The organism is Tianweitania sp. (assembly GCF_032053605.1).
Classification (GTDB): Bacteria; Pseudomonadota; Alphaproteobacteria; order Rhizobiales; family Rhizobiaceae; genus Tianweitania.
The window spans coordinates 55,552-110,955 of sequence record NZ_DAMBUH010000003.1 but is presented as its reverse complement, the minus strand read 5'-3'; the positions used below and the strand labels follow the sequence as shown (position 1 = coordinate 110,955).

Sequence of the window (55,404 nt, the reverse complement as noted above, 5' to 3'; positions counted from 1 at the left end):
TGCGCCTGCTGGCGGCGGATGGTGCGCCAGCGCGCGACGTTCTCGTTATGCTCGGCCAGCGTTTCGGCAAAGACATGACCGCCGGTGCCATCGGCAACGAAATACAGTTCCTTGGTACGCGACGGGTTCGCCACCGCTTCCAGCGAAGCGCGGCCCGGAATGGCGATGGGCGTCGGCGGCAGGCCATCGATGCGGTAGGTGTTGTAGGGAGTGGTCTTGTCGATGTCGGAGCGGTAAATCGCGCGATCAGCCGGCTTGCCCGCCCCGCCGAACAGGCCATAGACGATGGTTGGATCGGATTGCAGGCGCATATTCTTGCGCAAGCGATTGATGAAAACGCCGGCGATGCGCGGGCGCTCATCAGAAACCGCCGTTTCCTTCTCCACGATGGAAGCGAGCGTGACGAACTCTTCAACCGTCTTGATCGGCAGATCGGACTGGCGGCGCGCCCAGATCGTTTCGACCAGTTCCTTCTGGCGATCCACCAGCTTGTCGACCAGCGCCTTGCGCTGCATGCCGCGGGTGAAGCGCTCGGTTTCAGCGAGCAGGCCACCTTCGGGCGGCATGTCGGTCGGCATGTCGCCGTTCAACGCATCATTTTCGGCAATGCGGGCGAATGCCTGCTGCACGGTGAGGCCTTCGGGGATAGTGAGCGACGCCAGGACGGACTTGCCGCTCTGCAGCAGTTCCATGATGTCGCGCATGGAAGCGCCGGCCTTGACCTCGTATTCGCCAGCCTTGAGCTGATTGTCCGCGCCGTTGACGCGCAGGCCGATGCGGAAGACGCGGGCGTCGCTGATGACGCCGGCGCGTTCAAGCGTATCGGCGATCGTCGCGCTGCTGGAATTCGGGCGGATCATCACGAGTTCGGTGTGCTGGGCTGGACCCGGGCCCTCGAACATCGACTTGCCGAACCAGGCCACGACCAGTCCACCGACAGCAGCCAGAACCAGGCACGCAACGATGAAGTTCAGGAACACCACGAACTGGCTGCGCGACCCCTTGGACCGGCGCGGAGGCGGCAGGCCGCGCTCGGGACGCAGCGCCTCATTGGCCGATTTCGGCACGATCGGTCGGCTTGGCTGAGACCCGGCGGCAGGCGGCTGATCGTAGGGATCCATGCTCATCGTGTCGCAACGTGCTCCTTGGCAGAATCGGCCCAATCTACCGCCGAATATGGCGGAAATCGCAGCTCATGCTTCTCGGCCTGTGAGGAACGGGGCAGATGCCCCGTATCAGGCGTAACGCTGCATCACGAGGGATGCGTTGGTGCCGCCGAAGCCGAACGAGTTCGACAAGGCCACGTCGATCTGCCGTTCGCGCGGCTTGTGCGGCACGAGATCCACGGCCGTCTCGACGGAAGGATTGTCGAGGTTGAGCGTGGGCGGAGCGATGTTGTCGCGCATGGCGAGAATCGAGAAAATCGCCTCGACCGAGCCAGCCGCGCCTAGAAGGTGGCCGATTGCCGACTTGGTGGACGACATCGAGATCTTCGAGGCGGCATTGCCCACCAGACGCTCGACGGCACCGAGCTCGATCGTGTCGGCCATGGTCGAGGTGCCATGGGCGTTGATGTAGTCGATGTCGGCCGCTGCGAGATTGGCCCGCTTGAGCGCCGCGCTCATGCAGCGGAATGCGCCATCGCCGGTCTCGGACGGAGCGGTAATGTGGTAGGCGTCGCCGGTCAGGCCATAGCCGACGATCTCGGCATAGATCTTGGCGCCGCGCGCCTTGGCGTGTTCCAGCTCTTCCAGAACCACCACGCCGGCGCCCTCGCCCATGACGAAGCCGTCACGGTCGCGGTCATAAGGACGCGACGCCTTTTCAGGCGTGTCATTGAAGCCGGTGGACAATGCGCGCGTTGCCGAGAAGCCGGCAATCGATAGGCGAATAACTGGCGATTCGGCGCCGCCCGCCACCATCACATCGGCATCGCCGAACTGGATGAGCCGCGACGCATCGCCGATGGCATGCGCGCCGGTCGAGCAGGCCGTAACGACCGCGTGGTTCGGGCCCTTCAATCCGTGACGGATCGAGACCTGGCCGGAAACGAGATTGATGATGTTTCCTGGAATAAAGAACGGGCTGACGCGGCGCGGACCCTTTTCATGCAGGATCAGGGCGTTTTCGGCGATACCACCAAGGCCGCCGATGCCCGAACCGATCATCACGCCGGTCGCGCAACGATCCTCTTCATTCTGCGGATGCCAGCCCGCATCGTTCAGCGCTTCGTCAGCAGCCGCGATACCGTAGAGAATGAAATCGGAAATCTTGCGGAGCTCTTTGGGCTCCAGATAGGCTTCGGGATTGAAGGTCCCGTTTGTGCCATCGCCGCGCGGAATAACGCCGGCGATCTTGCAAGCCAGATCGTCGGTCTGGAAATGATCAATTGTCTTGATCGCGCTCTTGGACGCGAGAATGGACTTCCAGCTATGCTCGACACCCGAGCCGAAGGGAGTCACGAGGCCCATGCCTGTGACGACGACGCGCCTCATGACCGTCCTCCTGGAGAAATCGAAACGATGGAGTTTCGACCTTAGTTGAACCGAGCGGCGCTAGGCGCGCCGCTCGTCAAAACGATCAGGCCTGAGCCTTTTCGATGAACTTCACGGCGTCGCCGACCGTGAGGATCGTCTCGGCGGCATCGTCCGGGATCTCGACGCCGAATTCTTCTTCGAACGCCATCACGAGCTCGACGGTGTCGAGCGAGTCAGCGCCCAGGTCGTCGATGAAGCTAGCCTGCTCCGTAACCTTATCGGCTTCGACACCGAGATGCTCGACGACGATCTTCTTAACGCGCTCTGCGGTATCGCTCATGACAGGGCCCTTGGGTTTCCTTCGTTGAGTGCTCTGGTTAGCGGCACGTTTGCCGCTAATCAAGCTGAAAAAACATAGTCTTCACCGGGTTTGCAACAGCTTCCGCAGTGTTTTCACCACGAGAGATGCCATCCACAAACCATTTTACGAGAACGACAACATCAAGCTGTCGTTCCACGCATCAGATCATAGCCATGCCGCCGTTAACATGCAAAGTCTGGCCGGTGACATAGCCGGCTTCGTTGGCGGCGAGGTAAATGACCGCTGCCGCAATCTCGGCGCCCGTGCCCATGCGCTTGGACGGAATAGCTGAGAGAATCGCGTCCTTCTGCTTGTCGTTGAGCTTGCCGGTCATGGCCGATTCGATAAAGCCGGGCGCCACGCAGTTGACCGTGATGTTGCGGGTCGCGACTTCCTGCGCCAGCGACTTGGTGAAGCCAATCATGCCGGCCTTGGACGCGCAGTAGTTGGCCTGGCCGGGATTACCGGTGACGCCGACAACGGACGTGATGTTGATGATGCGGCCGAAGCGGCGGCGCATCATTGGGTGGGTGAGTTCGCGCGTGAGGCGAAACACAGAGGTCAGGTTCACTTCAAGAACGCTGTCCCAGTCCGCATCGGACATGCGCACGAATAGGCCGTCCTTGGTGATGCCGGCATTGTTGACGAGGATGTCGACGCCTTCGAGCTCGGCTTCGGCCTTCTGGCCCAGCGCCTTGACGGCTTCGCGATCGCTCAGATCGGCAGGGAACAGCTTGACGCGCTCGCCGAGTTCGTTGCCGAGGGTTTCAAGCTTTTCCTGGCGCGTGCCATGAAGGCCGACGGTTGCACCCTGCGCATGCAGAGCGCGGGCAATTTCTTCGCCGATACCACCGGTCGCGCCGGTCACCAGAGCCTTGCGGCCGGTCAAGTCGAACATGAACATCTCCTTCGCACGCATAAGCCCTTAACAGGACTGCGTCTTTACTTCAAAGCAGCCAGCGCGGCCTCAACCTCGGCAGCCGTGCCAACATTGGCCGTTGCCAGCGACTTGTCGATGCGGCGAGCCAGGCCCGATAGAACCTTGCCGGAGCCGATCTCATAAAGCGTCGTGACACCGTTGGCGGCAAACCACTCGATCGTTTCCCGCCAGCGCACGCGGCCGGTGACCTGCTCCACGAGACGTGCTGCAATTTCATCGGGGTCGCTCAAAGGCGAAACGACGACGTTGGCGACAACCGGAACCTTCGGCGCATTCTTCTGCACTTTGGCCAGTGCCTCGCGCATCGCATCGGCAGCGGGGGCCATCAAAGAAGAGTGGAAGGGCGCGGAGACCTGCAGCATCAAAGCGCGCTTTGCGCCCTTTTCCGTGCAGATCCGCGCGGCATGTTCCACTGCGGGCTTGGCGCCGGAAATCACCAGCTGGCCACCGCCATTGTCGTTGGCGATCTGGCAGGCCGAACCCTGGCCGGCTTCGGCGCAAGCCGCTTCAACCACATCCTGTTCCAGACCGATAATCGCGGCCATCGCACCCTCGCCCACCGGTACGGCTGCCTGCATGGCATTGCCGCGAATGCGAAGCAGGCGCGCTGTGTCGGCGATCGAGAACGTTCCGGCGGCAGCGAGCGCGGAATACTCGCCAAGCGAATGGCCGGCGACATAAGCAACCTTCGAAGCAAGATCGAACCCCTGCGCTTCCATAGCGCGAATCGCGGAAAGCGAAACGGCCATGAGCGCCGGCTGGGCGTTAGCGGTCAGGGTGAGCTGATCCTCAGGACCATCCCACATCAGCTGCGACAGCTTATCGCCGAGCGCGTCATCGACTTCCTGAAACACGGCGCGCGCTTCCGGAAAGGCGTCGGCGAGATCCTTGCCCATGCCGACGGCTTGACTGCCCTGACCGGGGAATGTGAATGCGATGCTCATCGGGTTGTCCTTTGGGTCACCTCTGGTTGGCGGCGCGTGTGGCGCAAGCGCAACGGCGCTGTCAAGACTTGGGCCCCGGATCACAAAAGGCGAACGACGCGAAAAGATGCAGGTGCTCTTGCCTCTCGCGGCTTGCTTTTACCCTGTCGCCCTGTATAAGCGCGCCATTCTGCCGGTCTCAGCTGGGGGCTGAACGGAGGGCCGTGTTTTGGCGCAAGCCAGGACCTGTCGTGGAGCCGAAGGGTCTCCTGCCTCCCGTGTCTCCTCTCTCGACCGTCTCGACGTTGCGCCTTTCCCTGCCACCTCATGTGGCTCGAAATGTCGCAGAGGCTTTGCCGTTGGGACCGGGAGATCAAACGAAGAAAGGCGAACAATGGCTCTTTACGAACATGTGTTCCTTTCCCGTCAGGACCTGTCCCAGCAGCAGGTCGATGCACTTGTCGAACAGTACAAGGGCGTCGTCGAAGGCTTGGGCGGCTCGTTTGGCCGGATTGAGAACTGGGGACTGAAGTCCCTCACCTACCGGATGAACAAGAACCGGAAGGCCTATTTCACGCTGATCGACATCACCGCGCCTGCCGCGGCGATTGCCGAGCTCGAGCGTCAGCAGGGCCTGTCGGAAGACATCCTTCGCTTCATGACCATCAAGGTCGAGAAGCACGAAGAAGGCGCATCGGCCATGATGCAGAAGCGTGACGACCGCGAGCGCGGCGACCGCTTCGGCGATCGTGGTGACCGCGGCGGCCGTGGCGGCTTCGGCGATCGCGATCGTGGTGATCGCGGCGGTGATCGTGGTCCACGCAGCTTCGGCGGCGACCGTGACGGCGCTCCGCGTCGTCCTCGTGAAGCTCAGGCAGAGGGCGCTGAATAATGGTCGACATCAATCAGATCCCGACGCGCCGGCCGTTCCATCGCCGTCGCAAGACCTGCCCGTTCTCTGGCGCCAACGCACCGCGCATCGACTACAAGGACGTGCGCCTGCTGCAGCGTTACATTTCCGAGCGCGGCAAGATCGTGCCGTCGCGCATCACGGCCGTCAGCCAGAAGAAGCAGCGCGAACTCGCCAAGGCGATCAAGCGCGCCCGCTTCCTGGGCCTTCTGCCCTACGTCGTGAAGTAAGTGTTTTCGGGCGGCATTCGTGCCGCCCGTTTCTCCTTCCGATCGGCGGATGGAGAGTAAGCAAAATCCGAGTTGGGCCTAAGGCCCTAACTGCCGCAAGGCAGGACAGCGTCACCGGTGGTTCAAACCATCCTGTCCTTCTTTCGCGGCTCAACGCCATCTTCGCCGTTTCGGCGACATCGAAGGACCAGATCCATGCAAGTTATTCTTCTCGAGCGCATCGCGCGCCTCGGCCAGATGGGCGACACCGTCAAGGTCAAGGACGGTTTCGGCCGTAACTTCCTGCTGCCTACGGGCAAAGCGCTGCGCGCCAACGAAGCCAACAAGAAGAAGTTCGAAGGCCAGCGCGCGCAGCTCGAAGCCCGCAACCTCGAGCGCAAGTCCGAAGCCCAGCAGATCGCTGACCAGCTTGACGGCAAGACGTTCATCGTCGTGCGCTCGGCCGGCGAAACCGGTCAGCTCTACGGTTCGGTTTCGACCCGCGACATCGGCGACATCCTGACTGCCGAAGGCTTCTCGGTTTCGCGCAACCAGGTCGAACTCAACCACCCGATCAAGATGATCGGGCTGTCGAATGTCGCCATCGCGCTGCATCCGGAAGTCGAAGTCACGGTTACGCTGAACATCGCCCGTTCGAGCGAAGAAGCCGAACGCCAGGCACGCGGCGAAACGCTGACGACCGCTGAAGCGATCTATGGCGACGACATCAACGAGAACGCCCGTCCCGACAACTTCTTCGATCCGAACGAGGACGGAGAAGACGAAGACAACGGCGAAGAAGCTTAAGCCTTCTTATTGTTTGGACCAAAGCCCGGGATCGTTGTCCCGGGCTTTTTTTATGTCTTGTGGCGCAATGTCACAGGGATCATTCTGGCTATTCTTCGAGTTCGAGCACCCGGCAACGGCACTTGGGTTTCAGGAATGAACAGACTTCTGCGCAGTGTTATCGAACGCGTGGTCAAAATCGGTGATCTCGCCATCACCGACCCTTCCGGCATCATTCACCACTTCGGCGACAGAACCGGCGATCCGGTTCATGTCTGGATCAAGACCAAGCAGGCCGAGCGTGCCATCGCGCTTGATCCCACCCTGCATGTTGGCGAAGCCTTCATGAACGAGGAAGTGGACTTTTTGCGCGGCGACATGCTGGCGCTGCTCAAGCTGGTTTACAACAATTCCGCCTGGAGCAACTCGCAGTCCGGCCGGTCGCTCGATGCGTTCCGCAACCTGTTCAAGCGCTTCCAGCAACTGAATACCGAGAAGCGCTCGCGCGAAAACGTCCATCGCCATTACGACCTGTCGGGCGAGCTCTACAAACTCTTCCTCGACGAGGACATGCAGTATTCCTGCGCCTATTTCGAGCGTCCTGACATGACGCTGGAAGAAGCGCAGGCGGCGAAGAAGCGGCATATCGCAGCCAAGCTCGACCTGAAGCCGGGGCAGACCGTGCTCGACATCGGGTCGGGCTGGGGCGGGATGGGGCTTTATCTTGCGCGCGACTTCGGCGTGGATGTGCTAGGCGTCACGCTGTCGACCGAACAGCATGCTGTTTCAACCGAGCGCGTGCAGAGCGAAGGCCTGGAGAACCACGTGCATTTCGAGCTGCGCGATTATCGCAGCCTGTCGGAGCGTTTCGACCGGATCGTCTCGGTCGGCATGTTCGAGCATGTTGGCGTGAATCATTTCAAGACCTTCTTCGATACCGCTGCCACGCTGCTGAAGCCCGATGGCGTGATGGTGCTGCATTCGATCGGCCGCAACGCGCCGCCGCTCGCCACCAACGCCTTCATCCGCAAATACATCTTCCCCGGCGGCTACGTTCCCTCGCTGTCGGAAGTGCTGCCGCATATCGAGCGGGCCGGCCTGATGGTGACCGACATCGAGATCCTGCGCCATCATTACGCCGACACGCTGAAGGTCTGGCGCGAGCGCTTCCTCCTCAACCGCGAACGGGCAAAGGCGATCTATGACGAACGCTTCTGCCGCATGTGGGAGTTCTACCTGTCAGGCTCGGAGGCCGCCTTCCGTTGGCAGGACATGATGGTGTTCCAGATCCAGATTACCAAGCGCAACGACGTGCTGCCCATAACGCGCGACTACATCTATGAACGCGACCATGCGGCGCCCTTGCCGCTCCTGCCGGAAAGCATCAGCCCGCGAAGGCAGCGGATGCGCAAGCGGGCCGATCAGGAGTAGACGCGGCAGCTTAGCTGCACTTTGACGTTTTCAGAGATCGCCACTATAGTCTGGAGGTGGGAGGCAGGTTGCTGCCTACCTCCCGTTGTGCTTAGAGAAGTATACGGACCCGGAGTACGACATGCCAGCCGCTCCGGGTCCTCTTCATCTCAAAGCTGACGTTTAGTGGTATAAGCCACATCATCGTCACCTCCATTCGAAGGCAAGGCTGTTGCCGCAGCCGAGGAAGCCCATCTTCCCCGGTGCGCCGGCTGGCTGGCGCTGCTGCTTCTGCCTTCGAATACGAAACGCGCGGTTCCACACCACGCCAAACCAATTCCTGTTTTGTTCTTGTTCTCGACTCAGTTATGGCTGACGGCAGGAAACGGTCAATGTCTTTCTGACCGGCTGTTCACATGCTGTGGATCATGGGTGGAAGCGCAAGGTCATGCGTATCTGGCTGACGCGTTCTGATACCTAGACCGACATAAGCAGGGGCACGAGGCAAATGGCGGAAGCGCTTAGGAAAGTACCGGTCAATGACGCGGCGCCGCTTTATCGCGAAGCACCGCACAATATCGAAGCCGAGCAGGCGCTGCTTGGCGCGATCCTGATCAACAACGATGCCTTTTACCGGGTTTCCGATTTCCTCAAGGCCGCGCATTTTGGCGAGCCTCTGCATCGCAAGATCTGGGAAATCTGTGCGGAAATGATCCGCATGGGCAAGATGGCGACGCCGGTCACTATTAAGACCTTCTTGCCGGGTGACGCCAAGGTCGGCGACATGACCGTGTCACTTTACCTCGCCAAGCTTGCGGCTGAAGCGGTGACCGTCATCAATGCCGCCGATTACGGCCGCGCGATCTACGATCTCGCCACCCGCCGCGCGCTGATCACCATCGGCGAAGACATGGTGAACATCGCCTATGACGCGCCGGTCGACATGGCGCCGCAGGAGCAGATCGAGGACGCCGAGCGGCGTTTGTTCGAGCTGGCGGAAACCGGCCGTTATGACGGCGGCTTCGAGTCCTTCTCCGATGCGATGAAGACGGCCGTGGACATGGCCAGCGCCGCTTATCAGCGCGATGGCGGTTTGTCCGGCATCGCCTGCGGCATTCGCGATCTCGACAACCGCATGGGTGGCTTGCAGCGCTCCGACTTGATCGTGGTTGCCGGACGTCCGGGCATGGGCAAGACCTCGCTGGCCACCAACATCGCCTTCAACATCGCTTCCGTTTATGAGGCCGCGCAGCAGGCCGATGGCACGCTCGAAGCCAAGAACGGCGGCGTGGTCGCCTTCTTCTCGCTGGAAATGTCCGCTGAGCAGCTGGCGACGCGTATCATCTCCGAGCAGACGGAAGTCCCGTCTTCGAAGATCCGCCGTGGCGATCTCACGGAATCGGACTTCGACAAGCTCGTCGCTTATTCGCAGATGAACCAGAAGCTGCCGCTTTATATCGACTCGACCGGCGGTATCTCGATCGCTCAGCTGGCCGCGCGTGCCCGGCGCTTGAAGCGCCAGCGCGGGCTGGACATGATGGTAATCGACTACATCCAGCTCATGCAGGGTTCGGGCAAATCCTCGTCGAACCGCGTGCAGGAAATCACCGAAATTACCACCGGCCTGAAGGCACTGGCCAAGGAGCTGAATGTGCCAATCATGGCGCTGTCGCAGCTGTCGCGTCAGGTTGAAAGCCGCGACGACAAGCGTCCGCAGCTGTCGGATCTGCGTGAATCGGGTTCGATCGAGCAGGACGCCGACGTGGTGATCTTCGTTTATCGCGAGGAATATTACCTCAAGAACAAGGAGCCCAAACCCGGCACCGACGACTACATCAAGTGGGAAGGCGAGATGAATGACGCCCGCGGCAAGGCCGAAATCATCATCGGCAAGCAGCGCCATGGTCCCACGGGCACGGTCCAGGTCGCGTTCCAGGGCGAGTTCACGCGGTTCTCTGATCTGGCCGAGGAAAGCCATCTGCCGGAGCGGTACGAATAGTGACAAGCACAAAGCGGGACTTGGGCAACGGCGTCGATCCCCGGATCGCGGGCGGCGAGCTGATCATCGATCTCGACGCCCTCAAGGCCAATTACCGCGCCTTGGCGCAGGCATCCCACCCCGCCAGGACTGCGGGTGTCGTGAAGGCCAATGCCTATGGTCTCGGCAGCGACGTGGTGGTTCAGGCCTTGTTGTCGGAAGGCTGCCGCGACTTCTTCGTGGCGATGCCGGAAGAAGGCTTGATCGTACGGCAATACGCTGATGACGCCCGGATTTTTGTTCTGGCTGGGCTCGTCAGCAAAGACGTCGCTCGGCTTTACGCTGCATCGGATCTGACCCCCGTCCTCAACTCGCTTGAGGACGTTGCTATCTGGTCGGCCTTTTGCGCGACGGTCGGCGAACTGCGTCCCTGTGCGCTGCACGTCGATACGGGCATGACACGGTTGGGTCTGACCGTTCCAGAAGCGCTCGCCTTGGCTGAAGACGAAAGCCGTCGCGGCGCGTTGAACATCGTGCTCGTGATGAGCCATCTGGCTTGTGCGGACGAGCCGGAGCATCCGCTGAACCAGCGCCAGCTCGAGTCCTTTCAACGGGTTCGCGACGCTTTTCCTCATGTTGAATCAAGTCTGGCCAGCTCGGCCGGCATCTTTTTGGGCGACGACTTCCATCAATCTCTGACGCGTCCAGGCATCGCGCTTTACATTGGTCTGCCGGACGTCGCTTCGCAGAAGCCGGTGGTGACTTTGAAGGCGCGCGTCGTGCAGGTACGGGCGGCATCCGCGGGTGAAGGCGTGAGCTACGGATCGGCCGTGCTCGTTCGCGACAGCATTTTGGCCGTCACGTCGGTTGGCTATGCAGACGGCTATCTGCGGGCGGGCTCCGGTGCCGGCATACCCTTGCGCGGTGTGGAAGCGGCTGGCGGCGGCGGCTTTCTGCATGGGCGGCATGTGCCGGTGGTCGGCCGTGTCACGATGGATCTCACGATCTTCGATGTGACGGATGTTGGTGGCGACCGCGTGCAGGTCGGCGATCAGATCGAACTGATCGGAGAAAACATTCCAATCGAGCGCGTTGCCAAGGCGGACGGCACAATCCCCTACGAGATCCTGACCTCCCTAGGCTCGCGCTACCATCGCCGCATCATTGGAGCCGCGTGATGGCAAAAGCGCGCTCGCAATTCGTTTGCCAGAACTGCGGCACGGTTCATTCCCGCTGGGCCGGCAAGTGCGACGGCTGCGGTGAATGGAACACGCTGGTCGAAGAAGGCACTGCCGGCGGCATCGGCAGCGGCCCGTCTTCCATGCGCTCGGCGCGCAAGGGTCGCGCCGTCACGCTGACCTCCCTCGACGGCGAGATCGAGGATGCGCCGCGCATCATTTCCGGCATCGGCGAGCTGGATCGTGCGACCGGCGGCGGCTTCGTGCGTGGCTCTGCGCTCCTTGTCGGCGGCGATCCCGGTATCGGCAAGTCGACCCTGCTGACCCAGGCCGCAGCCGCATTGGCCTCCAAGGGGCACCGCATCGTTTACGTTTCGTGCGCAGATCCGATTGCGCGCCCAGCGCCTCGGCGTCGCATCCACGCCAGTGGAACTGGCCGCCGAGACCAATGTCGAGGACATCCTGGCGACGATCGCGGATGGCAAGCGGCCCGACCTCGTGATCCTCGATTCGATCCAGACGCTGTGGACCGACACGGCCGACTCTGCGCCGGGCACGGTCACGCAGGTGCGCTCCTCTGCGCAGGCGATGATCCGCTACGCGAAATCCACCGGTGCCGCGATCGTGCTTGTCGGCCACGTCACCAAGGAAGGGCAAATCGCCGGCCCCCGCGTGGTCGAGCACATGGTGGATGGCGTGCTGTATTTCGAAGGCGAAGGCGGCCACCACTACCGCATTCTGCGCACGGTGAAGAACCGTTTTGGGCCCACCGACGAGATCGGCGTGTTCGAAATGTCGGACAAGGGTTTGCGCGAGGTCGCCAATCCTTCCGAGCTTTTCCTGGGCGAGCGCAGCATCAAGTCGCCCGGTGCGGCCGTGTTCGCCGGTATGGAAGGCACGCGGCCGGTGCTGGTGGAGATCCAGGCACTGGTGGCACCCTCGCCGCTCGGCACGCCGCGCCGCGCCGTTGTCGGCTGGGACTCATCGCGGCTATCCATGGTTCTGGCGGTGCTCGAAACCCATTGCGGCGTGCGCTTTGCGCAGCATGACGTGTATCTCAACGTCGCCGGCGGCTACCGCATCACCGAGCCCGCGGCCGATTTGGCCGTCGCTGCCGCCCTCGTCTCATCCCTGACCGGCCTTGCTCTGCCTGCCGATTGCGTTTATTTCGGCGAAATCAGCCTTTCGGGTGCAGTCAGGCCCGTGGCGCATGCGTCGCAGCGGATGAAAGAAGCAGAAAAGCTCGGTTTTCGACAAGCAGCGATGCCGGTCGTGGGTGACGATGCCGTTGGCGCGTTTTCCGCCCGATCTTTTCAGCCTTCCGTTCTGGCCGATCTCGTCGCACGCATCGCGGCAACGAAGCGCGGAAGCACTGACGGCGACTAACAGCCCGCGTTGGGCGAATACTGTTTCGACGGCGACTTAAGGGGAACCATGCCGATCACATTGCTCGACGGAATCCTCATCGGGTTCACCCTCGTATCCGCCTTGCTCGCCATGGTACGTGGCTTCTCGCGCGAAATCCTGTCGATCGCATCCTGGATCGCGGCGGCGGCGGCGGCCTACTTCTTCTACCCCGTCGCCCTGCCCTATCTCACGCCTTACATCGACAATGAGAAACTTGCGCTGGCCGCTTCGGCGGCCGTGATCTTCGTGATCGCCCTGATCCTGGTGACGGTCATCACGATGAAGATCGCCGACTTCATCATCGACAGTCGCGTTGGCGCGCTCGATCGCACGCTCGGCTTCCTGTACGGCGCGGCGCGCGGCATACTTGTCGTCGCAGTCGCCCTGCTGTTCTTCAACTGGCTCGTTGGTGCCAATCCGCCGGCCTGGGTGACGTTCGCGAAGTCGCGTCCGATGCTGGAAAATATCGGTGCGCGGATCGAAGCGCTGCTGCCGTCCGATCCAGACAATTCGATCTTCGATCGGATCAGGGGCCAGGAAGAAGAAGCGACACCGGCACCCGAGACGCCTACGGAGCCTTCGGCGAACGACACGGCGCCGGGCCTTGATGCAGCACCTGGCTCTGACTCTACGCCGGAAGGTGAACCGGCTCAAAATAACGGCGTCACGAACAACTGAGTGGCGAAGCGCGCAGACTTTCATTATATGCGCGCTTTAAGCCAGCGAGCGCGAGCTGAAGGGCCTTCATGATGCATGGTGCGGACCTTTCCTCGGACGATCACCGTTCCGAGGTCGATGATGTTTTCGGCGACGAGTTGCATGAGGAATGCGGCGTCTTCGGTATCCTCGGTCACCCCGACGCGGCCACGCTGACAGCACTTGGTTTGCACGCCCTGCAGCATCGCGGCCAGGAAGCGGCCGGCATCGTGTCCTTCGACGGTCTGCGCTTCCATTCCGAGCGCCGCATGGGCCTGGTCGGCGACCATTACACCGATCCCGTGACGCTGGCGAAGCTGCCCGGCACGATCGCAATGGGCCATGTGCGCTATTCCACCACCGGCGAAGTGGCGCTGCGCAACGTGCAGCCGCTGTTTGCCGAGTTGGAAGTCGGCGGCATTGCGATTGCGCATAATGGCAACTTTACCAACGGTCTGACGCTGCGGCGCCAGCTGATCGCCGGCGGTGCGATCTGCCAGTCCACGTCGGACACTGAAGTGGTGCTCCATCTCATCGCCCGCTCGCGCTATTCTTCCACGGCCGACCGCTTCATCGATGCGATCCGCCAGATGGAAGGCGGGTATTCGATGGTGGCGATCACCCGCACAAAACTGATTGCCGCCCGCGACCCCACCGGCATTCGTCCGCTGGTCATGGGCGAACTCGACGGCAAGCCGATCTTTGCTTCCGAAACCTGCGCGCTCGACATCATCGGCGCGAAGTTCGTCCGGGATGTCGAGAATGGCGAAGTCATCATCTGCGAGATCCAGCCGGACGGCTCGATCTCGATCGATGCGCGTAAGGCTGGCAATGGGCAGCCGGAGCGTCTCTGCCTGTTTGAGTATGTGTATTTTGCCCGGCCGGATTCGGTCGTGGGCGGACGCAGCGTTTATGTTGCGCGCAAGAACATGGGCATAAACCTCGCGCGGGAAGCGCCGGTTGAGGCCGATGTCGTCGTGCCGGTGCCCGATGGCGGCACGCCGGCAGCGCTCGGCTATGCTCAGGAAAGCGGTATTCCGTTTGAATACGGCATCATCCGCAATCACTATGTCGGCCGTACCTTCATCGAGCCGACGCAGCAGATCCGCGCTTTCGGCGTGAAGCTGAAGCATTCGGCTAATCGCGCTATGATCGAGGGCAAGCGCGTCGTGCTGGTCGATGATTCAATCGTGCGCGGCACCACCTCGCTGAAGATCGTGCAGATGATCCGCGATGCCGGCGCGCGCGAAGTGCATCTGCGCGTTGCCAGCCCGATGATCTATTATCCGGATTATTACGGGATCGACACGCCGGACCGCGAGAAGCTGCTGGCCAACCAGTATGACAGCCTGGAAGCGATGTGCCGCTATATCGGCGCCGACTCGCTTGAGTTTCTGTCGATCGATGGGCTTTATCGTGCAGTCGGCGGCATGCCGCGCAACAATGCGCGGCCGCAGTTCACCGATCACTATTTCACCGGCGACTATCCGACCCGCCTCCTCGACAAGGATGGCGAGACGATGGGCAACAAGCTTTCGCTGTTGGCCAGCAACGGATAATTCACTCGCGAAAGACGCAAAGTCACGAAGGCCGGTTCGAACAAACCGGCCTTTTTCTTTGCTCAATGCGTAACGAGCTTTAGCCCGACAATGCCCGCAACGATCAGGCCGATGCAAACGAGCCGCATCGCTTGCGCCGGCTCGCCGAACAGTGCCATGCCGAGGATGGCGGTGCCGACAGTGCCCACGCCGGTCCAGATTGCGTAGGCCGTGCCGAGCGGCAGGGTACGCAAGGCGATGCCCAGCAAGCCAAGGCTGATGATCATGGAAACGACCGTCAGACCGGTCGGCACCATGCGGGTAAAACCTTCGGTGAATTTGAGGCCAACGGCCCAGCCGACTTCAAACAGGCCGGCAATGATGAGAATGATCCAGGCCATCGCCCGATCTCCTATGAGAGGCGATGAGGTCGTCCCCATCCATGTCTGTGATAAGCAGGGTCGTCCCGGCCGCTCTTACCTAGGCGACCTGGCTGCACGCGACAAGGTGGCTGAGCGGGCGGGGTTCCGTGAGCGCCGAAATCCCGCTATCAGCGCTTCAGTTTTCAACAATCGGAAGCTGGATACAGGCCCATGAGCACTGCCCCTGATCTGACCGGACAGGTCGCGCTGGTAACCGGCGCTTCGCGCGGCATCGGCTATCATCTCGCCAAGCAATTGGCGGCAGCTGGCGCGCATGTGATTGCGGTGGCACGCACTGTCGGCGGCCTCGAAGAGCTGGACGACGACATTAAGCAAGAACGCGCTCAGACCGGCAAAGGTGAAGCGACGCTTGTGCCGCTCGATCTTGGCGACATGGCTGGCATCGACCGTCTTGGTGGCGCGATCTTCGAGCGTTGGAAGAAGCTGGACATCCTGATCGCCAATGCCGGCGTTCTCGGCGTCATTGCACCGCTCGGCCATGTCGAAGCGAAAGTGTTCGAGCAGGTCATGACGCTCAACGTCAACGCGACCTGGCGATTGATCCGCTCGGTGGATCCGCTGCTGCGCCAGTCGGAAGCTGGCCGCGCGCTGCTGCTGTCATCAGGGGCAGCTGCCAACCCCCGTGCCTTCTGGGGTCCTTACGCGGCGTCGAAGGCTGCGGTCGAAGCGCTGGCGCGCAGCTGGGCTGACGAAACCAAGAACATGGCTCTGCGCGTCAACGCCGTTGATCCCGGCGCGACGCGTACTGCCATGCGCGCTCAGGCCGTTCCTGGCGAAGACCCGTCCACCCTGCCGACCGCCAGCGAAGTCGCGGCGCGCATCGTGGCTATTACCGGCCAGGACCGGACCGAAACCGGTCAGCTGTTTCACGTTCGCGACAACCGCTTCAAGGCGTTCCGCCGTCCGGAGTGACGGCTAGCGAATGGCAGGCGCTTCAAAGGCGCGGCGCCTGCTCGATGATGCCCGGCGATAGGCTGGACTTTTCCATACCATCAGTGAGACCGAGATCGCGCGCCATATGAGGCGTGAGGTCTTCGCGGCGGAGATGGGGTGGTCTGGAAGCGGTTCTGCTACGCTTCATCATTGCCGTCAGAACGAGATATGCCTGCGCCAGCATCGAAATTCTGGCTCTTTCAAGGACGACACTGTCGCTTCTCATGATCTTTCTCCCAATCTGCATCTTGCAGAAGGGTGATCGTTCAGCGCTTATTGATCCAATCGAACCTCGATCAGGATGCATAAGGAGCGTTTATGCCTGACGCGTCGGACCTGCCTCCGCTCGCGGCGCTTCGCGTGTTTGAGGCGGCTGCGCGATTGCTGTCCTTCACGAAGGCGGCGGAAGGGCTCGGCATGACGCAGGCGGCCGTCAGTTACCAGATCAAGGTGCTGGAAGACCGCGTCGGCGCACCCCTCTTTCTGCGCCGACCGCGCCAGGTGGAACTGACGGAGGTCGGCGCCCGCTTCAGCCCGTCGGTCAGCGATGCGTTCGAGCGTCTACGCGAGGCCTATAAGGATGCACGCGGCGAAAGCCGGTCCGTGCTGGCGTTGTCGAGTGTCGCGACCTTTGCGTCGAACTGGTTGGCGCCGCGGCTTGGGCTCTTTCAACTCGAGCATCCGCATATTGCGGTGCGCCTCGATACCGAATCGCGCAACCGCGATTTCATCCGCGAGCAGGTCGATGTCGGCATTCGCGGCGGCTTCGGCAAATGGCCCGGTCTGGCAGCCCACAAGCTCATGCCGATCACCTTCACGCCGATGCTGAGCCCGCTCCTTCTCAAGCGCGCAGGGCCGCTGAACGAACCCGCCGACCTGCTTCGCCTGCCGATCATCGACGCCTTCGATCCCTGGTGGGCGAGCTGGCTGGAGAGCGTCGGCCTGCCGGCCGACAGTCTGGCCACACGGCCGCGCAACGATCTGGAATCACAGGCCATCGCCGCGAGTGCTGCGCTTGCCGGCAATGCTGTTGCCATGCTGACGCCAGCCTTCTTTGGAGAAGCTTTACGCAGCGGCGCTTTGGTGCAGCCTTTCGAGCATTTGGGCAGCGATGGCCAGAATTATTGGCTGGTTCATGCCGAAAGCCGCAGGAATGTTGCTAAAATTAAAGCATTCCGCGAATGGCTACTGGATCAGTTCAAAGCTGGACCTACCTAGTGGATGCTTCTGGAAAAGCGCGGAAACCCGCGCTTTCGCTGCATTGCAGCAACAGATTTTTATTGACTTAGACGCCAAGCTTCGGACATTCGCCCAAGGCGAAGGCATTTGCTGAAAAGCCCCAAACGGGAGGTACAGGATGACGCTGAAAACACTGATGCTCGGCGCATGTTCGCTGCTGGCAATCGCCGGCACTGCGCAGGCACAATCGACCACGCTGACCATTGCGACCGTGAACAACGGCGACATGATCCGCATGCAGTCGCTGACGGAAGACTTCACCACGAAGAACCCGGACATCCAGCTCAACTGGGTGACGCTGGAAGAAAACGTTCTGCGCGAGCGCGTGACCACCGATGTCGCCACCAAGGGCGGTCAGTACGACGTCATGACCATCGGCAACTATGAAGTGCCGATCTGGGCCAAGCAGGGCTGGCTCCTGCCGCTCGACAATCTCGGCGCCGACTACGATGCCGACGATCTGCTCCCGTCGATCCGCAGCGGCCTCCAGATGGAAGGCAAGCTTTATGCTGCGCCGTTCTACGGCGAATCCGCGATGCTGATGTATCGCACCGACCTGTTCGAGAAGGCCGGTCTCACCATGCCGGAAAACCCGACCTGGGAGTTCATCGCCGACGCTGCGCGTAAGATTACCGACCGCAACGCCAATCTCAGCGGCATCTGCCTTCGCGGCAAGGCCGGCTGGGGCGAGAACATGGCCTTCCTCAGCGCGCTCAATAACTCGTTTGGCGGCCGCTGGTTCGACGAGAACTGGAAGCCCCAGTTCGATCAGCCGGAGTGGAAGGCAGCGCTGCAGTTCTACGTCGACCTGATGAAGGATGCCGGTCCGTCCGGTGCGTCTTCCAACGGCTTCAACGAGAACCTGACGCTGTTCCAGCAGGGCCAGTGCGGTATGTGGATGGACGCGACGGTTGCCGCTTCCTTCGTGGCCGATCCGAAGAACTCGACGGTCGCCGACAAGGTCGGTTACGCAATCTTCCCGTCAAAGGAAGGCGTGAACAATCACGGCAACTGGCTGTGGTCGTGGAACCTCGCAATTCCGGCCGGTTCGACCAAGGCTGAGGCTGCGCAGAAGTTCATCGGCTGGGCAACCAGCAAGGGCTACACCGAACTCGTCGCTTCCAAGGAAGGCTGGGCCAACGTGCCTCCAGGCACCCGCACCTCGCTCTACGAGAATGCGGAATACAAGAAGACGCCGTTCTCCGAGCCGACCTTCAAGGCCATCCAGGCTGCCGACATTACCAAGCCTTCTGTGAAGCCGGTGCCGTATATCGGTGGTCAGTGGGTTTCGATCCCCGAGTTCCAGAGCCTCGGCACCACCGTTGGCCAGCTGTTCTCGGCAGCGCTTGCCGGTCAGTCCAGCGTCGATGACGCGCTTGCACAGGCTCAGCAGGTCAGCACCCGCGAAATGACCCGCGGCGGTTACATCAAGTAAGCGCCTGCCCAATACTTGTGTTGCCGAAATCCGTTGGTTTCGGCAACCTTCATCGCCCGGCTTGTGTCGGGCGATTTTCTTCTATCTGATAGATGTACTGTGCCGTTTGCGAAGCACAGACTGGGGAGACGCAATGGCTACGAGACAGACCCGGACGCTCGCCCGCATCATGATGATGCCTTCGGTGCTCTTGCTGCTTGTCTGGATGATCGTGCCGCTGGCGATGACGCTGTGGTTCTCGTTCCAGAACTACAATCTCCTCAACCCCGCCAATGTGTCCTGGGCTGGTCTGTTCAACTACCAGTTCTTCTACACCGACCCCGCCTTCTTCCAGTCGATCTGGAACACGCTGCTCATCGTTGGCGGCGTCCTTTTCATCACGATCGTCGGCGGTATCGCGCTGGCGCTGCTGCTCGACCAGCCGATGTTTGGTCAGGGCATCGTGCGCATTCTCGTGATCTCGCCCTTCTTCGTCATGCCACCGGTGGCCGCGCTGATTTGGAAGAACATGATCATGCATCCGGGCTACGGCGTGCTGGCCTATCTGTTCAAGGTGTTCGGCGCGACCCCGATCGATTGGTTCGCGCAATTTCCGCTCCTTTCGATCATCATCATCGTGGCCTGGCAGTGGTTGCCTTTCGCGACGCTGATCCTGCTGACTTCGCTGCAGTCGCTCGATGGCGAGCAGAAGGAAGCCGCCGAGATGGATGGGGCCGGCCTCGTGGCGCGCTTCTGGCATTTGACGCTGCCGCATATGGCGCGCGCGATCACTGTCGTGATCCTGATCCAGACCATCTTCCTGCTCAGCGTTTATGCCGAGATCCTGGTCACCACCAATGGCGGCCCCGGCTATGCTTCCACCAACCTGCCCTTCCTGATCTACCGCACCGCGCTGCTCGGCTATGATGTCGGCGGAGCTTCGGCCGGCGGTGTGATTGCAATCGTGCTTGCCAATATCGTTGCGCTGTTCGTGATGCGTGCGGTCGGCAAGAACCTGGACCGCTGAGGAAACGATCATGGCTCGCACTGCCTCAACCGGACAGAAGATCGCCTGGACCGTCGTCGCCTGGGTGATTGCCCTCGTGATCTTCTTTCCGATCCTTTACACGATCATCACCAGCTTCAAGACGGAGCCGGAAGCCATTGCCGGCATCAGCCTGATCCCGTCCGGCACGTTCCAGAACTATATCGACGTGGAAACGCAGCGCGATTATTTCCGGCCCTTCATGAACTCCGTAATTATCTCGCTGGGTTCGACGGTGCTGGCGTTGATCGTCGCGATTCCCGCCGCGTGGTCGATGGCGTTCTCGCCAACGCGCCGCACCAAGGACATCCTGATGTGGATGCTGTCCACCAAGATGATGCCGGCCGTCGCTGTGCTAGTGCCGATCTATCTGCTGTTCCGCGATTGGGGCCTGCTGGACAGCCGCATCGGCCTGACCGTCATGCTGACGCTGATCAACCTGCCGATCGTGGTGTGGATGCTCTACACATATTTCCGCGAGATCCCGGGCGAGATCCTGGAAGCGTCTCGCATGGACGGCGCCTCGTTGTGGAACGAGATCATCTATGTGCTGACGCCGATGGCGGTGCCCGGCATTGCCTCGACGCTGCTTCTCAACATCATCCTCGCCTGGAACGAAGCGTTCTGGACGATCCGTTTGACCACAACCAACGCCGCGCCGCTGACGGCCTTCATTGCGTCCTTCTCCAGCCCGCAGGGTTTGTTCTGGGCGAAGCTGTCGGCCGCATCCACCATGGCCATTGCGCCGATCCTGATCATGGGCTGGTTCTCCCAGCGCCAGCTTGTTCGCGGTTTGACCTTTGGTGCGGTGAAGTAAACAAAGACAAGGGCCGTCGTGCCGCGTGAGTGGCGCAGGGCTTGAAGGGGAGACATATGGGCAAGATCAACCTCGAACACGTCTCGAAATCCTTCGGGGTCACGAGCATCATTCCGGACCTCAATCTCGATATCGAGGATGGCGAGTTCGTCGTTTTCGTCGGTCCTTCTGGTTGCGGCAAGTCCACCCTGCTGCGCCTGATCGCAGGCCTGGAAGATGTGAGCGGCGGCACGATCCGCATCGATGGCCGCGATGTCACGCAGGAAGCACCGGCCAAGCGGGGTCTGGCCATGGTGTTCCAGTCCTATGCGCTTTATCCGCATATGTCGGTCTACAAGAACATCGCTTTCCCGCTGAAGATGGCCGGCGAGGACAAGACGCTGATCGACCGCAAGGTCAAGGATGCCGCCAAGGTTCTGAACCTCACAAACTATCTCGACCGTCGCCCCGGCCAGCTGTCCGGCGGTCAGCGCCAGCGTGTCGCAATCGGCCGCGCCATTGTGCGCCAGCCATCCGCCTTCCTGTTCGACGAGCCGCTGTCCAACCTCGATGCGGCCTTGCGCGGCACGATGTGTCTCGAAATCAGCGAGCTGCACCAGCAGCTCAAGACCACGATGATCTATGTGACGCATGACCAGGTCGAAGCCATGACCATGGCCGACAAGATCGTGGTGCTGAATGCCGGCAATATCGAGCAGGTCGGTTCGCCGCTCGAACTCTATCGCAACCCGCGCAACCTGTTCGTGGCCGGCTTTATCGGCAGCCCACGCATGAACCTGCTGAGCGGTGCGGCTGCATCCAAGTACAGTGCGGAAACCATCGGCGTGCGTCCAGAGCATCTTCTGATCTCCCGTACGGAGGGCGATTGGAAGGGCACGGTGGGTGTAGCCGAACATCTCGGCTCGGACACCTTCCTGCATGTGCATGCCGAAGGCATGGATCACGGCATGGACCACATCACCGTTCGCGCCGAGGGCGAAGCGGGGCTGAATCCGGGTGACACGATTTACCTGACGCCGGACGCCCAGAAGCTGCACCGCTTCGGCAAGGACGGCATCGCGCTTTAAGCACAAGGCGGCGCCTTGCGCTGACTTGTCATGAAACGACCATCGCCTATGGCCATGAAGCCTTGAGCGAAATCTGGAAGAACTGCCATGTCTGTGAAATTGTCTGCTGCCGCGCTGTCCGATCTGCCGGCCAAGGTCCCTGCTCCCCGATATGACCGCTCGGATCTGAAGGCGGGTATCCTGCACTTCGGTGTCGGCAATTTCCATCGCGCGCATCAGGCGGTTTACCTTGACGATCTGTTCGCCACGGGTGCGGATCATGATTGGGCGATCATCGGTGCCGGCGTGTTGCCATCGGAAGCTGCCATGCATGAGAAGCTCGGCGCGCAGGATTGGCTCACCACGGTGGTTGAGCAGGACACCGGCCATATGGAAGCCCGGGTAACGGGTGCGATGATCGACTTCATTGCGCCCGGCGACACCGCTCGTATTCTTGCCACGCTGGCCGATCCGGCCATCCGCATCGTGTCGCTGACGATCACTGAGGGCGGCTACTTCATCGACGCCTCCACCGGCAAGTTCAACCCGAAGCATCCTGCGATTGTCGCCGATGCCGCTTCGCCGGATGCGCCGACCACCGTGTTCGGCCTGATCCTGGCCGGCTTGAAGCAGCGCCGCGAGGCAGGAGCCGTGCCCTTTACGGTTATGTCTTGCGACAACATCCCCCATAACGGCCATGTCACACGCGATGCGGTGGCGGGCCTGGCGGAGCTGTTCGATGCGGAATTCGCGGCCTGGGTGCGCGAGACCGTGGCCTTCCCGAATGGCATGGTCGATCGCATTACGCCGGCAACGTCGGATCGCGAGCGCACCCTTTTGCGCGACGAATTCGGCGTGGAAGACAACTGGCCGGTGTTTTGTGAACCCTTCAAGCAGTGGGTGCTGGAAGACAAGTTTACGGCCGGGCGCCCCGCGCTGGAGAAGGTCGGCGTCCAGTTCGTGCCGGATGTTTCGCCCTTCGAGCTCATGAAGATCCGCATCCTCAATGGCGGGCATGCGACGATCGCCTATCCCGCTGGTCTGCTCGACATCCATTTCGTGGATGAAGGCATGGCCGAGCCGCTGGTGGCGCGCTTCCTCGACAAGGTCGAGCGCGACGAGATCATCCCCACCGTGCCGCCGGTACCCGGCGTCGTGCTCGACGAGTATTACGAGCTGATCGTGCGCCGCTTCTCCAACCCGAAGATCGGCGATACCATCCGCCGCCTTTGCCTCGATGGTTCCAATCGCCAGCCAAAGTTCATCGTGCCGACCATCGCCGACCGCCTCAAGGCGGGTGCCTCGGTGGACGGCCTCGCACTCGAATCGGCTTTGTGGTGCCGGTATTGCGAGGGCACGACCGATTCCGGCGCAGTGACCGAGCCGAACGATCCGTCCTGGGACCGCCTGCAGGAGACTGCGCGGGCTGCCAAGAGCGATCCTTCGGCTTGGCTTGCCATGAGCGACATCTATGGCGATGTCGCCAAGTCCGAAGTCTTTGCGTCGGCCTTCGCCAAGAGCCTGAAGGCGTTGTGGGCTGACGGCACACGCGCGACCGTCGAGCGCTATCTGGCCGGCCAGCACTAAGCGTGAGCGATCTCCTCGTTCCTGCTTACCCAAGCCTCGTCATCTTTGATTGTGACGGGGTTCTGGTGGATAGCGAGCCGCTTTCGATCGGCGTTCTCGTTGATCACATCGCCCGCGCCGGTGGCGACGTGTCCACCGCCCTCGCCTACGAAGCCTTTCTCGGCCGCAGCATGGCGACGATCCGCGAGTTGCTACGCGAGAGCCATGCCGTCGACTTCAGCGACGACCACATGGAAGCGATCCGTGTGGATATGCGTCAGCGCTTCACGGATGAGCTGACGCCGATCCCCGGCATTCGCGATGCGCTGCTATCGCTGAAGCGCCCGTTCTGCGTGGCGTCTTCGAGCCAGCCTGATCGCATCCGGCTGTCGCTGGGCGTCACCGGTCTGCTCGACCTCTTTGAGCCCAACATCTTCAGCTCAACCATGGTGAAGCGCGGCAAGCCCTTCCCCGACCTGTTCCTGCATGCAGCCAGCCAGATGGGCGTTGAGCCCTCGGATTGCATCGTGGTGGAAGACAGTCCGGCCGGCATCCAGGCCGCCCAGAGTGCCGGCATGAAGGTTCTCGGCTTCGCTGGTGGGGCCCATGCCGAACTCGGCGGGTTGTTGAAGGCGTTCGAGCGGCTTCAACCGGATGCCGTGTTTTCGGACATGCGGCAGTTGCCGGATCTGCTTCAAACGATCAAGGCACCGCACGCTCTTTGAGGCGGCGCCTTGCGTTTAAGCCCGAGCTTCCTTGGCCGCACGGCGGCGGTATGCACGTACGCTGAGCGGCAGGAACACAGCATAGGCGATCGCTGAAACCACCAGCGTTTCCCAAGTATAGCTGGTGAGAAACAGCACATAGGCAACGGCACCCAGCGTCAACGGGATTACGGCATCACGGCCGATGCGCTGCCCCACCGTCTTGCCAGAATAAACCGGCAAGCGGCTGACCAGAAGCCAGGCGACGACCAGCGTGAACACCACGGCACCGAGCGCAAAGCTGCGATCCGGCTCCACGCCGAGAAAGCCTAGATAGACCGGCAGCATCACCAGCCCTGCCCCAGCCGGTGCCGGCACGCCGACGAAATAAGCGGTCTTCCAGGCCGGGCGGTTGGGATCATCCAGCATGACGTTGAAGCGGGCGAGACGCAGGCCGCAGGCGATAGCGTAGAGCATCGCCGCGATCCAGCCGAAGGATCCTGCCTGATCAAGCAGATAGGCGTAAAGCACGAGCGATGGGGCGACGCCGAAATTGACGATGTCGGCCAGCGAATCCATCTGCGCGCCGAAGTTGGACGTCGCCTTCAGCATGCGTGCTGCGCGCCCATCGATGCCGTCGAGGAAGGCAGCGCCAAGCACCATGATCACGGCGATTTCGAAGCGCCCTTCGAAAGCCAGCCGGATGCCGGTCATGCCGGCGCAGATCGCCAGCAGCGTCAGCAGATTGGGGATTAGCAGGCGAATGGAGATGCGGCGCATGCGCGGCTCTGTCTCCAGCCCACCCTCGTCTTGGTGATTGACGGGATCCAGCATGAGCGATCAGGCAATCCGCACGAGCGGCGTCGTCAGCCCGCTATCGAAATCTGCCAGGATGGTTTCGCCGGCAATGGCCGTTTGGCCGACAGCCACACGCGGCGTGGCGTTGCCTGGAAGGTAAACATCCAAGCGCGAGCCGAAGCGGATCAGGCCAAAGCGCTCACCGGTCGAAATCTGGCTGCCTTCATCGACCCAGCACAGGATGCGCCGCGCGACGAGGCCGGCGACCTGCACGCAGGCGATCGTGCCATGTGGGCTTTCGATCAGCAGGCCGTTGCGCTCGTTTTCGGCGCTGGCCTTGTCGAGATCGGCATTCAGGAACTTGCCCGGACGATATTCGATCTTGCTGACGAGACCGCGCACCGGCGCGCGATTCACATGACAGGAAAATACGTCCATGAAGACGGAAATGCGCGTCATCTCCGCATTGCCCAAGCCGAGCTCGCGCGGTGGAACGGCGGGGCCGACGGCGGAGATGCGGCCATCGGCGGGGCTCACCACCAGCCCGTCATCGATGGGCGTCACGCGCTGCGGATCGCGGAAGAAGTAGGTGCACCAAGCCGTCAGCACCAAGCCGACAAAGAACAAAGGCGCCCAAAGAAAGCCGATGATGATGGTGACGACCGCGAAACCAGCGATGAAGGGATAACCCTCCTTGTGGATCGGCGTCAGCGTATTGCGGATAGTGTCCGCCAGGGTCATGCGTCAGGTCCCGTTAATCGCAGCTGTGATTAGCGGAAAGGGTTGCGCCTTTCAACGCAACCCATTGTCATCCGTATGTGTGCGGGCTCAGCTTTCAACCAGCTGAGGCTCGACCCGCACCGAACCTTCTTCCATCTCGGCCGCTTCGCGGGCACGCCGCAGCCGCTCTTCGGCTTCTGTGGCTTCGCGCTGGCGCATCCACATGGAGGCGTAGAGACCGTTTTCGTCCATCAGCTCCGCATGGGTGCCGCGCTCGGCGATCGTGCCGTCGCGCAACACGATGATCTGGTCGGCATTGATGACGGTGGACAACCGATGCGCGATCACGATCGTGGTGCGCCCGCGGCTGACCTCATCGAGCGCGGCCTGGATCGACTGCTCGGTCTGCGTATCCAGCGCCGAGGTCGCTTCATCCAGAATCAGCAAAGGCGGCGCCTTCAGGATGGTGCGGGCAATTGCAACGCGCTGCTTTTCACCGCCCGACAACTTCAAGCCGCGTTCGCCGACCATGCTGTCGAAGCCTTCCGGCAGACGCTTGATGAAGCCGGAAATCTGAGCCTGCTCGGCGGCGCGCTCCACCTCCTCCATCGAGGCATCGGGGCGGCCATAGCGGATGTTGTAGGCGATGGTGTCGTTGAACAGCACTGTATCCTGCGGCACCATGCCGATCGCAGCCCGCAGGCTTTCCTGCGTGATCGCGCGCACATCCTGGCCATCCACGGTCACGCGGCCCTTCTGGACATCGTAAAAGCGGAACAGTAGGCGCGAGATCGTCGACTTGCCGGCACCGGATGGGCCGACGATCGCAACGGTCTTGCCGGCCGGCACTTCGAAGCTGACGCCCTTCAGGATCTGCCGGTTGGCATCATAAGCGAAGTGCACGTCCTCGAAGCGCACCGTGCCGTTGGTGATGGCGAGCGGCGGGGCACCCGGCGCATCGGTCACTTCCTGCTTCATGTCGAGCAGGCCGAACATCTGCTCGATGTCGGTTACGGCCTGACGAATTTCGCGATACACGAAGCCGATGAAGTTGAGCGGGACGGATAGCTGCATCAACAGGGCATTGACGAAAACGAAGTCGCCAATCGTCTGCGTGCCGTTCATGACCTCGCGCGCCGACATCGCCATGACGATCGCTGTACCGAGGCCGAAGATCACGCCCTGACCGAAGTTCAGCCAACCAAGTGACGTCCACGTCTTGGTTGCCGCATCTTCGTAACGCGCCATAGAGCGATCGAATCGCTCGGCTTCCATGCGCTCGTTGCCGAAATATTTGACGGTTTCGAAGTTGAGCAGCGAGTCGATTGCCTTGGAATTGGCATCGGTATCCGAGTCGTTCATCTCGCGGCGAATGGTGATGCGCCAGTCGCTCGCCTTGATCGTGAACCAGACATAGAGCACCACGGTCGCACTGATGACCGCGACGTAACTCCAGCCATAGGCCCACGCGAAAACGGCAGCCGTAAGGACGAATTCGAGAACGGTTGGCATCGTGTTGAGGATCGTGAAGCGCACGATCGTTTCGATACCCTTCGTGCCGCGCTCGATGACGCGCGACAGTCCCCCTGTGCGCCGCTCCAGATGGAACCGCAGCGACAGTTGATGCATGTGGACGAAGGTTCGATAGGCAAGTTGCCGAACCGCATGCTGGCCGACGCGTGCGAACAAAGCATCGCGCAGCTGGTTCAAGCCAAGCTGCACGAGGCGCACGACATTATAGGCGATCACCAGCATGATCGGTCCGACCAACAAGGCCGGCACGATCTGCGACACGGTAAGCTGCCCGTTCAGCGCGTCCGTTGCCCATTTAAAGAAGTACGGGACCGAGATCAGGATCAGCTTGGACAGAACGAGATAGAAGCTCGCCCAGATCACACGCTGCCGGAGGTCCGGCCGGTCGGAGGGCCACATATAGGGCCAAAGGTTGCCGAGCGTCCGGAACAGTGATCCGGAGTCGGCCGAAACAGTTTTATCAGCCAAAAGAATTATCCGCAGAGTTCGTTTAAAGAAGCCGCGCAGGCGCCGGAAAGGCAGGACAGGCTGTCAGCCAAATCTTTGAGCGCGGCAGTATCAAGTCTGTAACGCGAACGCTGGCCGTCGGGTGAGCACACCACGAGACCGGCATCCACGAGAACCTTTAGATGTTGCGACACAGTCGATTGGGCAAGGTCCAGCCGACCAACAACATCCTTGCAGCAACAAGCCCGGCTTCGCGAAAGCTCGCGCAGGATGCGCAAACGGGCGGGATGCGAAAGGGCTGACAGCCCCGCCGCAATCCGCTCGTCGTGATCCCATGGATGATCCAAGGCGATGTTGTTCATCGTTTATCGGCGATATACGATGAATGTGTGACATGCAAGGCAGGCAACGGCTACCCGCTGTCAGTCGCGTGTGGTGGCCTGATCGCCCAGTTGGGTCATATCCGCCTTTTCACCTTCGGTGGTGCTGTCCGGCATATGGAAGATCTGGCCCGGCCAGATACGGTTCGGATTCTGGATCTGGTCCTGATTGGCCAGGTAGATCGTGGAATACCGAACGCCTCGTCCGTAAGCGCGCTTGGAGATGCGCCACAGCGAGTCGCCGCGACGGATGATGACGGCGCCTTTTGCTGCCTGCAGTGCTGGAGCGGTTGTCTGGGAGGGAGCCGTGGCGGGGTCGGCGGCAGTGTTGGCTATTGGCGTTGTACTGGCCGAAGCGGCTGCCGAGCTTGAAGCAGCAGGTGGTTGAGTGCTGGCTGCTGCAGCTGTCTCTGAACTTGGCGTGGCGCTTTCCTGCGTCGGCGCGACTGCAGCCACGGCTTCGCCCACTTCGCGCTCGAACGGCACGGCGGCACGCTGCGTCACCGTCGCACCATCAGCGCCGATGGCATCGATGCGGATCGTGTATTTACCGACGGCGAGGTCACGCTTGGCTTCCACCAGGAACTGCCCGTCGGGCGAAGCCGTGGCTTCGCCGAGGAAGTCGTCATCGGCATAAGCGCGCAGCTTGGCGCCCGGAGCGGAGCGGCCGGCGACATAGATCATGCTGCCTTCGATCTCGACGGCTTCCACTGTTGGCGCGGTGTTTGCGTCGGCGTTTTGCTGCGCTACCGGTGCCTCTGCCAGGTCGCTCACCGCTGCCGTCTGAGTGTTTGTAGCAGGCTGAGACGCGGCAGCGGGAGCCTGGTTGTCCTGACCGGGCGCGGCAGTTGTAGCGGCCGTGCTCGTGGATGCCGGCTCAGGCGTCGCCGGCTTGCTTGTTGCCTCGTCCGCTTCCGGCAGGCTGATCAAGCGGCTGGGCTGGCCGGGTTCCTGCACCATGGCGAGAACCTGGCCCTTCTTGTCTGCCGGCACGGAAACAATGGCCATTTCGGTCGAGGATGCCGATCCGCCCTCACCCTTGGAGCGCAGAACCAGTGTGTGATCGCCGGCCGGCAGTGGGTTCTCCAGCGCAATCGCAAAGTCGCCGTTCGGGCTGACCTTGGTTTGGCCGAGAACCGTGCCATCCGAAACGATCTCCACATCGGCACCCGGCTTGGCACGGCCCGCCACGACGGTGGATCCATCGGCTTCCACGCGCAGAATGTCGAAGCTCGGCGTCACGCGATCACTGCGGCTGGACTTCGCTTCTTCCAAAGCCGCCTTGGTATTTTCGAGGGCAGCACTCTGCTGCGCGACAGAGTTCGGCTCACCGGTGATGGATGAGGGAATGGCGGTCTGGGCCTGCGGTTGAACTGCCGGCTTGGGCGTCGTGGGCGCTGGCGTCGAGGTCGGGGCCGAAGCTGTTTGCGGTTGCGCCTGCTGAGAATCGAAAGCGCCGGAGCCATAAGCGACCAGCCCGCCCGCAAGGAACAGCCCGATCAGGAACAAAACGACGCGTGCCGGTGTCACAGCAATCTCCAACCCCATGTTCTCCAAGGCATTAGCCTGTTTTTCGAAGCGTCACAAGAAAAAGGCAGCGGGCAACCTTGACGGTGCCTTGACCTGAACTAGGCCCAAGGTGCACTCCACGGCATGTCTTCGATTCAATCCGTCTGCGTTTATTGCGGCTCCTCAACCGGCCGTTCCCCCATTTACATCGAGAGCGGCGAGGCGCTGGGCACCGCATTGGCGGCAGCCGGGCTGCGGCTGATCTATGGCGGCGGCACGCGCGGCATCATGGGCGCGGTCTCGGCCGCGGCTGTGGCTGCCGGCGGCAAGGTTACCGGCATCATCCCGACCTTCCTTTTGTCAAAGGAAGCCAAGGACGGCACGCCGAGCGGTCTGGACGAGCTTCACGTCGTCGACACGATGCATGTGCGCAAGCATATGATGTTCGAGCAATCAGACGCCTTCGTGGCTCTGCCCGGCGGCATCGGCACGGTCGAGGAAATTATCGAGATCATGACCTGGGGCCAACTGGGTCAGCACCGCAAGCCGATGATCTTCGCCAATATCGACGGCTTCTGGGAGCCAATGCGCGCGCTGATCGACCATATGACGGCCGAGGGCTTCATCCACAGCGCGCATCAGGTGCGGCCGATCTTCGTGGACAAGGTCGAAGACATCATCCCGGCAATCCTCGCGGCCGGCAACGCCTCGGAAGGCGACGAGGCCGTTATCGAGAAGATGTAGGCTTCGCCACCTGCGCCGGCATCAGGTCCGGCGCGACAGGAATGCCGAGGCGGTAAAGACTACCAGCGCAGCCCAGATGAACAGAAAAGCCACCAAGGTGGTGAAGGTGAAGGGCTCGCGGAACCAGAACACCGCGAGCAGAAAGACGATGCTCGGCGCGATATATTGCATCATGCCGATGGTCGACAGCTTCAGCAGTTTTGCGCCATTGGCGTAAAGCAGCAGCGGAACAGCCGTGACGAGGCCTGATGCTGCCAGCAGCCAGGGATTGGCTCCGCCTGGACCGCCGAAGAAGTGCGACCCGCCGGTCATGCCAATCCAGATCAGGTAGACCAGCGCGGGCACGCTGATGATCAGCACTTCCAGAAAGAAGCCCTGGTTAGGGCCGATCGGCAGGGACCGCTTGAACATGGCATAGAAGCCCCAGCTCACCGCTAGTGCAACCGACACCCAAGGCAGACCGCCGCGTTCCCAGGCGAGAATGGAAACTGCGATGATGGCAAGGCCGATGGCCACGAGCTGCGCCCGCTTCAACCGCTCACCGAGGAATAGTGCGGCCAGAAAGACAGAGAAAAGCGGATTGATGTAGTAGCCGAGCGCGGCTTCCACCGTGCGGCCAACCGCTATGGCCCAGACATAGATGCCCCAGTTGACCGAGATGATGGCGGCAGTAACCACGGCCATGAAGAGCATGCGCGGCGTGCGCAGCGCCGTGATCAGGTCGCCCATACGGCCCGCCCAGAACAGCGCCAATGCAGCGATCGGAACCGACCACAAAGCGCGGTGCGCAACAACCTCAACCGCAGGGATATGACCGACGGCTTTCATGTAGAGCGGCAGGAAGCCCCACAGGAGGTAGGCGGTGATCGCAAGGGCGAAGCCGCGGCTGGACGATTCACGCGGGGCGATGGATGTGATCTGATTTGACATGCCGGGCTCTATGAGCCGGCTGCGGCGCGGCGACTATCGAAAAGCATTGATGAACGCTTTGCTTTTCATGAACGATCAGGACGAGGCCGGGGTCAACGGCAGTTCCGTCAAGGCTCTGCGCTTCATCAGAAGAGACGCGGTGTAGATGATGAGGGCGACCCAGATGAAGGCAAAAGCAATTGCACGGTGCCAGCCGAAGGGTTCACCGAACACGAAGACCGCAAGAAGGAACAGGCCGGTCGGCACGATATATTGCATGATGCCGATGGTGGTTATGCGCAGCAGCTTGGCGCCGAAGCCATAAAGCAGAAGCGGCGCCGCCGTCGCGGGGCCGCAAACGAGCAGCCAGAACGTGTCGGACGCGCTGCCGGCCATGAAGTGCCCCTGCCCCGTTGCCGCGAGCCAGATGACATAAGGCAGCGCGGGAATGAGCAGAATCATCGTTTCCAGGAAGAAGCCCTGGCTTGGCCCGATCGGCAGCGTCTTGCGCAGGAAGCCGTAGATGGCGAAGGAGAAGGCCAGAAGCAGCGATATCCAGGGAAGGCCGCCGGTTTCGATCGCCACGAGCGCGACGCCGATCGTTGCCAGTGCGATGGCGACAAGCTGGAGGCGGTCGAGCTTCTCTCCCATGATCAGTGCGCCGATCGCCACGGTGACCAGCGGATTGATGTAATAGCCAAGGGCTGCTTCAACCGTACGGTTGACGGAAATTGCCCAGACATAAACGCCCCAATTGATCGTTACGGCCGCCGCCGTGATTGTCGCCATCAACAGGGTTCGCGGAGACCGGAGGGCAGCGCGAATATCGGCCGTTCGCCCCAGCCACAACACAACGATGGCGGCAATCGGCACAGCCCAGATCACCCGATGCGCGATCACCTCGGCGGACGGAATATGCGCCACCAGCTTCATCAGAAGCGGGAACAGACAGCCCCAGATGAGATAGGCCGAACCGGCATAGATAAAGCCGCGAGTTTCGGCTGAAGGTGCGGGCTTCGAGGATGGTGGAAGGCTGGACATGATCTGGCTATGCGCCGGACCGCGCATCGACGCCACAGGCGGCTGATGCTGGACCACCCGCTTGCCGTGCATGGCTCATTCGGCGGCTCATTCGGCTGCCACCAAACCTGCCAGCTCGCGGTTTTTCATCAGCTTGAAGGTAATGGAATCCATGAGCGCCTGGAAAGATGCGTCGATGACATTGTCCGACACGCCTACCGTGCGCCAACGCGAGCCCTGCTTGTCCTGCGATTCGATCAAGACGCGGGTCACGGCCTCCGTGCCGCCGTTCAGGATGCGGACCTTGTAGTCCACCAGTTCCAGATCCTCGATCTCGTCCTGAAACTTGCCGAGATCCTTGCGCAAGGCGATGTCGAGTGCGTTCACCGGGCCGTTGCCTTCGGCGACCGACATCTTCTCTTCGCCGTCAACCATGACCTTCACGACGGCTTCCGATACGGTCTTTAGCTGGCCTACGGAATCGAAGCGGCGCTCGACCATGCAGCGGAAGCTGGTGACGGCGAAGAAGTTCGGTACGTGACCCAGCATCTGGCGCGCCAGAAGCTCGAAGCTCGCATCCGCGCCTTCATAGGCATAGCCCTGCGCTTCGCGATCCTTCACCAGCGCGATCAGCGTATCCAGCCTGCTATCATCGCGCGCGACATGAACGCCGCGGCGCTTCAACTCGGCGATGAAGTTGGCTTTGCCACCCTGATCCGAAACCATGACGCGACGGCGGTTGCCTACCGTCTTCGGGGGCACATGCTCGTAGGTTTCCGGCTCTTTCAGCAAGGCTGAAGCATGGATGCCGGCCTTGGTGGCGAAGGCTGAGGAGCCGACATACGGCGCCTGCTCATGCGGCGCGCGGTTCAGCAATTCGTCGAAGGCATGCGACAGGCGCGAGATGCCGCTCAGCGCCTCATGCGTAATGCCGAGTTCAAAGCGCTCTGTGAAAGCCGGCTTCAGCATTAGGGTCGGGATCAGGCTGACCAGATTGGCATTGCCGCAGCGCTCGCCGATGCCGTTCAGCGTGCCCTGGATCTGCCGTGCCCCGGCCTCCACGGCTGCAAGCGAGTTCGCAACGGCTTGCCCCGTATCGTCATGCGCATGGATGCCGAGATGGCTGCCCGGTACCCCGGCGTCGATAACCTTGCCGACGATCGTACGCACTTCGGATGGCAGGGTGCCGCCATTTGTGTCGCACAGCACGATCCATCGCGCGCCCGCTTCGAAGGCCGTTCGGGCGCAGGCCAGAGCATAATCCGGATTGGCCTTGAAGCCGTCGAAGAAGTGCTCGCAGTCGACCAGCGCTTCCTTGCCAGCCGCAACTGCTGCTTCGACGGACGCCTTTATCGCGTCGAGGTTCTCCTCATTCGTGCAGCCGAGCGCGACACGGACATGATAGTCCCAGCTCTTCGCGACAAAGCAGATCGCGTCCGATGATGCCTGCGTCTGCGCCGCCAGACCGGGATCGTTCGACGCCGAAACGCCGACGCGCTTGGTCATGCCGAAAGCGACGAACTTCGCCCGCGCCGTGCGCTTCTTCGTAAAGAAAGCCGTGTCGGTGGGGTTGGCACCGGGATAGCCGCCCTCGACATAGTCCAGCCCGAACACGTCCAGCATCCCGGCGATCGCGATCTTGTCCTCGACGGAAAAGTCGATGCCAGGCGTCTGCTGGCCGTCGCGCAGCGTCGTGTCGAACAGGAATAGTCGCTCTCTTCCGGTCATCGTGCCAACTCGTTCCGCGCGACGGAGGCTCTCTTTTGTTCGTCCTCGCACGCTTCGCTACTGCGGGCGAACGGGCAGCGCAACGTCGTGTCGAACAGGAACAGGCGCTCGCGGTTCATGACCCGGACTTGCCGGCGAAGCGGTCGGTGGCGCGGATCAGCTGGTCGAGGATGCCCGGCTCGGAATAAGCATGGCCAGCACCTTCGATGATGTGCAATTCCGAATCCGGCCACGCCTTGTGCAACTCCCAGGCGGTGCGCAGCGGACACGGCATGTCGTAACGGCCGTGGATGATGACACCGGGAATATCAGCCAGCTTGCCGGCATCGCGGATCAGCTGACCTTCTTCCAACCAGCCGGCATGGGTGAAGTAGTGGTTTTCGATCCGCGAAAAGGCCAGCGCGAAGTCGTCGCCATCATGCTGGGCGCTGAGTGCGGGGTCCGGCAGCAGCGTGATTGTCTCGCCTTCCCACAGGCTCCAAGCCTTGGCAGCGGCGATCTGCTCGGCGCGGTCGTCACCTACCAGTCGCTTGCGGTAGGCAGCCATGAGGTCGCCGCGCTCGGCTTCTGGGATCGGCGCGATGAAGCGCTCCCACTTGTCGGGGAACATCTCGGACACGCCGAACTGGTAGTACCAGCTCAGTTCCGCCTTGGTCAGCGTATAGATGCCACGCAGCACCAACTCGCTCACACGCTCCGGATGCGTTTCCGCATAGGCCAGTGCCAGGGTCGAGCCCCATGAGCCGCCGAACACCAGCCATTGCTCCACACCCACCATGTCACGCAGCCGCTCGATGTCGGCAACGAGGTCCCAGGTCGTGTTGGCGTCCAGCGAGGCATGCGGCTCGGAGCGGCCCGCGCCGCGCTGCTCGAACAGGAGCACGTCGTAAAGTGCTGGATCGAACAGCCGGCGGTGGTTCGGCGAGAGCGTCGAGCCCGGCCCGCCATGCAGAAACACGGCCGGCTTGGCGCCCGGTGTGCCCGACCGTTCCCAGTAAATGCGATGACCGTCGCCGACATCGAGATGGCCAGACGCATAGGCTTCGATGGCGGGATACAGCTGGCGCAAAGGCTGGCTCATGGCTTGCTTCCTTGAGGCCAGGCCTCGGTGTCGTAGTCGGGATGCTGGTAGTTCTTCAGGTCGGCCAAGAAGGGCGAAACCTCCTCGTCGTCTTCGGTGCGCTGGCCCGGCAGATCGTGCAGCGCATCGACGTAAGGCAGCTTGTTTTCGATGCCCCATTGCTTGTCCGGCGCAACGCTGGCGGGATCATCGAAGGCGCCGATCGCCAAAGCGACGCCATCATCCGCTTCAAACGAAAGCGGCGTGCCGCATTCCGCGCAGAAACCGCGCGTGGCGATGCTGGACGACTTGAAGCGCTTGGGCTCACCGCGCGTCCAGCGTAGCGTGCCTTCGTTCACGGTCGCCAGCGGCGCATAGAAGCTGCCGAACGCCTTCTGGCACATGCGGCAATGGCAGATGGAGGCATGATGCAGCGCGCCCTCAACGCGAAAACGAACAGCGCCGCACTGACAGCCGCCGGTGTAGATCGGTTTGTTGTCCAGGCTCATCGTTTGACCTCCCATGTCGTGATGCGCTCGCCCGTGGCGGGATCCTTACCGTCCTTGAGCTGAATGCCTTTCGCAAGAAGTTCGTCGCGGATCTTGTCGGCTTCGGTCCAGTTCTTGGCTCGGATGAGATCAAGACGACGCTGGACGATCTCGGCAACATCGACGTCGCCCGTATCCTTCCGGACCGGATCGATGCCCAGCAGATGCAAGGAAGCAAGGGCGGCTCCGGCCTGCCCTTCATTCATCAAGGCATGGATGCGCACGAAGGCTTCGTTGAGATTGAGGTCGTCAGCCAGTGCATCGAGCACGATGCTGTCAGGCGCATCCGCCGGCTCCGCATCCTTCGCCAGCCGCTCCCAGCGCTCGATCTCGCGCAGCGCTTCTTCCAGCTTCGCGACGGTGAAGTCGATCGGCTCGCGATAGTTGGTCTTCAGCATTGCCAGCCGCAGCACTTCGCCCGGCCACTTACGCCCGCCGAACTTGTCCGTATGAAGCAGGTCGTGGATCGTCACGAAGTTACCTTCGCTCTTCGACATCTTGCGACCTTCGACCTGCACGAAGCCGTTATGCATCCAGACATTGGCCATCACGTCCCGGCCGTGGGCGCAGCAGGATTGGGCGATCTCGTTTTCATGATGCGGGAAGATCAGGTCGAGCCCGCCGCCATGGATATCGAACACTTCGCCGAGATAGGCCGCCGACATGGCCGAGCATTCTATGTGCCATCCGGGGCGGCCGCGAATGGCAAGCGGCTTTTCGCCGACGGTGAACTGCGCGTCCCAGCCGGGCTCTTCAACGGATGAGGCCTTCCACAACACGAAGTCGCCGGGGTTCTTCTTGTGGGCGTCGACCGCAATGCGCGCGCCCGCCTGTTGTTCGTCGAGCGGGCGGCGGGACAGCTTGCCATAGTCCTGCATCGAAGCAGTATCGAACAGGATTTCGCCATCCGTTGCATAGGCATGGCCGCGATCGATGAGGATCTGAATCAGGCTCACCATGTCCGTCTTGCCGTCGTCGCGCGGCAGCACGAACTCGGTGGCGCGCGGCTCGTGTTTCGGCGGCAGGCAGCCCAGCGCCTCGACATCCCTATGGAACTGGTTGGCCGTCTTCTCCGTGACCTTGCGGATCGCCTCGTTCAGCGGCAAGGCGGGATAATCGCGCAGGGCCCGCGCGTTGATCTTGTCGTCCACATCCGTGATGTTGCGGACATAGGTGACGTGATCCTCGCCATAGACATGGCGCAGCAGGCGATACAGCACGTCGAACACGATGACGGGCCGCGCATTGCCGATATGGGCGAAGTCGTAGACCGTCGGGCCGCAGACATACATGCGCACATTGTCCGGATCGATGGGCGTGAACACGTCCTTCGACCGGGTGAGCGTGTTGGTGAGCCTGAGCTGCGTGTCCGCCATTCTTCTGTTCCTTCCCCTCGAATGACCCCGGATTTACACCGCGCGCCGACCTGCCTGCTGGCCGGGGCGTTTGTCTCGTCTTGATGGAAGAAGGCGAAAACGACCGGACCAGCTGAGCGCTAGCCGATAATGCAAATCCCGCAGATTGCGAAAGCCGTTTTCATGGGAAGGGTTTATGCCGCCTGCCCCAGGGAAAAGCAAGATGATGAGCAGGTCGGCCGTTGCCCAATCGCAACAGCGATCATGCCCTACAATCGGAGGAGAACAGGCGGTCGGAACCGCTAGGGTTTTATTAAACATAGAAGCAAAGAGTTACCGGGATGAAGCGACCGATCCCCGTTTCCCGACACGCTTTGGTCCTAATCGGCCAGCATCGGTCGACAGCACGTTCATCATCCGTTGGAGGTATCAAGATGCCGCAAATCAAGCCTGCGCAAGCCACTCAATCGCACGCGCGCCAAGATGTCGAACTCGCCGACCAGTATCGCCAGATCGGATCCGCCGCGATCCTCGGCGCGCTCGCAGCCAGGATGAAGCAGGAACAGGCCGAGAGCGACAATGGCCAGAAGCGTTCGCGCCAGGCAGCTTAAATTTCAGAACAGGCGAAGTTGATCCGGTTCTTCGCCCTTCTTCAACACCTTCGGCTTCGGCACCGCTGCCGGCGCCTCGACCCGTTCGATCAGGTCCGGGCCAAGCTTGGCGACCTTGTTGACGCGATCCGATACCGGGATCGCTTCGAAGAAATCCGGCTGAACCGGCTTCAAGAGGTCGAGCACATCGCGCGGCTCCTGCGTGCGGCAGTCGAGCCAGCGCGCGAAATCCTCTCGTTTGATCACTACCGGCATGCGGTCATGGATCGGAGCCAATGTTTCATTGGCTGACGTGGTCAGGATGGCGGCCGTGTCGATCTCCGAGCCACCCGGTTCGCTGAAGCTTTCCATCAATCCGGCAAAAGCAATCAGCCCGCCGCCTTTGGGGCGGATAAAGAAGGGCTGCCTGGTTTTGCCATCCCGCCGCCATTCATAGAAACCGGTTGTCGGCACCAGCACGCGGCGATGGCGCATGGCCGTCTTGAAGGCAGCCTTCTCCAGAACGGTCTCAGCACGGGCATTGATCATCAGCGGCATGTCCGCCGGGTTCTTCGCCCAGGATGGAATCAGGCCCCAGCGCACCAGAACTGCTTGCCGGTCCGGCAGGTTGGAGCCGGGTTCGCGCGGCGGTGCGGGAAGGACAACGAGCACCGGCTGAGTCGGCGCGATGTTGTAGCGCGGCGGAAACGGCTCCAGATCGATCGAGGCGAAGATGTCTTCGACCTCGTTCGGCGTCGCGATGAGTGTGAAGCGTCCGCACATGCGCTTGTGTATTTCCTCGTGAATTTCCGGTTCCAGATTGCGGCGGTGTTTGACTTGGCTTCCAAGCCCTAGATAGTCGCTCGTAATGGCAAATGCACCGATTCCCGCTGTGTCCGTTGCTTTGCGAGACAAGGACCGTTTCCTGCTCGTGAAGCGCGGCCGCGCGCCGAGCAAGGACTACTGGGCATTCCCAGGCGGGCGCGTCGAATCAGGTGAGACGCTCGACGAAGCGGTTAAGCGCGAGCTTACCGAGGAAACCGGCCTCGTTGCCGCTGATTATCGCATGATCAGGATGATCACCCTGTCCGGCGAATGGGGATCGTTCGACCTGCATATCTTCAGCGCGGTTGCTTGCGGCAACACGAAGGCGGTGGCTGCTGATGATGCCGCCGATGCGGGCTGGTTCAGCCTGAGCGACATGGCAGTGATGCAGGTAACCCCGTCCACGATCGAGATCGCCGAAGAAATTCTTGAGGCCGCGCCTTCAAGCGACCATGTTGAAGAGGCAGGATCAGATCAATGATCCGCCGTGCGCTCCCCATTTCTGTGCTTGTCGCTGCCCTCTCAGTCTGCCAGCCCGTTCGTGCGGCCGAAGCACCGTTCGAACCGTCTCTGCTGCGCTTGTCGGAAGTGCTTGGCTCGCTGCACTACCTTACGACGCTGTGCAAAGAGGATGGCCCGCAATGGCGCGGCTTGATGGAAAAACTGGTGAGTGCCGAAGCGCCTGACGAGGCCCGAAAGGCCAGGTTCATCGCAAGCTTCAACCGCGGCTATCGCTCGTTTGCCAGCGTTTACACGACCTGCACGGCGTCGGCGAAAACCGCGCTTCAACGCTATCGCAGCGAGGGTCAGGACCTTGCCAGCCAGACTGCCGCACGTTTTGGCAATTAAGACACAGTTTACTTTTTAACCATCTCGCAGGATGACGACTCGACGGACTGTGCTAAACTTTAATGGGACATTAAAAGAAAGCATCAAGTTCGCCCGGTGTTGCGCCCGGGAGACACACATGCAGACGGGAAGAATCGCAATCATGGAACCAGGCCGTAGCGACATCGACGCCATGATCCGTGAGGAAAAGCGGCTCACGGCTGTTGAAAGCCATAGCGAAGCTTGGGCTGACGGCATCTCCGCCGGCATCGAGCCCGAGATCATGGCCGAAACGGCGTTGGCCACTGCTTTGGAGGAACTGCTTCGCGTGTCCGGCGATGAAGCTGCCCTAGCGCTTCTCGAGCGCATGCGTGAGCGCGTTGAGGCCGGCGAGTTCAACGCCAACCAATCTCGCCATTAGTCCTGAATTAAGTCCCGAAAGCGTTTTATCCGGCTGCTCGAAAGGCTGGACACCCGATTCGCTTGGAAGGAACCCGATGATGCGTGCACAACGCCTGCTCCCTGCGCTGGGGCTTGTCCTCGGCGGCACCCTTCTTGCTTCGACGGCCTTAGTCACCTTCAGTGTGCCGGCCTTCGCTTTGAGCGAAATCCCGCAGGGTGCGCCGAGCGAGCCATCGGCATCGACGCCGTCGATCCAGCGCACGCCCCTGCCGCTGCCCAACGCCAATGACGGAGAGACCACTGCGCCGGATGCGCAGCCCGGGCAGGATAATCCCGATGACAGCGGCGACGAGCCGCAAACCTCTCCGTCCGCCGTTCACCCGCGCGCCGATCCCGACAGCCCGCCGCCCGAAATCGTTTATGATCTGCAGCGTTTGCCGGAACCGGTGAAGCGCATGCACCAGCTGATCATCGACGCCTGCAAGAGTGGCGACCTGGAAAAGCTGCGGCCGCTGATCGGCAATGGTGATTCGCAGACTCAGTTGACGCTGGGCGAAATCGACGGCGATCCGATCGACTTCATCCGCCAGCTGGCCGGCGACGACCAGGGTCAGGAAATTCTCGCGATCCTCGAAGAGATTCTGGAAGCCGGCTATGTCCATGTGGATGCCGGAACGCCCGAAGAGCTTTACGTCTGGCCCTACTTCTTCGCTTTGCCGCTGGACAAGCTGACGCCGGCCCAGCGCGTCGAGCTGTTCCGCATCGTGACGGCCGGCGACTTCGAGGAGATGAAGAGCATCGGCGCCTACATCTTCTACCGCGTCGGCATCACGCCGGAAGGCCGCTGGTCCTTCTTCGTCGCTGGCGAATAAGCGACCTCCGGCCGATAGGGCGCCCTCAGGCGGGGAGCGCGTCCGAGAACAGCACCGGCTGTCCGGTTGAAGGCGTGACGATCTCGCCTTCCCACATCACGCGCGTTCCGCGCACCACAGTGCCGACCGGCCAGCCTGTCACCTGCTTGCCGTCATAAGGCGTCCAGCCAGCCTTCGAGCCGGCCTGCGCATGGGTGATGGTTTCGGTGCGCTTCATGTCGACGATCGTGAAGTCGGCATCGTAGCCCACGGCGATCCGTCCCTTGCGCGCCATGCCGAAGATGCGATTCGGGCCGTGGCTCGACAGGTCCACGAAACGCTGCAGCGACAGGCGCCCGGCGTTGACGTGATCGAGCATGATCGGAACCAGCGTCTGCACACCGGTCATACCGGAGGGCGAGGCGGGATAAGGCTTGGCCTTTTCCTCCAAAGTGTGCGGCGCATGATCGGAGCCCAGCACATCGACGATGCCCTGGCTGATACCCTCCCAGATGCCGTCGCGATGATGCGCATCCCGCACAGGCGGGTTCATCTGGATGAGGGTGCCGCGACGAGCATAATCGTCCGCCGACAGCGTCAAGTGATGCGGCGTCGCCTCACAGGTTGCGACATCCTTGTGTTTGGCCAGGAAAGGGATCTCGTCGCGCGTTGAAATATGCAAAACGTGGATCTTTGCCCGTGCCTTTCGGGCAATTGACACCAGTCGTTCGGTGCATTGCAGCGCCGCAATGGCATCGCGCCAGACCGGATGCGAGGACGGATCCCCCTCGACCCGCTTGCCCAAGCGCTCGCGCAACCGGAACTCATCCTCGGAATGAAAGGCCGCGCGGCGACGCGTGTTCTTCAGGATCTCGTAGACCCCGTTGTCGTCTTCCACCAGCAGATCGCCGGTCGATGACCCCATGAAAACCTTGATCCCTGCGGCACCCGGCAGGCGCTCCAGTTCTGCCACGTCGCCCGCATTCTCGCGCGTTCCGCCGACCCAGAAGGCGAAGTCGCAATGCATGCGGTTTGTGGCGCGCTTGATCTTTTCGGCCAGAGCAGCCTCACTCGTGGTCAGCGGATTGGTGTTTGGCATCTCGAACACCGCCGTCACCCCTCCCAGCACGGCCGCGCGCGAACCGGTTTCCAGATCTTCCTTGTGCTCCATGCCCGGCTCGCGGAAATGGACCTGGCTGTCGACCACGCCCGGCAGGATATGCAGGCCCGTGCAATCGACTCGCTCACCAGCATCTGCTCGGGACAGGTCACCGATGTAAGCGATCCGCCCCGACGTGACGCCGATGTCTCTGATCGCCTCGCCATCATGGTTCACCACCGTGGCGCCTGCCAGGATCAGATCGTAGCTCGCGGTCATCGCAACTTGTCCCCGTTGATGGCCGGGCTTACGTAATGGGCAGCCTTGTGACAAGTGAAGACCATGCCCGTTGTATCCCTTCCTGACCGCGCCTGCATTCTCGTCACCGGCCCTGAGGCCGAGGACTTCCTGCAGAACATCCTGACGCTTGACCTCCTTACGCTTCAAGCCGGCGAGGCACGACCGGGTGCGCTGCTGACGCCGCAGGGCAAGATCCTGTTCGACTTCCTGATCTCGCGAATAAATGGCGGCTTCCGGTTGGAATGCCGGAGCGACATCGCCGCGGATTTTGCCCGGCGGTTGATGATGTACCGGCTACGCGCCAAGGTAGAAATCTCCGTTGAAGATGAATCGCTTGTGCAGATTGGCTGGGGCGATAAATCCGCTTCCTCACAATCAGGATCATCTGTTTTGGATCGCCGCTTTCCGGATGTATCGGTGAGTCGTTTCTACGATGCCGACCTTTCGGCTTCTGCAGCCTTGGACAAGTGGGCCGCTTTTCGCGTCGCACAGGGCGTGGCGGAAAGCGGATCCGATTACGAACTTTCCGACGCTTTCCCGCATGATGTTCTCCTCGACCAGAACGGGGGCGTCGGCTTCAAGAAGGGCTGCTATGTCGGCCAGGAAGTCGTTTCGCGCATGCAGCATCGGGGCACTGCGCGCCGCCGCATGTTGATCGCAACTGCTGATGCCGCGCTTCCTGCTTTCGGAACGCCGATCACGGTTGATGGCCGACCGGTCGGCACCATGGGTTCGTCCACCGGAGCGTCCGGTTTGGCTTTGGTGCGGCTCGACAAGGTGAAGAGTGCGGTTGATCGCGGCGTGCCGCTGCTCGCAGGAGAAACCAGCGTCACGCTTTCCATTCCGGCCTGGGCGAAATTCGGCTTTCCCGAAGCCACTGCTGCAGAAGACTGATGTCCGTGCGAACCGCACCAAAGGCGCGCGCCTGGCAGCGCATGTTGTCAGGGCGGCGGCTGGATCTGCTTGATCCGTTCCCTCTCGACGTCGAAATCACCGATATTGCGCACGGACTTGCCCGAGTCGCGCGCTGGAATGGCCAAACCGTGGGCGATCATGCGTTCTCTGTCGCGCAGCATTCGCTGCTGGTTGAAGACATCGTGTCGGTCCTGCAGCCCGAAACACATGATGCGATCCAACTTGCTGCCCTTCTCCACGATGCGCCGGAATATGTCATCGGCGACATGATCTCACCCTTCAAGGCGGCGGTGGGTGGTGATTACAAGGCCGTCGAGCATCGCCTGCAAACGGCCATTCACCTGCGTTTCGGCCTGGCGCCCGTTCTACCCGCGCCCGTCAAAACCCTGATCAAACGGGCCGACCACATCGCCGCTTATTTCGAGGCGACGCAGCTTGCCGGCTTCAGCGAAAAGGAAGCCGCCGAGTTCTTTGGCCGGCCTCGCGGCTTGTCGGCTGACCGTTTCCCCTTGACGCCATTGCCAGCGCTTGCCGTGCAGGAAGCCTTTCTCCAACGCCATGCCGAGATCTGGCGGAACTGAGTTCCACCCCTTCCGGCCTTCCCCCTGCCGCATTCGGTTGGTGAATGGCGCCCTCGGCGCGATTGGTAGCCGCCGAATGATGGAGACGTCTTGATTATGAATGGTTCGACACCCAACTTCTTTGCTGCGGCAGGTGATACGTGGCAGGCGCTGATTGCGCTGGTGGTCGCCTATTCCTTCTCCGCGGTGGGTGCGATCCTGATCCTGATCATCGGCTGGCTGATCGCCGGTTTGGCCGAGCGCTGGTCCTATCGTGCCATGGGCGCCTTCGGCCATGTCGACGAGACGGTAAAGCGCTTCCTGTCCAAGAGCCTGCGCTACGGCGTCTTGATCCTGGTCGCGATCACCGTTCTGTCCCAATTCGGCGTGCAAACCACGAGCATCATCGCCGCCCTCGGTGCCGCCGGCCTGGCGGTTGGCCTTGCGTTGCAAGGCACGCTTCAGAACATCGCGGCGGGCTTGATGCTGCTGTTCCTGCGTCCCTTCCGGGTGGGCGAGTATATCGAGACATCCGCGATCGGGGGCACCATCCGCGATGTAGGCCTGTTTGCCACCGAGTTGCAGACCAAAGAGGGCATCTATGTGCTCGCGCCGAACAGCTCGCTTTGGAACACGCCAGTCAAGAACTACACCCGCAACGCCACGCGTCGCAATGAGCTGACCGTCAAGATCGGTGGCGACACCAATCTTGAAGAAGCCCAGGCCGTTCTTCGCGGCCTGCTCGATGCCGATCCGCGCGTCATCAACGATCCGGCGCCGGCCGTGTATGTTTCCGAGCTCAGCGGTGCGGGCTTGACCCTGGCGGCGCGCTACTGGACGGCGACGACGGACTTCACGGCTGCCCGCTTCGACCTGAACCGCGCGCTGGAAGAGGCGCTGCGCAACAAGGGCATTGCGATCAAGTAATCGCTTCCATCAAGATTGCTGAAGCACCGGTTTCATCAATTCATTTGAAGCTGCAGACAAAGCGCGTAGTTTGGCGTTCCCTTCGGAGCTCCGCCCATGTCCCGCGCCTCAGCTGTTCAAACTCAGCAAAACGGCCTTCCCTGGCTGATCATCATCTGCGGCTGTCTGGTCGCGGCGCTGACCTTCGGCCCGCGCTCGGCAATGGGCTTCTACCAGCTGCCTTTGCTGGCCGAAAAAGGCTGGGACCGCACCACGTTCAGCCTGGCCATGGCGCTGCAGAACCTGGCTTGGGGCTTCGGAACGCCGATCTTCGGCGCGCTGGCAGACCGCTATGGCACGTGGCGCGTTCTGGCGCTGTCTGGAATCATCTACTGCGCGGGCCTCGTCATGATGGCAACTGCTACCTCGCCGGGCATGCTGTATCTCGGCGGCGGCATCATGGTTGGACTGGGCGTAGCGTCCGGCTCCTTCGGCATCGTGCTGGCAGCTTTCGCGCGCAATGTGGTGCCTGAGCGCCGCAGCTTCGTGTTCGGGCTGGGAACGGCTGCTGGCTCGGCCGGCATGTTCCTGTTTGCGCCGCTCAGCCAGGGTCTGATCGAAGCCTATGGCTGGTATCAGTCGCTGCTGATCATGGCCGGCATGATGCTTCTGCTGCCCTTCATCGCCATTCCCTTGCGCGGCAACTCCAAGAGCGGACTGGCTCAGCAGGCCGTGTATGAGCAGACGATGGGCGCTGCGCTGAAGGAAGCGCTAGGGCACCGCTCCTATAATCTGCTGGTCGCCGGCTTCTTCGTTTGCGGTTTCCAGGTGGCTTTCATCACCGCGCATTTCCCAGCCTATATCGCCGATCTCGGCATTGAGGCCCGCTATGCGGTTTTGGCTCTGGCGCTGATCGGCTTCTTCAACATTATCGGCTCACTCAGCGCCGGCGCGATTGCGCAGCGTTATTCGAAGCCGCACTTCCTCGCCTGGATCTATTTCGGGCGCTCGGTGCTGGTGACGGCCTTCCTGCTTTTGCCGCAATCGCCCGCATCGGTGATCGTGTTTGCGGTGCTGATGGGTCTGCTCTGGTTATCGACCGTGCCGCCGACAAACGGATTAGTGGCAATCATGTTCGGCACGCGGCATCTCGGACTGCTGGGCGGCATCGCCTTCTTCTCGCATCAGATCGGTTCGTTTCTCGGCGTTTGGCTGGGCGGTTATCTCTACGACCGCATCGGCAGCTACGATCCCGTCTGGTGGCTGGGTGTCGTGCTTGGCCTGTTTGCCGCCGTGATGCATCTCCCGATCCGGGAAAAGCCCGTGGAGCGCCCTACTCTCGCCGCAGCGGAATAAGGTCAGACAGTGGGCACTGATGGTGCCTGCCGACCCAGCGCCTTCAACAACGCCGCAAGGAAGCTCGCACGGGACTCCGGCGCGGTGATGCCGCGCGGCTCGTAGACATGCCGCGCCAGAAAGTAGCCGCTCAGGCGAAAGGCGGCGCTGACTGCCTGCCCGTCGCCGCTGATCTCCGCGCCGCTTTTCAGGAACGGCGGCAGCGGCAGGAGTTTGTCGGCCCATGGTTCACCGGCTTCGGCCGAAATCGCACGGCCGGTTTTTGGCGAGACATAGGTGAGGTTGTCGCGTGTTCCGGTCGCACCGCATTGCAGCAGATCGAGGCCGAAGCCGAGTTCATCCAGCACCATGATCTCGAAGCGAGCAAGCAGCGCGCCGGCCACCGTCGCATCATCGAGATGGGCGATGATGAGGCCCAGCGTCTCGTATAGACGGGCATGCGGATCGCGTTCTGGCAGAAGGCGCAGGTGGGCGGCTAGCGTTTGCAAGCCGTGAACGGCGGTGGCGCTCTCCAGCAGCCGCGCTGCGTTTTGCTCAATCGGCTCGACCTGGAAGGTGCCGAGTTGCTCGTCCAGTCGCGCCCGCCATGAGACATCTACGCGGTTGCCGGGCTGGAGAAAGGGTCGCATGCGTCGCGAACGTCCGCCGCGCACCATGCCGAGATGGCGCCCACGCCCGCGCGTCATCACTTCAAGGATGACGCTGGTTTCGCCGTGCTTACGAGTTGCGAGGATGATGCCTTCGTCGCGCCACTCCATAAACGCGTATGTGAGCCCCCTAGGAGGGGAACTCAAGCCCCATCTCGCGATAACGCTCGGGATCGTCGCCCCAGTTCTCGCGTACTTTCACGAACAGGAAGAGATGCACGGTCTGTTCCAGCATGTCGCCGATCTCGCGGCGCGCGGCTTGGCCGATAGCACGAATCGTTTCGCCCTTGTGGCCAAGCACGATCTTCTTCTGGCTGTCGCGCTCGACATAGATGACCTGCTCGATGCGCACCGAGCCGTCCGACTTTTCTTCCCACTTCTCCGTTTCGATCGTGGAAGAATAGGGAAGTTCCTGATGCAGGCGCAGATACAGCTTTTCGCGCGTCACTTCGGCGGCCAGCTGGCGCATCGGCAGGTCCGAAATCTGATCTTCCGGATAATACCAGGGGCCGGCGGGCAGCGTTTCGGCGAGATAGTTCAGGAAGTCCTTACAACCGGAACCCGTCAGCGCCGAAATCATGAAGGTGCGGGTGAAAGCAACCTTCTCGTTGGCTTCCGCCGTCAGCTTCAACAGCGCTTCCGGGTTGACGCGATCGACCTTGTTCAAAAGCAGGATCTTGGGCTGCTGTACCTCGGCGAGGCTTTCCAGGATCGCCTGAGCATCGCCGCGAATGCCGCGTTCGGCATCGATCAGCAGAACGATCAGGTCGGCATCCTTGGCGCCGCGCCAAGCGGTGGTGACCATCGCGGTATCGAGGCGGCGGCGCGGGCGGAAAATGCCGGGCGTGTCCACGAACACGATCTGCGCCTTGTCCTGCGTGACTACGCCGCGGACCATGGCGCGTGTCGTCTGCACCTTATGCGTGACGATCGAGACCTTGGAGCCGACGAGCTGATTCAGCAGCGTCGACTTGCCCGCATTCGGCGCGCCGATCAACGCGACGAAACCGGAGCGGGTGTCGAGTCCTGTTGAGGCGTTGTCGGTCGAAGCTTCGGTCTCAGGCATTCACTGTTTCCTCGTCGTCCGCCCAAACAGCCTCACGGATCAGAACAGCGCGGGCAGCCGCCTGTTCCGCTTCACGCTTGGAGCGGCCGGTTCCTTGTTCCTCGGCAACACCGGCAATCACCACCTTGACCACGAAAACGGGATCATGGTCCGGACCGGTGCGGCTTGCAACGCTATAGCTCGGCGTGACGGCGCGGGTTTGATGCGCCCATTCCTGCAATTCGGTCTTGGCATCGCGCCGGGCCGATTGCGCCTTGGTCGCATGCTCCTTCCAGAAGGTGCGGATGAATGTCCGCGCCGGCTCGAATCCGCCATCTAGATAGATCGCTGCGATCAGCGCTTCCATGACGTCGGAGCGCATGTTGACGCGCTTGCGACCGGTCACGCCGCGCAACTCACGCCCGGCCTTGATCCACTCGGACAAACCGATGTCTTCCGCGATCGCCGCCAGCGTTTCGGCATTGACCAGTGCGTTGAGCCGGACCGACATCTCGCCTTCGTTCGAAGTCGGGTAATCCGCATAGAGCCAATCGGCAACGACCAGGCCAAGCACGCGATCGCCCAGAAATTCGAGACGCTGATAGTCCGTGCCGCCCGCAGGCCGGGCGCTGGCATGCGTCAGCGCGCCTTCCAGCCTTGCCGGATCGTTGAACGTGTAGCCGATCCGTTCTTCCAGTGCCCTGCCCGACGGCTCCCCTTGCTTTCGACGCGGCATACTATCGAACAGCGTTGAGCAGCCGCGATGCGCGCAGCTCGGTCGGCCACTTCCAGATCTCGAGCGGGCTGGCACCGTCGGCGATGGAGAAGAAGATGATGTTGGCGCGACCAACCAGGTTTTCTTCCGGCACGTAGCCGACGGTGAAGCGGCTGTCAGTGGAGTTGTCGCGATTGTCGCCCATCATGAAGTAATGCGCGGGCGGCACGACGAATTCGCGCGTATCGTCGCCAACGGCGTTCGGCGACAGATCCAGCGTGTTGTAGGAAACGCCGTTGGGCAGCGTCTCGCGATACACGTCGACCGGGCGATTCTCTTCGGTGATGTCTGGATTGTCGATATGCCCGACCTGCTCGCGCGGCACGGCCTGATCGTTGATGTAGAGCACACCGCGACGCACCTGAATGCGATCGCCCGGCAGGCCGATCACGCGCTTGATGTAGTCGAGCGCTGGGTTCGGCGGATATTTGAACACGACAACATCGCCGCGCTCCGGCTGCGAACCCCAGATCCGACCTTCGAACAGATTGGGGCTGAAGGGCAGCGAATGCTTGGAATACCCATAGGCCCACTTCGTCACGAAGAGGTAATCGCCTTCCAGCAGCGTCGGACGCATCGAACCCGAAGGGATCGAGAAGGGCTGAAAGAACAGCGTCCGGATAATGAGAGCGAGGATCAGCGCCTGGGCGATCACATTGATGGTTTCACCAAAGCCGCCGCTTTTCTTGTCAGTCTTGTCTGCCACGCTCAATCCGTCTCCGGTCCGGCGCTCGAGCATGAGCGCCGCAGGTCATTCTGCCATCTCTTATCCGCTAGAGTGATCGTGGGCAATGCAGGCGGCAAAGCGGCGTTGACGACGCTTATTCCGGCAAAGCCTCAATGATCACGAAGGCTTGAGCCAGCGGGTAATCGTCGGTGATCGTCAGATGCACCACCGCGCGGTGCTTTGCCGGCATCATCTGCGCCAGGCGATCCGCGGCACCGCCGGTCAGCTCCATCGTCGGCTTGCCGCCCGGCAGGTTTACGACGCCCATGTCGCGCCAGAAAACACCCCGCGACAGACCCGTACCAAGCGCCTTGGAACAGGCTTCCTTGGCCGCGAAGCGCTTGGCATAAGACGCCGCACGTTCCTTGCGCCGTTCGGACTTTGCTTGCTCGACCTCAGTGAAGACCCGCGCGCGAAAACGCTCGCCATGCCGTTCAAGCGTTTTCTCGATCCGTCGGATGTCGATGAGATCGCTGCCGATACCGATGATCATGGCGCGCTATCAGGCCGGCGCGTTGGTGTAGCGGCTGCCGGGCTTCACCGGCGGGATCTTGGCCAACTCTTCCGGCATGAGATCCGGCGGATAGGCCGGCACTTCATACTGAGCGAGGGCCACCAGCGGCACGCCGACGTCGGCCTTGCCGGCGGAGCGATCGATGATGCAGGCCGCACCAAGTACGTTGGCACCGACTTTCACCATGGCGGTCACTGTCTCACGGATCGACAGACCCGTCGTGACGATATCCTCCACGATGACGATGCGTGCGCCTTCGTCGATGTCGAAGCGCTTCAGCCGGAACTCGCCGTTTTCGCGCTCGACCCAGATGGAGGGCACGCCGAGATGACGGGAGGTCTCGTAGGATGGAATGAGGCCGCCGATCGCCGGACCGACGACATAATCGATGCCATCCGGGAACTGCTGACGGATCTTCTCGGCCAGCGCCCGGCAGAGCTTCTCCGTCTTGTCGGCATGCATGAACACGCGTGCCTTCTGCAGGAAGATCGGGCTGCGCAGGCCCGAGGTCAGGATGAAGTGACCTTCGAGGATGGCACCAGCCTCGCGAAAAACCTCAATCACTTCATCCGTGTCCATGGAGCCCCTCCAATCCGTATGATCAGCCATTGACGCGGCGTGCGTCACTAACGCTGGATGTATCCTTGAGTTGCGACAGCAACCGGTTGAGATGCTTGAGATCCCACACTTCCAGGTCGATCAGCACTTCCGTGAAATCGGGTGCGGTGCTGACCATGGAGAGGTTGTGGATATTGGCATCGTTGGCCGCAATGACCCCGGCGATCTCTGCAAGCGAACCCGGCGCGTTGATCAGCGTGACCGAGATTCGGGCAGGGAAGCGCTCTGCGGTCGCCTCGTCGATATCCCAGCGCACATCGATCCATCGCTCAGGGTGATCATCGAAGGCGGTGAGCGAGGGCGACTGGATCGGGTAGATCGTGATGCCCTGCCCCGGCTCCAGAATGCCGACAATCCGGTCGCCAGGCACAGCACCTTCGGGCGCGAACTTCACCGGCAGGTCACCCTGCACGCCGCGAATCGGAAGCGCACCATCGGTTCTCGTCTTGCGCGAGGAGGACGAACGGCCCGGTACCTGGAACAGCATGCCGGCAGCATTGCGGATGTTGAACCAGCCTTCTTCGCGCTGACGCGGCACCGGCGGAACGCGCTCGTCCTTGTAGTCGGGAAACAGCGCCTTGATGACATATTGCGATGGCAACTCGCCGCGACCAACCGCTGCCAGTACGTCGTCGATCTCTTTCTGTCCAAGCCGATGCAGAACCGGCTTCAGCTTTTCCTTGGAGAAGGTCTTGCCGCTGCGCTCGAAGGCGCGCTCCAGAATGCGGATGCCCAGACCGGAATATTGCTTGCGGATCGCGTTCTTGGTGGCGCGCCGGATGGCCGCGCGCGCCTTGCCCGTCACCACCATGGATTCCCACGCAGCAGGCGGAACCTGCGCCTTGGAACGGATGATCTCGACCTCGTCGCCGTTCTTCAGCTCGGTCATCAGCGGCATGACATGGCCGTTGACCTTCACGCCGACGCAGGTGTCGCCAACATCGGTGTGCACGGCGTAAGCGAAGTCGATTGGCGTTGCGCCGCGCGGCAGGGCGATCAGCTTGCCCTTCGGCGTGAAGCAAAAGACCTGGTCCTGGAACAGCTCAAGCTTGGTGTTTTCGAGGAAGTCTTCCGGGCTGTCGCCTTCTGCCAACGCCTCGATCGTGCGCCGCAGCCAGGCATAGGCGTTGGTGTCCTTGGAGACGCCGTGACCAGCCGGCGCCTTGTTCATGCCGTCCTTGTAAAGGGCATGCGCGGCCACGCCATATTCGGCGATCTTGTTCATGTCGTCGGTACGGATCTGCAGCTCGATACGCTGCTTCGCCGGACCGACGATCGTGGTGTGGATCGAGCTGTAATCGTTCTGCTTGGGCGTCGAAATGTAGTCCTTGAACCGCCCCGGCACCATCGACCAGGTCGTGTGGATCAGGCCGAGCACGCGATAACAGTCTTCCACGCTTCCCACGAGCACTCGGAAGCCGAAGATGTCGGACAACTGCTCGAACGAAAGCGCCTTGGTTTCCATCTTGCGGAAAACCGACCACGCCTTTTTCTGGCGGCTTTTCACGCTGGCCTTGATGCCGAAGCGCGCAAACAGCTCCGACAAGAGCTTTTCGATGTCTGTCAGCGTCGTCTTGTTGCGCTCGAAGATGTCGGCAAGGCGGTGGGTGACAGTTTCGAAGGCTTCCGGATTGATATGGCGGAAGGCGAGTTCTTCAAGCTCTTCGCGCACACCCTGCATACCCATACGGCCAGCCAGCGGCGCATAGATATCCATGGTTTCCTCCGCGATCCGAAGACGCTTTTCCGGCGCCATGTGATCAAGGGTCCGCATATTATGCATGCGGTCGGCGAGCTTGACGAGGAGAACGCGCACGTCCTGCGCAATCGCCAGCAGGAGCTTGCGCAGGTTCTCCGCCTGCTCCGCCTTCTTGGAAACGAGATCGAGCTTCTTGAGCTTGGTCAGGCCTTCGACAAGACGGCCGAGATCCTGGCCAAACAGTGCGTCGATTTCCTGGCGCGTAGCCGACGTGTCCTCGATCGTGTCATGCAGCAATGCGACGGCAATCGTCGCCTCGTCCATATGCATGTCGGTGAGGATCGCCGCGACTTCGAGGGGATGCGAGAAGTAGGGATCGCCCGAAGCACGCTTTTGGTGACCATGCTTCTGCATGGCATAAACATAGGCTTTGTTGAGCAGCGCTTCGTTGACGTCAGGCTTGTAGCGCTGGACGCGCTCGACAAGCTCATACTGACGCATCATGGGCGGAAGCTCCAAAGCAGAACAAGAAAAGGGGTACCGCCGCCGAACTGCGCCGATACCCCTCAAGTAGCATCAAATCGCCCTCATGAAAGAGGCGGCGATTGAACCAAGCAATCAGAAATCGTCGCTTTTTTCCGGAGCTACGAGACCCTCGATGCCAGCGATCAGATCTTCTTCCGTCATGCGGTCGAAGGTGATGTTTTCTTCTTCGACATCGTCAGCCGGCGCATTGGCGTTGGCTTCGACCTGACCGGCATCGGCTTCCGGCTCGTCGACTTCCACATGCTTCTGCAGCGAGTGAATCAAATCTTCCTTGAGGTCGCCTGGCGACAGCTTTTCGTCGGCGATTTCGCGCAGAGCCACGACCGGGTTCTTGTCGTTGTCACGATCAACGGTGATCGGCGCACCCTGCGAAATAAGGCGGGCGCGATGACCGGCAAGCAGAACCAGCTCGAAGCGGTTGTTCACCTTGTCGATGCAATCTTCAACGGTTACGCGGGCCATGAATGCCCCTTTCCTATCGATGGATGTCGGAATTTGAGGCGTGCTTAGCCGGAAAAGGCGGAAAAAACAAGGCAAAGTGCCGCGCTTCGCAATCATCGCTTTTCGGCAGAAATGTGATTACGGCTTGATCATAGTGCAACGCTTTTTCGTGCCGTCAGTTTCTCCAAGATGTTTCGACTTTGAATTTTCGTAGAAGGACTTTTCCAATGTTCGACCCGCGCGAAAAGATCGCTTTGTTCATCGACGGAGCCAATCTCTACGCCACATCGCGTTCCCTCGGCTTCGACATCGACTACCGCAAGCTTCTCGCGAATTTTCAGAAGCGCGGCTACCTCCTGCGGGCCTATTATTACACGGCGCTCGTCGAGGATCAGGAATATTCCTCGATACGACCGCTGATCGACTGGCTCGACTATAACGGCTATCGCGTCGTCACAAAGCCGGCCAAGGAATTCACTGACGCAACCGGCCGCCGCAAGGTGAAGGGCAACATGGATATCGAGCTCGCGATCGATGCACTTGAGCTCGCCGATGTTGTCGACCACTACGTGATCTTTTCAGGCGACGGCGACTTCCGCACGCTGGTGGAAGCGCTGCAGCGTCGCGGCCGAAAGGTCAGTGTGGTTTCTACCATGTCCTCGCAGCCGCCGATGATTTCGGACGAGTTGCGCCGTCAGGCCGATCATTTCATCGACCTTCAGTCCTTGCGCGCCGAGGTGGGGCGTGATCCTTCCGAGCGGCCGGTTCGTCGCCCAGATCCGGTCGAGCTTGAACCGGAAGACGATCTTGTCTGATGCCATCCCGCAGCCGGAGCCTTCGCCCGACTGCAATTACTGCCCCCGCCTCCATGACTTCATCGCCGGATGGCGCGAGCGCGAACCAAGCTGGTTCAATGCGCCGGTTCCGCCTTTCCTGCCGATTAAGGGAATAGCGTCCGCCAAGCTGCTGATCATCGGCCTGGCACCTGGGGTGCGCGGCGCCAACCGCACGGGCCGGCCTTTTACGGGCGATTATGCCGGTGATCTGCTTTACAGCACGCTGCTGAAGTTTGGCTTTGCCACCGGCCATTTCGAAGCACGGCCCGATGATAGTCTCCAACTGCTGGACACAGCGATCGTCAATGCCGTTCGCTGCGTGCCGCCGGAAAACAAGCCGACGCCGGAAGAAATCCGCACCTGTCGGCAATTTCTTACGCCGATGTTTGATCAACCCGATTCGTTGCGCGTGGTTGTGACGTTAGGCTCCATTGCGCACCAGTCGACAGTCCGCGCCTATGGTTTGAAGATCAAGGATTACCCGTTTAAGCACGGGCTGCCGGCTGATGTGCCGGGCGGGCCAACGATCATCTCGAGCTACCACTGCTCGCGCTACAACACGAACACAGGCGTGCTGACCACATCCATGTTCCATGACGTGTTCAGGCTCGCGCGTAGCGTGATCGATTCAGTAGGCTGAGCTTATTGCGCCGGTGCTGCTGGCGGCACAGGCTCGACATATTCGAGCCGCAGCGGCAGTTGGTAGGTGGCTTCCGCGACATAACCGTTGAGCGAGATTGGCGGCAGATCGCCGAGCGCTGACAGGATCGCCTTCTGAGCGTCCTGCGACAGAATCGAATGCACGATCTTCGGTTTGCCGACCTTGCCTTCTGGATCAAGCCGGAACTCGACCGTCACATTGCTGGGCGACGCCTCTCGCGCAACTGCGATAACCCGCTCATCAGCTCGCACCGTGATCAGATGCTGGTGCAAGCGCTGCGCGAATTCCGCATCTGTTTCGGCGGCATGGGCCGGCAGCATCGCCGCAGTCATAAAGACCAGCCCTAGCAGAAGTCGTTTCATCAACCCCGGTCCTTCATAAGCCGGGCCTTTTCGCGGCCCCAGTCCCGCTGCTTGGCGGCTTCGCGCTTGTCGTGCAGCTTGCGGCCACGCGCAACGGCGAGCTGCAGCTTCGCCCTGCCGCGATCGTTGAAATAGATCTTCAATGGCACCAGCGTCATGCCTTCACGCTCGATGCTTTGCGACAGGCGCGCCATTTCGCGCTTGTTCAGCAAGAGTTTGCGCCGCCGGCGCGGCTCATGATTGAAGCGGTTCGCCTGCAAGTATTCCGGCAGATAGGAGTTGATCAGCCAGATTTCGCCGCCTTCCACCGACGCGTAGGATTCGCCGATCGTGGCATGCCCTTCGCGCAACGATTTGATCTCGGTGCCCGTCAGAACGAGCCCGGCCTCCAGCGTATCGAGAACCTCGTAGGAAAAGCGCGCCTTGCGGTTCTCGGCTGCAATCTTGTTGTTGGGGTCGTGCTTCTTCTGAGTCATGGCTTCTAGATAGGGCTGTTAAAGCCTTAGTTCATCAGCCCGGCATGCTTCAAAGCAGCATCGATCTTCTCGGCCGTGCTGTTTTCCACCGTCACGAGCGGTGACCGCACGACGTTCTCGATCTTGCCGAGGCGCGACAGCGCGTATTTCGTGCCGGAAACGCCTGGCTCCAGGAAGATAGCCTTATGCAGCGGCATCAAGCGATCCTGCAATTCGCGAGCGCGCTCCATGTCGTTGGCGCGGCACGCTTCCTGGAACTCCGAGCAAAGCCGCGGCGCGACATTCGACGTAACAGAAATCGCACCAACGCCACCATGCGCGTTGAACCCGAGGGCAGATGCGTCTTCACCCGAAAGCTGGATGAAGCCCTTGCCGCAGGTGATGCGCTGTTCCGACACGCGCTCGATCTTGCCGGTCGCGTCCTTCACACCGACGATGTTCTTGAAGTCATGCGCCAGCTGGCCCATCGTTTCCGGCGTCATGTCGATCACCGACCGACCAGGAATGTTGTAGATCAGGATCGGCAGCGAGGTCGCTTCGGCAACCGCCTTGAAGTGGGCGTACAACCCACGCTGCGGCGGCTTGTTGTAGTAGGGCGTGACGACCAGAACGGCATCGGCGCCAACACTTTCCGCGAACTGCGCCAGTTCCACG

59 protein-coding genes and 1 pseudogene (1 of these 60 only partly in view) are annotated in these 55,404 nt (G+C 61.4%); 29 read left to right on the top strand and 31 right to left on the bottom strand.

Going from position 1 to position 55,404, the window contains the following annotated elements:
* From mltG to fabD, 5 genes are all read right to left on the bottom strand, one after another.
* On the bottom strand, positions 1–1,127 hold the 5' portion of the coding sequence (gene mltG, locus RTX98_RS01830; RefSeq protein ID WP_416223047.1) for an endolytic transglycosylase MltG. It extends 52 nt beyond the left edge of the window; 1,127 of the gene's 1,179 nt are visible here — the first part of the coding sequence; the start codon lies at positions 1,125–1,127; its stop codon lies off the left edge, out of view.
* Positions 1,128–1,235: 108 nt separating this feature from the next.
* Entirely contained in the window at positions 1,236–2,495 is a 1,260-nt protein-coding gene (gene fabF, locus RTX98_RS01825; RefSeq protein WP_312794163.1) for a beta-ketoacyl-ACP synthase II, read from the bottom strand.
* A gap of 85 nt (positions 2,496–2,580) precedes the next feature.
* Complete coding sequence (locus RTX98_RS01820; protein ID WP_189501441.1) at positions 2,581–2,817, bottom strand: acyl carrier protein; 237 nt, start codon at positions 2,815–2,817, stop codon at positions 2,581–2,583.
* Between the two features lie 181 nt (positions 2,818–2,998).
* Positions 2,999–3,736 carry a 3-oxoacyl-[acyl-carrier-protein] reductase gene (gene fabG / locus RTX98_RS01815; protein WP_312794161.1) on the bottom strand — a complete coding sequence of 246 codons (738 nt, stop codon included), beginning with the start codon at positions 3,734–3,736 and terminating at the stop codon, positions 2,999–3,001.
* 44 nt (positions 3,737–3,780) lie between these two features.
* Positions 3,781–4,722: an ACP S-malonyltransferase gene (fabD, locus tag RTX98_RS01810; protein WP_312794159.1), complete on the bottom strand. Its 942-nt coding sequence runs from the start codon at positions 4,720–4,722 to the stop codon at positions 3,781–3,783.
* A gap of 373 nt (positions 4,723–5,095) precedes the next feature.
* Between fabD and rpsF the strand changes: the two genes are divergently transcribed.
* The 9 genes and pseudogenes from rpsF (at position 5,096) to purF (ending at position 14,834) form a co-directional block, all read left to right on the top strand.
* Complete coding sequence (rpsF, locus tag RTX98_RS01805) at positions 5,096–5,593, top strand: 30S ribosomal protein S6 (RefSeq protein WP_189501438.1); 498 nt, start codon at positions 5,096–5,098, stop codon at positions 5,591–5,593.
* Positions 5,593–5,841, top strand: coding sequence for a 30S ribosomal protein S18 (gene rpsR, locus RTX98_RS01800; protein ID WP_173190471.1), 249 nt, complete (start codon positions 5,593–5,595; stop codon positions 5,839–5,841). The genes rpsF and rpsR overlap by 1 nt, the downstream gene beginning before the upstream one ends.
* A gap of 195 nt (positions 5,842–6,036) precedes the next feature.
* Entirely contained in the window at positions 6,037–6,627 is a 591-nt protein-coding gene (gene rplI / locus RTX98_RS01795; protein WP_312794152.1) for a 50S ribosomal protein L9, read from the top strand.
* A gap of 135 nt (positions 6,628–6,762) precedes the next feature.
* Positions 6,763–8,037 carry a cyclopropane-fatty-acyl-phospholipid synthase family protein gene (locus RTX98_RS01790; protein WP_312794151.1) on the top strand — a complete coding sequence of 425 codons (1,275 nt, stop codon included), beginning with the start codon at positions 6,763–6,765 and terminating at the stop codon, positions 8,035–8,037.
* A gap of 487 nt (positions 8,038–8,524) precedes the next feature.
* Positions 8,525–10,015, top strand: a complete 1,491-nt coding sequence (locus RTX98_RS01785) for a replicative DNA helicase (RefSeq protein ID WP_312794150.1) — start codon at positions 8,525–8,527, stop codon at positions 10,013–10,015.
* Positions 10,015–11,172 (top strand): alanine racemase, encoded by a 1,158-nt coding sequence (gene alr, locus RTX98_RS01780; protein WP_312794149.1) that lies wholly within the window; start codon positions 10,015–10,017, stop codon positions 11,170–11,172. The genes RTX98_RS01785 and alr overlap by 1 nt, the downstream gene beginning before the upstream one ends.
* A pseudogene (gene radA / locus RTX98_RS01775) lies at positions 11,172–12,558 on the top strand (DNA repair protein RadA). Before alr ends, radA begins: the two are co-directional and overlap by 1 nt.
* 48 nt (positions 12,559–12,606) lie before the next feature.
* On the top strand, positions 12,607–13,257 hold the full coding sequence (locus RTX98_RS01770; protein WP_312794147.1) for a CvpA family protein: 651 nt from the start codon (positions 12,607–12,609) through the stop codon (positions 13,255–13,257).
* Positions 13,258–13,328: 71 nt separating this feature from the next.
* Positions 13,329–14,834: an amidophosphoribosyltransferase gene (purF, locus tag RTX98_RS01765; protein ID WP_189503192.1), complete on the top strand. Its 1,506-nt coding sequence runs from the start codon at positions 13,329–13,331 to the stop codon at positions 14,832–14,834.
* A gap of 62 nt (positions 14,835–14,896) precedes the next feature.
* Here purF and sugE read toward each other — a convergent pair whose 3' ends face one another.
* Entirely contained in the window at positions 14,897–15,214 is a 318-nt protein-coding gene (gene sugE / locus RTX98_RS01760; protein ID WP_312794145.1) for a quaternary ammonium compound efflux SMR transporter SugE, read from the bottom strand.
* A gap of 192 nt (positions 15,215–15,406) precedes the next feature.
* Between sugE and RTX98_RS01755 the strand changes: the two genes are divergently transcribed.
* A complete protein-coding gene (locus RTX98_RS01755) occupies positions 15,407–16,168 on the top strand; it encodes an SDR family NAD(P)-dependent oxidoreductase (RefSeq protein WP_312794143.1) in 762 nt (253 codons plus the stop codon).
* A gap of 22 nt (positions 16,169–16,190) precedes the next feature.
* Here RTX98_RS01755 and RTX98_RS01750 read toward each other — a convergent pair whose 3' ends face one another.
* Positions 16,191–16,415 (bottom strand): hypothetical protein, encoded by a 225-nt coding sequence (locus RTX98_RS01750; protein WP_312794142.1) that lies wholly within the window; start codon positions 16,413–16,415, stop codon positions 16,191–16,193.
* A gap of 92 nt (positions 16,416–16,507) precedes the next feature.
* Between RTX98_RS01750 and RTX98_RS01745 the strand changes: the two genes are divergently transcribed.
* From RTX98_RS01745 to RTX98_RS01715, 7 genes are all read left to right on the top strand, one after another.
* Positions 16,508–17,407: a LysR substrate-binding domain-containing protein gene (locus tag RTX98_RS01745; RefSeq protein WP_312794141.1), complete on the top strand. Its 900-nt coding sequence runs from the start codon at positions 16,508–16,510 to the stop codon at positions 17,405–17,407.
* A gap of 139 nt (positions 17,408–17,546) precedes the next feature.
* Positions 17,547–18,863: a sugar ABC transporter substrate-binding protein gene (locus RTX98_RS01740; protein WP_312794140.1), complete on the top strand. Its 1,317-nt coding sequence runs from the start codon at positions 17,547–17,549 to the stop codon at positions 18,861–18,863.
* Positions 18,864–18,996: 133 nt separating this feature from the next.
* Positions 18,997–19,869 (top strand): sugar ABC transporter permease, encoded by an 873-nt coding sequence (locus tag RTX98_RS01735; protein ID WP_312794139.1) that lies wholly within the window; start codon positions 18,997–18,999, stop codon positions 19,867–19,869.
* 10 nt (positions 19,870–19,879) lie between these two features.
* The gene (locus RTX98_RS01730; RefSeq protein WP_189501427.1) at positions 19,880–20,704 is read left to right on the top strand and encodes a carbohydrate ABC transporter permease; all 825 of its coding nucleotides are present in this window, start codon (positions 19,880–19,882) and stop codon (positions 20,702–20,704) included.
* A 56-nt stretch (positions 20,705–20,760) separates the two neighbouring features.
* Positions 20,761–21,771, top strand: coding sequence for an ABC transporter ATP-binding protein (locus RTX98_RS01725; protein WP_312794137.1), 1,011 nt, complete (start codon positions 20,761–20,763; stop codon positions 21,769–21,771).
* Positions 21,772–21,858: 87 nt separating this feature from the next.
* Positions 21,859–23,337, top strand: a complete 1,479-nt coding sequence (locus RTX98_RS01720) for a mannitol dehydrogenase family protein (RefSeq protein WP_312794136.1) — start codon at positions 21,859–21,861, stop codon at positions 23,335–23,337.
* A gap of 2 nt (positions 23,338–23,339) precedes the next feature.
* Positions 23,340–24,041 carry an HAD family hydrolase gene (locus RTX98_RS01715; RefSeq protein ID WP_312794135.1) on the top strand — a complete coding sequence of 234 codons (702 nt, stop codon included), beginning with the start codon at positions 23,340–23,342 and terminating at the stop codon, positions 24,039–24,041.
* A 15-nt stretch (positions 24,042–24,056) separates the two neighbouring features.
* On the opposite strand, the gene RTX98_RS01710 is transcribed toward RTX98_RS01715, so the two are convergent.
* The 5 genes from RTX98_RS01710 to RTX98_RS01690 all read right to left on the bottom strand — a co-directional run bounded on the left by RTX98_RS01710 (position 24,057) and on the right by RTX98_RS01690 (position 29,428).
* Positions 24,057–24,854, bottom strand: coding sequence for a phosphatidylcholine/phosphatidylserine synthase (locus RTX98_RS01710; RefSeq protein ID WP_312794134.1), 798 nt, complete (start codon positions 24,852–24,854; stop codon positions 24,057–24,059).
* A 6-nt stretch (positions 24,855–24,860) separates the two neighbouring features.
* Positions 24,861–25,559: a phosphatidylserine decarboxylase gene (locus tag RTX98_RS01705; RefSeq protein WP_189501422.1), complete on the bottom strand. Its 699-nt coding sequence runs from the start codon at positions 25,557–25,559 to the stop codon at positions 24,861–24,863.
* A gap of 87 nt (positions 25,560–25,646) precedes the next feature.
* Entirely contained in the window at positions 25,647–27,539 is a 1,893-nt protein-coding gene (locus RTX98_RS01700; RefSeq protein WP_416223046.1) for an ABCB family ABC transporter ATP-binding protein/permease, read from the bottom strand.
* A 5-nt stretch (positions 27,540–27,544) separates the two neighbouring features.
* Positions 27,545–27,880, bottom strand: coding sequence for a metalloregulator ArsR/SmtB family transcription factor (locus tag RTX98_RS01695; protein ID WP_312794131.1), 336 nt, complete (start codon positions 27,878–27,880; stop codon positions 27,545–27,547).
* 60 nt (positions 27,881–27,940) lie between these two features.
* Positions 27,941–29,428, bottom strand: a complete 1,488-nt coding sequence (locus tag RTX98_RS01690) for an Ig-like domain-containing protein (RefSeq protein ID WP_312794129.1) — start codon at positions 29,426–29,428, stop codon at positions 27,941–27,943.
* Positions 29,429–29,551: 123 nt separating this feature from the next.
* On the opposite strand from RTX98_RS01690, the gene RTX98_RS01685 reads away from it, so the two are divergent.
* Positions 29,552–30,151 carry a TIGR00730 family Rossman fold protein gene (locus RTX98_RS01685; RefSeq protein ID WP_312794128.1) on the top strand — a complete coding sequence of 200 codons (600 nt, stop codon included), beginning with the start codon at positions 29,552–29,554 and terminating at the stop codon, positions 30,149–30,151.
* 21 nt (positions 30,152–30,172) lie between these two features.
* On the opposite strand, the gene rarD (RTX98_RS01680) is transcribed toward RTX98_RS01685, so the two are convergent.
* The 6 genes from rarD (RTX98_RS01680) to cysS form a co-directional block, all read right to left on the bottom strand.
* Positions 30,173–31,081 carry an EamA family transporter RarD gene (gene rarD / locus RTX98_RS01680; protein ID WP_312794127.1) on the bottom strand — a complete coding sequence of 303 codons (909 nt, stop codon included), beginning with the start codon at positions 31,079–31,081 and terminating at the stop codon, positions 30,173–30,175.
* A gap of 75 nt (positions 31,082–31,156) precedes the next feature.
* Positions 31,157–32,101, bottom strand: a complete 945-nt coding sequence (gene rarD / locus RTX98_RS01675) for an EamA family transporter RarD (protein WP_312794173.1) — start codon at positions 32,099–32,101, stop codon at positions 31,157–31,159.
* Positions 32,102–32,188: 87 nt separating this feature from the next.
* On the bottom strand, positions 32,189–33,808 hold the full coding sequence (gene cimA / locus RTX98_RS01670; RefSeq protein ID WP_312794125.1) for a citramalate synthase: 1,620 nt from the start codon (positions 33,806–33,808) through the stop codon (positions 32,189–32,191).
* A gap of 115 nt (positions 33,809–33,923) precedes the next feature.
* The gene (pip, locus tag RTX98_RS01665) at positions 33,924–34,889 is read right to left on the bottom strand and encodes a prolyl aminopeptidase (protein ID WP_312794123.1); all 966 of its coding nucleotides are present in this window, start codon (positions 34,887–34,889) and stop codon (positions 33,924–33,926) included.
* The gene (locus RTX98_RS01660; protein ID WP_312794122.1) at positions 34,886–35,377 is read right to left on the bottom strand and encodes a GFA family protein; all 492 of its coding nucleotides are present in this window, start codon (positions 35,375–35,377) and stop codon (positions 34,886–34,888) included. The genes pip and RTX98_RS01660 overlap by 4 nt, the downstream gene beginning before the upstream one ends.
* Positions 35,374–36,792, bottom strand: a complete 1,419-nt coding sequence (gene cysS / locus RTX98_RS01655) for a cysteine--tRNA ligase (RefSeq protein WP_312794121.1) — start codon at positions 36,790–36,792, stop codon at positions 35,374–35,376. The genes RTX98_RS01660 and cysS overlap by 4 nt, the downstream gene beginning before the upstream one ends.
* Before the next feature lie 413 nt (positions 36,793–37,205).
* On the opposite strand from cysS, the gene RTX98_RS01650 reads away from it, so the two are divergent.
* Positions 37,206–37,382, top strand: coding sequence for a transcriptional regulator (locus RTX98_RS01650; protein WP_312794120.1), 177 nt, complete (start codon positions 37,206–37,208; stop codon positions 37,380–37,382).
* 3 nt (positions 37,383–37,385) lie between these two features.
* Here the strand turns inward: RTX98_RS01650 and RTX98_RS01645 are convergent, their stop codons facing one another.
* A complete protein-coding gene (locus RTX98_RS01645) occupies positions 37,386–38,144 on the bottom strand; it encodes an SOS response-associated peptidase (RefSeq protein WP_312794119.1) in 759 nt (252 codons plus the stop codon).
* An 85-nt stretch (positions 38,145–38,229) separates the two neighbouring features.
* Here RTX98_RS01645 and RTX98_RS01640 point away from each other — a divergent pair, with 85 nt between their 5' ends.
* The 4 genes from RTX98_RS01640 to RTX98_RS01625 all read left to right on the top strand — a co-directional run bounded on the left by RTX98_RS01640 (position 38,230) and on the right by RTX98_RS01625 (position 40,288).
* Entirely contained in the window at positions 38,230–38,667 is a 438-nt protein-coding gene (locus RTX98_RS01640; RefSeq protein ID WP_312794118.1) for an NUDIX domain-containing protein, read from the top strand.
* On the top strand, positions 38,664–39,035 hold the full coding sequence (locus RTX98_RS01635; protein WP_312794117.1) for a TIGR02301 family protein: 372 nt from the start codon (positions 38,664–38,666) through the stop codon (positions 39,033–39,035). Before RTX98_RS01640 ends, RTX98_RS01635 begins: the two co-directional genes overlap by 4 nt.
* A gap of 142 nt (positions 39,036–39,177) precedes the next feature.
* Positions 39,178–39,435, top strand: a complete 258-nt coding sequence (locus tag RTX98_RS01630; RefSeq protein ID WP_189503189.1) for a hypothetical protein — start codon at positions 39,178–39,180, stop codon at positions 39,433–39,435.
* A gap of 76 nt (positions 39,436–39,511) precedes the next feature.
* Positions 39,512–40,288: a hypothetical protein gene (locus tag RTX98_RS01625; protein WP_312794116.1), complete on the top strand. Its 777-nt coding sequence runs from the start codon at positions 39,512–39,514 to the stop codon at positions 40,286–40,288.
* Between the two features lie 25 nt (positions 40,289–40,313).
* Here RTX98_RS01625 and RTX98_RS01620 read toward each other — a convergent pair whose 3' ends face one another.
* Positions 40,314–41,645, bottom strand: coding sequence for a dihydroorotase (locus RTX98_RS01620; RefSeq protein ID WP_312794115.1), 1,332 nt, complete (start codon positions 41,643–41,645; stop codon positions 40,314–40,316).
* A gap of 63 nt (positions 41,646–41,708) precedes the next feature.
* Between RTX98_RS01620 and RTX98_RS01615 the strand changes: the two genes are divergently transcribed.
* The 4 genes from RTX98_RS01615 (at position 41,709) to RTX98_RS01600 (ending at position 45,403) form a co-directional block, all read left to right on the top strand.
* Positions 41,709–42,560: a folate-binding protein YgfZ gene (locus tag RTX98_RS01615; protein WP_312794114.1), complete on the top strand. Its 852-nt coding sequence runs from the start codon at positions 41,709–41,711 to the stop codon at positions 42,558–42,560.
* Entirely contained in the window at positions 42,560–43,162 is a 603-nt protein-coding gene (locus RTX98_RS01610; protein ID WP_312794113.1) for an HD family hydrolase, read from the top strand. The genes RTX98_RS01615 and RTX98_RS01610 overlap by 1 nt, the downstream gene beginning before the upstream one ends.
* A 96-nt stretch (positions 43,163–43,258) precedes the next feature.
* The gene (locus tag RTX98_RS01605; RefSeq protein ID WP_312794112.1) at positions 43,259–44,068 is read left to right on the top strand and encodes a mechanosensitive ion channel family protein; all 810 of its coding nucleotides are present in this window, start codon (positions 43,259–43,261) and stop codon (positions 44,066–44,068) included.
* Between the two features lie 96 nt (positions 44,069–44,164).
* The gene (locus RTX98_RS01600) at positions 44,165–45,403 is read left to right on the top strand and encodes an MFS transporter (RefSeq protein ID WP_312794111.1); all 1,239 of its coding nucleotides are present in this window, start codon (positions 44,165–44,167) and stop codon (positions 45,401–45,403) included.
* 2 nt (positions 45,404–45,405) lie between these two features.
* Here the strand turns inward: RTX98_RS01600 and recO are convergent, their stop codons facing one another.
* The 8 genes from recO to rpoZ form a co-directional block, all read right to left on the bottom strand.
* Positions 45,406–46,161, bottom strand: coding sequence for a DNA repair protein RecO (gene recO, locus RTX98_RS01595; protein ID WP_312794109.1), 756 nt, complete (start codon positions 46,159–46,161; stop codon positions 45,406–45,408).
* Between the two features lie 19 nt (positions 46,162–46,180).
* Positions 46,181–47,116, bottom strand: a complete 936-nt coding sequence (era, locus tag RTX98_RS01590; RefSeq protein ID WP_312794108.1) for a GTPase Era — start codon at positions 47,114–47,116, stop codon at positions 46,181–46,183.
* Positions 47,109–47,831, bottom strand: coding sequence for a ribonuclease III (gene rnc / locus RTX98_RS01585; RefSeq protein ID WP_312794107.1), 723 nt, complete (start codon positions 47,829–47,831; stop codon positions 47,109–47,111). The genes era and rnc overlap by 8 nt, the downstream gene beginning before the upstream one ends.
* A 1-nt stretch (position 47,832) precedes the next feature.
* Positions 47,833–48,582: a signal peptidase I gene (gene lepB, locus RTX98_RS01580; protein WP_312794106.1), complete on the bottom strand. Its 750-nt coding sequence runs from the start codon at positions 48,580–48,582 to the stop codon at positions 47,833–47,835.
* Between the two features lie 109 nt (positions 48,583–48,691).
* On the bottom strand, positions 48,692–49,090 hold the full coding sequence (acpS, locus tag RTX98_RS01575; RefSeq protein WP_312794105.1) for a holo-ACP synthase: 399 nt from the start codon (positions 49,088–49,090) through the stop codon (positions 48,692–48,694).
* A 9-nt stretch (positions 49,091–49,099) separates the two neighbouring features.
* The gene (pyrE, locus tag RTX98_RS01570) at positions 49,100–49,690 is read right to left on the bottom strand and encodes an orotate phosphoribosyltransferase (protein WP_312794104.1); all 591 of its coding nucleotides are present in this window, start codon (positions 49,688–49,690) and stop codon (positions 49,100–49,102) included.
* 22 nt (positions 49,691–49,712) lie between these two features.
* Entirely contained in the window at positions 49,713–51,932 is a 2,220-nt protein-coding gene (locus RTX98_RS01565; RefSeq protein ID WP_312794103.1) for a bifunctional (p)ppGpp synthetase/guanosine-3',5'-bis(diphosphate) 3'-pyrophosphohydrolase, read from the bottom strand.
* 114 nt (positions 51,933–52,046) lie between these two features.
* On the bottom strand, positions 52,047–52,436 hold the full coding sequence (gene rpoZ, locus RTX98_RS01560) for a DNA-directed RNA polymerase subunit omega (RefSeq protein WP_189501397.1): 390 nt from the start codon (positions 52,434–52,436) through the stop codon (positions 52,047–52,049).
* 206 nt (positions 52,437–52,642) lie between these two features.
* Here rpoZ and RTX98_RS01555 point away from each other — a divergent pair, with 206 nt between their 5' ends.
* Positions 52,643–53,230, top strand: coding sequence for an NYN domain-containing protein (locus RTX98_RS01555; RefSeq protein ID WP_312794102.1), 588 nt, complete (start codon positions 52,643–52,645; stop codon positions 53,228–53,230).
* Positions 53,223–53,891: a uracil-DNA glycosylase gene (locus RTX98_RS01550; protein ID WP_312794100.1), complete on the top strand. Its 669-nt coding sequence runs from the start codon at positions 53,223–53,225 to the stop codon at positions 53,889–53,891. The genes RTX98_RS01555 and RTX98_RS01550 overlap by 8 nt, the downstream gene beginning before the upstream one ends.
* 2 nt (positions 53,892–53,893) lie before the next feature.
* On the opposite strand, the gene RTX98_RS01545 is transcribed toward RTX98_RS01550, so the two are convergent.
* The 3 genes from RTX98_RS01545 to dapA all read right to left on the bottom strand — a co-directional run.
* Positions 53,894–54,274, bottom strand: coding sequence for a hypothetical protein (locus RTX98_RS01545; protein ID WP_312794098.1), 381 nt, complete (start codon positions 54,272–54,274; stop codon positions 53,894–53,896).
* A complete protein-coding gene (smpB, locus tag RTX98_RS01540; RefSeq protein ID WP_312794096.1) occupies positions 54,274–54,750 on the bottom strand; it encodes an SsrA-binding protein SmpB in 477 nt (158 codons plus the stop codon). The genes RTX98_RS01545 and smpB overlap by 1 nt, the downstream gene beginning before the upstream one ends.
* A 26-nt stretch (positions 54,751–54,776) precedes the next feature.
* Positions 54,777–55,404 (bottom strand): 4-hydroxy-tetrahydrodipicolinate synthase (gene dapA, locus RTX98_RS01535; RefSeq protein WP_312794094.1); only part of this gene is annotated, 628 nt, incomplete at its 5' end.

Bases quoted from the DNA above. Each gene is read 5' to 3' on its own strand.
- fabF (WP_312794163.1), bottom strand. From the start codon at position 2,495: ATGAGGCGCGTCGTCGTCACAGGCATGGGCCTCGTGACTCCCTTCGGC.
- RTX98_RS01820 (WP_189501441.1), bottom strand. From the start codon at position 2,817: ATGAGCGATACCGCAGAGCGCGTTAAGAAGATCGTCGTCGAGCATCTC.
- fabG (WP_312794161.1), bottom strand. From the start codon at position 3,736: ATGTTCGACTTGACCGGCCGCAAGGCTCTGGTGACCGGCGCGACCGGT.
- fabD (WP_312794159.1), bottom strand. From the start codon at position 4,722: ATGAGCATCGCATTCACATTCCCCGGTCAGGGCAGTCAAGCCGTCGGC.
- rpsF (WP_189501438.1), top strand. From the start codon at position 5,096: ATGGCTCTTTACGAACATGTGTTCCTTTCCCGTCAGGACCTGTCCCAG.
- rpsR (WP_173190471.1), top strand. From the start codon at position 5,593: ATGGTCGACATCAATCAGATCCCGACGCGCCGGCCGTTCCATCGCCGT.
- rplI (WP_312794152.1), top strand. From the start codon at position 6,037: ATGCAAGTTATTCTTCTCGAGCGCATCGCGCGCCTCGGCCAGATGGGC.
- RTX98_RS01790 (WP_312794151.1), top strand. From the start codon at position 6,763: ATGAACAGACTTCTGCGCAGTGTTATCGAACGCGTGGTCAAAATCGGT.
- RTX98_RS01785 (WP_312794150.1), top strand. From the start codon at position 8,525: ATGGCGGAAGCGCTTAGGAAAGTACCGGTCAATGACGCGGCGCCGCTT.
- RTX98_RS01770 (WP_312794147.1), top strand. From the start codon at position 12,607: ATGCCGATCACATTGCTCGACGGAATCCTCATCGGGTTCACCCTCGTA.
- purF (WP_189503192.1), top strand. From the start codon at position 13,329: ATGCATGGTGCGGACCTTTCCTCGGACGATCACCGTTCCGAGGTCGAT.
- sugE (WP_312794145.1), bottom strand. From the start codon at position 15,214: ATGGCCTGGATCATTCTCATCATTGCCGGCCTGTTTGAAGTCGGCTGG.
- RTX98_RS01755 (WP_312794143.1), top strand. From the start codon at position 15,407: ATGAGCACTGCCCCTGATCTGACCGGACAGGTCGCGCTGGTAACCGGC.
- RTX98_RS01750 (WP_312794142.1), bottom strand. From the start codon at position 16,415: ATGAGAAGCGACAGTGTCGTCCTTGAAAGAGCCAGAATTTCGATGCTG.
- RTX98_RS01745 (WP_312794141.1), top strand. From the start codon at position 16,508: ATGCCTGACGCGTCGGACCTGCCTCCGCTCGCGGCGCTTCGCGTGTTT.
- RTX98_RS01740 (WP_312794140.1), top strand. From the start codon at position 17,547: ATGACGCTGAAAACACTGATGCTCGGCGCATGTTCGCTGCTGGCAATC.
- RTX98_RS01735 (WP_312794139.1), top strand. From the start codon at position 18,997: ATGGCTACGAGACAGACCCGGACGCTCGCCCGCATCATGATGATGCCT.
- RTX98_RS01730 (WP_189501427.1), top strand. From the start codon at position 19,880: ATGGCTCGCACTGCCTCAACCGGACAGAAGATCGCCTGGACCGTCGTC.
- RTX98_RS01725 (WP_312794137.1), top strand. From the start codon at position 20,761: ATGGGCAAGATCAACCTCGAACACGTCTCGAAATCCTTCGGGGTCACG.
- RTX98_RS01720 (WP_312794136.1), top strand. From the start codon at position 21,859: ATGTCTGTGAAATTGTCTGCTGCCGCGCTGTCCGATCTGCCGGCCAAG.
- RTX98_RS01710 (WP_312794134.1), bottom strand. From the start codon at position 24,854: ATGCTGGATCCCGTCAATCACCAAGACGAGGGTGGGCTGGAGACAGAG.
- RTX98_RS01705 (WP_189501422.1), bottom strand. From the start codon at position 25,559: ATGACCCTGGCGGACACTATCCGCAATACGCTGACGCCGATCCACAAG.
- RTX98_RS01695 (WP_312794131.1), bottom strand. From the start codon at position 27,880: ATGAACAACATCGCCTTGGATCATCCATGGGATCACGACGAGCGGATT.
- RTX98_RS01685 (WP_312794128.1), top strand. From the start codon at position 29,552: ATGTCTTCGATTCAATCCGTCTGCGTTTATTGCGGCTCCTCAACCGGC.
- rarD (WP_312794127.1), bottom strand. From the start codon at position 31,081: ATGTCAAATCAGATCACATCCATCGCCCCGCGTGAATCGTCCAGCCGC.
- rarD (WP_312794173.1), bottom strand. From the start codon at position 32,101: ATGTCCAGCCTTCCACCATCCTCGAAGCCCGCACCTTCAGCCGAAACT.
- cimA (WP_312794125.1), bottom strand. From the start codon at position 33,808: ATGACCGGAAGAGAGCGACTATTCCTGTTCGACACGACGCTGCGCGAC.
- pip (WP_312794123.1), bottom strand. From the start codon at position 34,889: ATGAGCCAGCCTTTGCGCCAGCTGTATCCCGCCATCGAAGCCTATGCG.
- RTX98_RS01660 (WP_312794122.1), bottom strand. From the start codon at position 35,377: ATGAGCCTGGACAACAAACCGATCTACACCGGCGGCTGTCAGTGCGGC.
- cysS (WP_312794121.1), bottom strand. From the start codon at position 36,792: ATGGCGGACACGCAGCTCAGGCTCACCAACACGCTCACCCGGTCGAAG.
- RTX98_RS01650 (WP_312794120.1), top strand. From the start codon at position 37,206: ATGCCGCAAATCAAGCCTGCGCAAGCCACTCAATCGCACGCGCGCCAA.
- RTX98_RS01645 (WP_312794119.1), bottom strand. From the start codon at position 38,144: ATGTGCGGACGCTTCACACTCATCGCGACGCCGAACGAGGTCGAAGAC.
- RTX98_RS01640 (WP_312794118.1), top strand. From the start codon at position 38,230: ATGGCAAATGCACCGATTCCCGCTGTGTCCGTTGCTTTGCGAGACAAG.
- RTX98_RS01635 (WP_312794117.1), top strand. From the start codon at position 38,664: ATGATCCGCCGTGCGCTCCCCATTTCTGTGCTTGTCGCTGCCCTCTCA.
- RTX98_RS01630 (WP_189503189.1), top strand. From the start codon at position 39,178: ATGGAACCAGGCCGTAGCGACATCGACGCCATGATCCGTGAGGAAAAG.
- RTX98_RS01625 (WP_312794116.1), top strand. From the start codon at position 39,512: ATGATGCGTGCACAACGCCTGCTCCCTGCGCTGGGGCTTGTCCTCGGC.
- RTX98_RS01620 (WP_312794115.1), bottom strand. From the start codon at position 41,645: ATGACCGCGAGCTACGATCTGATCCTGGCAGGCGCCACGGTGGTGAAC.
- RTX98_RS01615 (WP_312794114.1), top strand. From the start codon at position 41,709: ATGCCCGTTGTATCCCTTCCTGACCGCGCCTGCATTCTCGTCACCGGC.
- RTX98_RS01610 (WP_312794113.1), top strand. From the start codon at position 42,560: ATGTCCGTGCGAACCGCACCAAAGGCGCGCGCCTGGCAGCGCATGTTG.
- RTX98_RS01605 (WP_312794112.1), top strand. From the start codon at position 43,259: ATGAATGGTTCGACACCCAACTTCTTTGCTGCGGCAGGTGATACGTGG.
- RTX98_RS01600 (WP_312794111.1), top strand. From the start codon at position 44,165: ATGTCCCGCGCCTCAGCTGTTCAAACTCAGCAAAACGGCCTTCCCTGG.
- recO (WP_312794109.1), bottom strand. From the start codon at position 46,161: ATGGAGTGGCGCGACGAAGGCATCATCCTCGCAACTCGTAAGCACGGC.
- era (WP_312794108.1), bottom strand. From the start codon at position 47,116: ATGCCTGAGACCGAAGCTTCGACCGACAACGCCTCAACAGGACTCGAC.
- rnc (WP_312794107.1), bottom strand. From the start codon at position 47,831: ATGCCGCGTCGAAAGCAAGGGGAGCCGTCGGGCAGGGCACTGGAAGAA.
- acpS (WP_312794105.1), bottom strand. From the start codon at position 49,090: ATGATCATCGGTATCGGCAGCGATCTCATCGACATCCGACGGATCGAG.
- pyrE (WP_312794104.1), bottom strand. From the start codon at position 49,690: ATGGACACGGATGAAGTGATTGAGGTTTTTCGCGAGGCTGGTGCCATC.
- RTX98_RS01565 (WP_312794103.1), bottom strand. From the start codon at position 51,932: ATGATGCGTCAGTATGAGCTTGTCGAGCGCGTCCAGCGCTACAAGCCT.
- rpoZ (WP_189501397.1), bottom strand. From the start codon at position 52,436: ATGGCCCGCGTAACCGTTGAAGATTGCATCGACAAGGTGAACAACCGC.
- RTX98_RS01555 (WP_312794102.1), top strand. From the start codon at position 52,643: ATGTTCGACCCGCGCGAAAAGATCGCTTTGTTCATCGACGGAGCCAAT.
- RTX98_RS01545 (WP_312794098.1), bottom strand. From the start codon at position 54,274: ATGAAACGACTTCTGCTAGGGCTGGTCTTTATGACTGCGGCGATGCTG.
- smpB (WP_312794096.1), bottom strand. From the start codon at position 54,750: ATGACTCAGAAGAAGCACGACCCCAACAACAAGATTGCAGCCGAGAAC.